Source organism: Enterococcus sp. AZ149 (assembly GCF_051714285.1).
GTDB classification, from domain to species: Bacteria; Bacillota; Bacilli; order Lactobacillales; family Enterococcaceae; genus Enterococcus_D; species Enterococcus_D entomosocium.
Map to the genome: position 1 here is coordinate 1,580,001 of NZ_JBIORO010000001.1, position 57,671 is coordinate 1,637,671.

Below are 57,671 nucleotides of genomic sequence, written 5' to 3' on the forward strand. Positions count from 1 at the left end.
GACAAATTGATACTTTTTTTGGTTCTTTTGAAGAATTCAATACTAAATTATTGGCTTTCTTAGCTCAGTATACGGGAAAGGAGCTGATTGAAATTGACGAAAGAAACACAGAAAAATCCTCTTGAACCACAACTGATGGATCAGGAAGAGACTCTAGAAGTTCAACCAGAAGAAGTCAATGAGGTCGACGAAAATTCAGCAACCAATGCGTCTACCACAGTTGATGATCGCTCTTTAGTAGAAGACAATGTAGAGGATGATTCTTTCAAATTAGTGGAAGAGGAAGAGGAAGCGGAATATGAAGATGATTACTATGCTGTAAAAGCACAAGATCATCAGCGCATCGAGTCCCTTATTGAACAAGCCGAAAATGAGCTAGCTGATTTAAAATTGCGAAAATCAATCATGGAGGCTGATTTCTCCGGGTTGCTCAACCATTATCGTCATTTGATCTTAACAGAACAAGAAATCTCTGTCATTGCAAAAAAAACCTTGCTTGAGTACTATGCCTATGAATTCTTGAAACCATTAAAAGTGATTCATTTAACAGCTACCGACAATTACGATACCTGGAAGACAAAGCACTTCAATGTCCGCTTTCGTTTAACAGAAACAAAAGAACTAGAGTTTAGTTTTAAGTTAAATCCGGTCAATTCAAGTTACCAATCAAACTATTTGCCGCTGTTGACAATCAATTCAAATTCCCAGTCGGTGGTGGTCAACGATGAACAGATTTTACATCTGATCAGTCAATGGCATGCCGATAATATTTTCTCAGTCAATCAACTTTCACTGTTTAATTACGATGTAAATTTGATACTGGCTCATTTAAAAGAATTGGATTTTACTGTCTCGCCAAGTTTGATCGACAATACCCAAACCTTAGCTGTCGATATGGAAACAGATTTTCCTGTTGCAGCGGAAGTCCTTGACCAAATTTTCATCATCACGATGGAGAATCATTCGTATGATTTTATCACAGAAAACAAAGGCGAGATCCTTGTTCTGCTTGATAAAAATCAGCGTTTGACGATTCATTTGTACACAGAATCAACGTTACTCACGATTGACTCGGATCAATGGAAGCGATCTTTATTGGATTTCTTCACAAGTTATCCGTTTTTGGTTCCGCTTGTCGTTCAAGGTGAAGAATAAATGTTCTAAATTGGTTAAAAGTGCTAGAATGGTTTTTATAACTATTCAGCACTTTTTTTGGAAGGAGCAGTATGATGATAAATAAAGCACTAGGTTTTTATGAAGGACGATCTTTAGATGATCCAGAAGTATTTATTGAAAAGGAATTTCCAATGCCAACTTGTCAGGCAAACGATCTATTGGTGGAAGTGCAAGCTGTTTCTGTGAATCCAATTGACACGAAACGCCGCCAAACAACCACTTTAAGTGAGAAATTCCATATCCAGGGATATGATGCAGTAGGTATAGTACATGAAATCGGCTCAGCAGTTAATGGCTTTGCCGTTGGTGATCGGGTGTTTTATGCTGGAACCACACAACGACCTGGTGCGAATCAAAGGTTTCAAGTCGTTGATTTTCGAATCGCAGCAAAGGCGCCAGCCGGCTTTTCTGACGGTGATCTTGCAGCTATGCCATTAACGAGTATTACAGCGTGGGAATTGCTTTTTGAAAAATTTGGGTATGTGCCTGAAGAAAACGCGAATGAAGGATCAATTTTATTGGTCAATGCCAGCGGTGGTGTTGGCTCGATTGCGGCGCAACTAGCAAAATGGGCAGGATTGACAGTCTATGGCACTGCGAGTCCTAAGAACGATCAATGGCTTAAAGACAATCAAGTGGATCAGGTACTTAATCACCGCTTGCCGTTAGCTGAACAAATCACTGAACCTTTTTCAGCCGTTGCACTTTTTTATGACGCCTCGGCCTATTTGCCACAATTAACGAAAGCAATCTTGCCATTTGGCAAAGTCGGAATGATCGTGAATACGAAAGAAGCGCTAGATTTAAATCCATTTAAAAACCTCGGCATCGATTTTTATTGGGAGTATATGTTCACAAAAACAGATGCTCAGTTGATGATTGAAACACAAGGGGGCATTTTGCAACGGATCGCCTCGTTGCTCGCTGACAAAAAGATCCATACGACTGCGGTCCAAACGTTTGATGGAGGAATTACCATCGAGACCTTAAAGCACGCTACAAAAGCGGTTGAGCAAGGAACAAAAGGAAAAACAGTGATCACGGGAGGCGTCCGCTAGATGGAAGAAGAGGAAGCGATGCTGTTTTGGGATGAATTTGCGCAAGAATATGCGCAAATTCAAAGAGAATCCCAATTGAAAATTGCCGAAGAGGCAGCAGCTTTTTTGGTGGAGCAGAAAGTGTTTCCGATATCGACCTTCGTTGACTTTGCTGCGGGCACTGGTCGCTACATTTCAGCTTTTTATCCTTTTGTAGATGAGTATTACGCAATTGATTTTTCAAAAGAAATGTTAAAAATCATTGAAGAAACGATTGAAGATCCGATGAGCAAGCTCCATCTGGTTCAGCAGAGCCAAAAAGACTTTTTGTCTGCAGAACAGCACTGGCCTTGTATTTTTATAGCAATGAATCCGGCAGTCAGAGACAAAGAAACCTTGCTTCAGTTTCAAAGAAAGGCCCATCAATTAATTATTCTAAGAATGATCGCAGAAGAAGAGAACGTGTTTCAGCCTTATGAAAAAAATCATTCAGCGAAGAACGATCTGAACCTAAATACTTGTTACAAGAAGTGGTTTACAGAAGAAGCGATCGATTGGCAGAGTCGGCAATTCGAGTATATTTTGAAGGAAGAGATCGATCAAGAATTATTTCATCTTTATTTTGAGGAGGATTATTCATTGGAACAGCGGCAAGAAATGGTTCAACATGTCTTTGGTGAGGCATTGACTGTCGAAAGCCAAACGAAAATCACCTTTGAGCTTCTCTTAGCCTAGGAGAAATCACACAATGGACATCAAAAAACGAGATTCTGACATAAGATCAAGAAACAGGACAGCAGGTAAGCTTCTGTTGACTGCTGACTGGAAACATCTTATGCTGGAATCTCGTTTTAAAGAGAATTTGCTACAATAAAAGGTAGACGATGCTGCCTAATAACAGTAAAAAAATGACATTGACGATAAAAAACAGCTTTTGAAATGTTCCCGCTTCTTTGGGTCTGGCTTGTTTCAATAATTTGTACCCAATCAAATTCGCCAAAGAAGCAATCAATGTACCCATACCACCCACATTGACGCCCAAAAGAACGGCTTTTTCTAAATCGGTGAAGGGAGCAATCAGAATTGCTGCTGGAACGTTAGATATTCCTTGGGAGAGTAAAATACTACCTAAAAAAGCGCGATGCGTTTCTTGAAAATACGGTCGAATGAGATCGGTGACCAGAGATTGGTCTTGAATATTCCCAACGATCAAGAAGAAGCAGAGGAAGGTAAGTAGTAACCGATAATCAACTTTTGCGAATAATCGTTTGTTGCTAAACCAAACCACGGCTGCGACGACAAGCACGGCGATTGAAATAGGGAGAACACTAAAAATACCAAGAATCATAAGGACAAATAATCCTGCATTGAGCAGCGCTGGCTTTTTTTCAAAGGGTTCTTCTTGCAGGGCGATTTCCAATGGAGTCTTTGGGATGAGCTGGATCGAAACAAGGAGTAATAGCAAAGAAAGTCCCACAAAGGTGCCGGTAGTCCACATGAATTGTGGCAGCGAAATCTGATAGTAAGAAAATAAAAATAGATTTTGCGGATTTCCAAATGGAAACAGGCTGCTTCCTAAATTGGCTGCCACAATCAAATAGACAGCGCCTAATAAGACACTGGTGCGCTGTTGTTCTTTCCTCGTTAAGAGTAAGTAGATGGGCAATAATGTTAAGATAGCCACGTCGTTTGTTAAAAACATCGAACTGAAGAAGCTTAGCAAGACGATTGAACGGATCAAGTCACGCAGATTGCGACTTTTTTCCACTAATTTTTGTCCAAATGCTCGTAAAAGACCAGCTTCTTCTAACCCATTGATTACTAACATCAACCCAAACAGTGATAAAATCACTTTAAAGTCAATAAATGACCAACGGAAGGTGCCGAAAAAACACGCAATGAGTGCTAGTAACAGGGAAATCGAAAATAATCGATCCGTTCGAAAAAATGCTAACATTCGTTTTCCCATAGTTCACCACCTTTCTTCTCAAGAATTTTACCATTCCCGCGCTTTAGGAACAATAAATAACACTTTTTCCATATAACTCAAAGGCATTCAGGCAATTTTTATAGTTGACAAACGACCCATTAATTGGGAAATTAGTATGTGAAAGGTGAAGGAGGTTCAAAAATGAATGTTATGCAGCTGCTTGAAAAAAATCAGCAGGTTCATTTTCAAATTTTAGCTGTTTTTTTTCAGAACGGCTCAGAAATCTCTTACAAGAAACTTGCAAAAACATTATCCATTTCCGCACCCACTTTGCAAAAAGAACTTCAAAATCTTCATCAAAATTTAGTCGCTTTCCATGAGGATGCGGCATTGACTTATTTAGAAAATGATCAAGTACAGTTAACACTTCCGCTTGATTTCTCACTAAAAAAATTCTTTTATGCGTATCTTTCAGAAGCAATCGATTTTCAGATATTGTCGTATTTGTTTTTTCATCGAGATGAGTCAACGACGAAAATGATGTTAGAACTGATGTTGAGTGAAGCTTCATTGTTTCGTCGATTCAAAGCCATCAATCAGTTATTGAAAGAATTCGACATCCAATTAAAAAATAAAAAATTGCTTGGGGATGAAAAACAGATTCGCTTTTTCTATTATCAGTTTTTTTCACAAAGTTATCCCAATGAAGAATTGATCGCTCGCTTGAATGCACCAGCCATCAACAATTTGATTCGAGTAATCGAAAAACAGCTACAGACAACGTTTAGTCAATCTGAACGCTGGAAAGTCGGGCTGTGGTTAGGTATTATGGAAGCCCGTTTTGATTATCGTGGCTCGCAGCAGCATGAAGCATCGTATCCATTGTTGAAGTCATTGGAAAATGAAGCGATGTTCCAGCTTTTGCGGAATATATTAGGACGCTATCTCAGTCGTTTTGCCGTATCCTGGAGCGATTATGAAACGGTTTATTTCTATTTATTTTTATTAGCTGAAGGCTTGATTCGCCCTTCACTGGATGACTCCTTGCAAAAATCACTTTTCTTCCAAGAGATCGATGCGTTAAATGGGGAGCTGCTGCAGGCAATTGGTGATAGTGAGAGAAAGACTACAGAAACTTCTACGGAATTATGCGTCTTCTTGACGAGTGTGACGATCCAAGCGTTGTATATTCATGGCGGCATTATTGCCTTTGCTGAATTTCAGCCGCAAAGTGTTGCGAATGAGAGCTTGATTGAAGTGGCACAGCAAGCAATCGAACAGTTGGAGAAAAACGTAAACCAGTCCTTTTCTCTTGAGAAAAAGCAGCATTTGACCAATGAATTGCTTTTGATCCGTCAATGGATTCAAGTAAAACAGGAAAAAGCATTTACGGTCGGCATTTTGTTGACTCAATCACGATTACGCAGTGGCTTTTTGCGGCGTTTTTTGATCAAAGAATTGGCTGGCTATCCGAATATTCATTTTGAGGGGACGAAGGAGAAGGATTATGATTTATTGATCGTTGATCATTCTGAGATCTCGGAAGGCTATCGTTATAAAAAACGATTGATTTTAACAGGTGGGGCAACCCCATTTGAAGAAGAGCGGCTTCATCAAATCGTGGATGAAATACGCAATGAGAACCTTGAAAGCGAGTTGGAAAAGATATGAGAATAGTGATTATTGGAGGCTCTCATGCAGGAATTGCTGCTGCCCGTCATTTAAAAAAAGTTGACCCAAAAGTCGATGTGATAATTATTGAAAAATCAAGCGTTCTGGGTTATGTTGCTAGCAGTTTGAATTTAGTGCTGGAAGGCTACATTCAACGATTGGAAGATTCCCGAACGGCAACTGCGAGTGAGCTTCTTTCTGAAGGAATCAATGTGATGTTAAACAGTGAAGTCACAAAAATCTTTCCGCAAGAACAAACGGTTCATTTTGTCACATCAACGGAATCTTATCAGCAAGAAGACGAAGTGAGTTATGATGGCTTGATTTTGGCGATGGGATCGAGTACTTTCCGTTCGGAGTTTGCCTCAGATGTCGAAGCACATATAACGACCTACAAAACCATTGGTCAATCAAAGCAAGCGTTAGAAAAAATCGAAAGTGCGCAAACCGTGGCGATCGTTGGCGCGGGTCTGATTGGGTTTGAATTGGCGGAATCTTTAAGTGGCCAGCAAAAAGCCGTTCATTTGATTGATCGAATGGATACCCTTTTGTTCCGTTATTTTGATCAAGAAATTGCTGAAATTTTGATGGCGCGCTTTCCAGAGAACTTACAAATCTATCTTAACAGCAATGTCGCCCATACGATCAAAGACGAGAAGGGTGAATATCAGGGAATCGAGCTTTCAAACGGAACCAAGATTCGAGCTGACGTGGTCGTTTATGCCGTAAATCCGCGACCGAATGTCGCATTGGTTGAAGACTTTTTAAAACTAAATCTCGATGGCACGGTATTTACAAATGAATATTTACAAACGTCTGACCCAGCGATTTATGCAATTGGTGACCTGGTTTCGATTCCTTTCAATCATTCGGATAGCTCTTTGTATATCCCTTTAGTGACTAATGCTTATCGGACGGGGATCGTAGCTGCCACCAATTTATTGGCAAATGAACGGGGAACGACGAAAATTCCTTTTCCAAAAATGCAACGGACCGTCGTTAGTAAACTGTTTGGCTATTTCGTCAGCAGTTCAGGTATTAATGAGACCGAGGCACCGTATTACGGCTTTGAAGTAGATTCAGTGACGCAGACATTTCATTCTCGGACATTTTTCGCGACAGATGAGGATTTTGAAGTAACGTTAAAACTGATTTTTGATCAGCAAACGAAAGTGATTATGGGGGGACAAATCATTACGAGTGATCGTGGAAGTTTGGAGATCATCAATACGATCTCAACCTTGATCAATAGCAAGACGACCTTGCACCAACTAGCGACAATGGATTACTTTTTCAATCCAACCATTTCTTTCCCTTTGCACTTTTTGAATCAATTAGCCCTTGATGGCTTGTTAAAGTAAAATAATAACTCTTGATAAACCTGCGATGATCGTAGGTTTATTTTTTTTAATTACAGATAATCGGGAAAGACTATCGATTACAATCAGTGACTGGTATCGCGTATTGAAAACAGGTAGGCTTTTGTCGGAGATTGAATTCAACTGGTATCATGATTTTTTGGAAGAAGAAACTCAAAACGAAAACTATAAAACTCGTTCCACGACTAAACTGTTTTTACTCACAAATTCTTATCGATAGACGAATGGTGTTTAGGTGGAGGAGACGGCGCGTCATTTGCTTTTATCTGAAAAGTTACATCACCATTGCATCAGTAAGTGCTGGCTTTACAAGGGTTTCAATAGATGAAAATAATTGCAAATCTAAGTGATCTGTTATTGAATGATCCTCATAAAATGAATATAGTATGAGCGAGCATTTTATAATTAAAGCAATAAAATAGACAATATTGAGATAAAAATAAGTTTTCTCGCAAGGATATAAGAGAAAAACATCACATAATCCTTTTCTTTACTCACTAATTTTTTCGAAATTGCGATAGGAAAGGGATTTTTTTGAAAAAATTCTTGTGATTTTAAGTGAAATACGTTACCCTATTAAAGAGAGTGAGAATCATTCTCAATAAGGAGGGCGGGGCATGTTTAAAAAAATCGGATTACTGCTGATCTTTGTTCTTCTAGTGGGTTGCTCCTTGTTGGCAGGCACCCATGAATTGTCTTTATCAGGTTTACAGCAGGGTGATCCGAATCATTGGCTTGTTTTGGTAAAAGTTAGGCTTCCACGGACGATCAGTTTGATCATTGCAGGTGGGATCATTAGTATCTGTGGAAAAATTATGCAACACATGATGCAAAATAAATTTGTGGCCTCGGAGTCGATTGGACTGACGGATAGCGCCCGTTTAGGAATTTTGCTGGTTATGCTCTTTCTACCAAATGCCTCAAATTTGATTCGCACTACAGCAGCATTTGTGTTTGCCTACGCAGGTGTGTTGTTCTTTTTATTTTTAAGCCAATTTCTACCAAAGAAAGATCCAATGATGCTGCCTTTAACAGGGGTGATGTTCGGTAATATCATCGGGGCTATCAGTAGCTTCTTAGCCTATCGCTTCCAATTGGTTCAAAACGTTTCTTCTTGGCTGCAAGGAAATTTTGCCACCATTATGGTTGGACAGTATGAACTTTTGTATTTGACGATTCCCGTTTTCGGTCTATTGTATTTCTTGGCTTATGAGATCACGATCGCCGGTTTAGGAGAAAGTGCGGCTAAGAGTCTGGGAATCAATTACTTGTTCTTGCGTTTTGCTGTATTTGCGCTGGTGGCGTTTGCTAGCAGTATCGTTTTATTGACTGTGGGGCAAATTCCTTTTTTAGGGATCGTTATCCCAAATATGATCGGCATGGTTTTTGGGGATCATTTGAAAAACAATCTGCTTTTGATCAGCTTTGCCGGAAGCGCGTTCTTGCTATTGTGTGATGTATTGGCGAGAATCGTCATCGCACCTTATGAAATGCCGGTCAGTGTTGTTGCCGGCGTACTGGGTGGCTGCTGTTTCTTGATTTTGCTTCTGGGGAGGAAATTTCGATGAAGAAAAAGCTCTTTCTTTTGTTGTTTCTGATCCTTTGTGCATGTGGTGCCTATCTGACCTATAACACCTATGGAAACTGGTCATTTGCTTTTGCATTAAGGGGACGCCGAATCTTGGCTTTTGCCTTAGTTGCAATCGCCATCTCCTTTAGTACCATCACCTTACAGACACTGACAAGCAATCGCTATCTGACCCCTGGAATTTTAGGCTTGGACCAACTGTATGTTCTTGTTCAAACCCTTTGTTTCTTTTTTATCGGCGGAATTCAGATGCTGAGCCAAGAAACAGCAACGATGTTTTTGTTTTCTGTCGGCTTAACTGCCGTTCTAGGTAGCTTCTTAATTGGCTTTTTCTATCAAAAAGCAGTCGCTGGGTTGTTTTTGTTATTGATGGCAGGGATGGTCTGTGGCACGATGTTCGGTAGTCTCAGCACCTTTCTGCAAGTGTTGATGGATCCAAATGAATATGATTTACTACAAGGTCGTTTGTTTGCCAGCTTTGGCAATATCAATACCCAGCATCTACTGATTGCTGCCGCGATCATTTTGCTAGGGAGTATCTGTCTGGTTCTGCTGATTCCAGAATTGAATTTGCTCCATTTAGGAAGTGGGCAAGCCAAAAGTTTAGGTGTATCTGTTCAATGGCTTCATAAAGGTGTCTTATTTTTGATTGCTTTACTGACAGGCACCGCCACTGCTTTAGTTGGTCCAGCAGTTTTTCTAGGCTTTGTGGTGGCAACGATCACCTATCAGCTTTTCCCAACTTATCGTCACGGCTGGTTGTTTTTCGGTGGGAGTTTGATTGGTTTTCTCCTGTTGGTAGGAGGTCAATTCCTAGTGGAACAGGTCTTTCAATGGCAAACGACCATCGGCACCGTGATCCAATTATTAGGCGGTATCTTCTTTATAAGCAAATTGCTGCTGGAAAGGAAAAAATCATGATCGAAACCAAAAATGTATCCAAGAATTATGCAAAAACACAAGTTTTGACGGAATGTTCCATAGCGTTGCCGGAACAGAAAATGATTGCCTTCATCGGGCCCAATGGTGCCGGAAAAAGTACCTTGCTTTCTTTAGTCAGTCGGATGTTGGATCAACGCACCGGTGATATTTATCTGGATGGAACGGAGATTCGTCAATGGAAGTCCAAAGAGCTAGCAAAAAAAATGGCTTTTTTGCAGCAAAGCAATCGCTATGCTGTCAATCTGACTGTAAGAGAACTGGTGGCATTTGGTCGCTATCCGTATAACCGGGGGCGACAATCGGCATCAGATGATGGGATCATTGATGACGCTTTGTCTAAGTTATCTCTAACCGAATATAGTGATCAATCGATTCATGAACTTTCTGGTGGTCAGTTACAACGAGTTTACTTGGCGATGATTTTAGCCCAAGATACAGATTATCTACTCTTGGACGAACCGTTAAACAATTTAGATTTAAAACACGCCAACCAGCTGATGAAGCTATTGACAACCTTGGTGGAAGACTATCAGAAAACTGTTGTGATCGTTTTGCACGACATTAATTTTGCAGCACGGTATGCCGATCACATCGTCGCGATGAAAGATGGTCAGATTTTTAAAGCGGCTGACACAGAGGCAGTGATTCAAGAACAATTATTAGAATCATTGTATGAGATTCCAATCAAACTGGTACAAGTGGATGGGCGGCAATTTTGCTACACCTTCCAATAAAAAATATGTTTCAAAGGAGGAAAAAATGAAAAAAATAGCAGTAAGTTTTATGAGTATTTTCGTATTAGCGGGGTTGACCGCTTGCGGCTCGAATAATACAGGGACAACAGATTCAACGGGTACAGCTCAAACCCAAGTAGAAGAAAGTACACAAACGCCGACAGAAGTCGAGATTACGGACAGCAATGGGACTGTCACTGTTCCTTATGCGCCGGAAAAAGTTGTTGTCTTTGACAACAGTGCATTAGATACGATGGATGCACTTGGCCTTGGGGATCGAATCGTTGCTGCCGCAACCAGCAATTTGCCAGATTATTTATCAGCGTATGCGGATGTTGAATCAGCAGGGGGAATCAAAGAGCCTGATTTAGAAAAAATCAATCAACTGCAGCCAGACCTAATCATTATTTCTGGTCGACAACGTGATTTCCAAGAGGAATTGTCTGCAATCGCGCCAACCGTTTTCTTAAGTGTTGACAATAGTGATACTTGGGCATCGATCGAAGCCAACATTACGACCATTGGTCAAATTTTTGGTAAGGAAGAGGAAGCGCAAGAACAACTAGCATCGTTACAAGGTCAGATCGATACCTTGAAGGAGCAAGCGCAAAATGCTGACGAGAAAGCCTTGGTTGTTATGGTAAATGAAGGCAATCTTTCTGCTTTTGGTCCAGGTTCTCGTTACAGTATCTTGTATGACACGTTTGGTTTCCCAGCAGTAGATGAGGAATTAGAGGCGTCGACACATGGACAAAGTATTTCTTATGAGTACTTGCTTGAAAAAAATCCTGATGTCATTTTCGTGATCGATCGGACAAAAGCGATCGGTGGCAATGAAAGCGAAAGTGAATTTGTTGCAAATGAAATCGTACAAGAAACAAATGCAGGGCAAAACGATCAAGTGATTGAATTGGATGCTGCGGTTTGGTATTTAGCTGGTTCCGGATTGGAGTCGATCCGATTGATGATGGATGATGTCAAGCCAGCCGTTGAATAAATAGGTGAAAAAAATTAAGTAATAAGGGACACGCTTATCAGTTTACTGAGAAAGCGTGTCTTTTTATTCAAACTGTTTCTAGGACCTGCGACTGATTTTTGACAAGTTATCCAGCTTTACTTTACCTGTCGTAGTAATTGATTTATAATTAGTACGACAGATGAAGTAATTTAGGAGGCGATTGCGTGATCTCGAGTGACGGAATTCGCGGCTATAACGACGCAATCATTTTATCCATTCTTTCGAAAGAAGACTCTTATGGATATGAAATATCCAAGCGTATTCGTGAAGGAACAGATGCTTTATATGTGATCAAAGAAACGACGTTGTATTCCGCTTTTACTCGGTTAGAAAAACAAGGATTGATCCGTTCGTATCCCGGAGAAGTGACACATGGCAAAAAGCGGACCTATTACCAGATAACTGCAGACGGAAAAGCAAGCCTTTCGGAGAAACTATTGGAGTGGCAGCAGACGAAGATCGTCGTTGACCAGTTCTTACAAGGAGGAGACAAATGAAAACCATTCATGACTATCTAGACAGCTTATTTTTATCAGTACCCATCACACCGGAAACGAAGAAGGCAAAAGAAGATCTTTTAGCGATTATGGAAGACCATTACTTGGAACTGATTCACCAAGGGAAAAGTGAGCATGAAGCCATCGGTGCGGTGATCAGCGAGTTTGGTTCGGTGGATGAACTGCTGCAAGAGTTAGATGTTTCAAAAGAAGAAGAGCCGATTGATGATTGGTCCGATGCCATCACAGAAGACGATGCGTTTGATTATTGGGGAACTGTGCGGCACTTTGCTTTTTCGTTGTCTTTGGGAATCGGCTTTTGTATCGCAGCTTTTGCAGCTTTGATGCTTTTTGTTAGTTTCTATGCGGAATTATTTGGTGTAATGGTGATGATCCTTTTTATCGCCATCGGGGTTGGTTTTATCATCTCTAGCAGTTTGCACTTTTCCGGTGCTCGTAAACAGTTAGATGATCGTCCGATCAAAAGGGATGCTAAACGAGAAGCCGCTCAGCAACTAGCAAATTATGAAAAAAGTTTTCGTATTGGTCTTGTTTTAGGAATTGGTGCCTGTATTTTATCAATTGCGCCTGTACTTTTAAGTGAATTGTTTTATTATTCTGTTGAGTTTGGTATTTCCTTGTTTTTCTTGACAGTTGCAGTGGGTGTGTTCTTTATTATTTATGTAAGTATTATTCGTACAGGCTTTGCGAAGCTGGCAACTGAGACGTATTTTATTCGTGACGAAGAGAATCTTGGTGATCGAGCAACACGTCATAAATATGGCGAATCAGCTGGTAGAGTTACCTTTTTTCGAACAGTCTACTGGCCAGTGATTTTGGTCGTTTATATGCTTTGGTCCTTCATGTTTCATGCATGGGCATACTCTTGGGTCATTTTTGTGATTGGTGGTGTCTTAGAGGACTACTTTATCGGTCAGACAAAAGCCAAAAAATAAGAGATGTTTCAACCGAGAGTGGTTTCTTTACTTTTAAAAAAAGGAAGACTATAATACGGCTTGTAACTGAACCAAGCAAAAAGAACAGCGAGAAATAAGATCCTCTCAATGCTTTTTCAAAAGTTCAGAATACAAGAAAAGAGGCAATGGATATGTTAGAAATTCATTATCTGAAAAATGGTAGCAAAGAAATAACAACAATTGAATCCCCAGAGCGCTTTCTCGCAAGTCAATACTTGGAAGTTCCACCTTTTCAAGATCATTACCCAGTCGAAGAAGTTTTTCTAGACGGCAAGCGGATTACATTGAAGGAGCGAACGATCGGTGGATTGTTCAACTATTTCAATACTAAATAAAAAAATTGTCTTTTTTTATGACTCACTTTCCATTGTGAGGAATCATAGGAAGAGGCAATCTTTTTTTGTTTAATTGAGAATAAGAGATGTAATTGAGAATCTAACAGGTAGGAACTTTGCTTAGAAATGATTAGCCAAACTTATTACTATACTCCATTTGCTTTCGATAAAAAATAAATATGCTCATTTCTGAGGATGATAACATTTTTTTTGACTATTTCTGAATAAACTATTGCATTTTGTAGTTAGATATACTAATAATTAATAGAGATTATTCTCAAATAATTATTCTAATTGGAGGAAATGATATGTCATTAATTGGAAAAGAGATTGGTTCATTCGAAGCGAAAGCTTACCACAATGGAAAATTTATCGATGTTTCATCAGAAGATTTTAAAGGAAAATGGAACGTTGTTTGTTTTTATCCTGCAGATTTCTCATTTGTTTGTCCGACAGAACTTGAGGATTTGCAAGACCAATATGCATCATTAAAAGAATTAGGCGCAGAAGTTTATTCTGTATCAACTGACACCCACTACACACATAAAGCGTGGCATGACCACTCTGATGCCATCAATAAAATCGAATATATCATGATTGCTGATCCTTCTCATGTGATCTCAGAAATCTTTGATGTATTAGACGAAGCATCAGGTTTGTCTCAACGTGGTACATTTATCATCGATCCGGATGGTGTGGTACAAACGGTTGAAATCAATGCGGATGGTATCGGTCGTGATGCTAGTGGTTTGATCGATAAAATCCGTGCCGCACAATATGTCCGTACCCATCCAGGTGAAGTATGTCCTGCAAAATGGAAAGAAGGCGAAGAAACTTTAACGCCAAGCTTAGACCTTGTAGGCAAGATTTAGGAGGCTCTCATGGCATTAGATAAGGCAATCAAAGACCAACTGACGCAATATCTAGCGATGCTAGAATCAGAGGTTGTTTTTGCGGCGACTTTAGGTGAGGATGATTCTTCAACGAAAGTACGTGAATTCTTAGAAGAAATCGCAGAAATGTCGTCAAAAATCACGATTCAAGCTGTAGCAAGTGAACGGACACCAAGCTTTTCGATCAATCGTCCCGGTGAAGAAAGCGGCATCGCTTTTGCTGGTTTACCGTTAGGACATGAGTTCACTTCATTTATTTTAGCGTTGCTTCAAGTAAGCGGTCGTCCGCCGAAAATTGATGAAGCACTTCAAAAGCGCATCAAAGCGATCGATAAGCCATTACATTTTGAAACCTATGTCAGTTTGACCTGCCATAACTGTCCTGATGTTGTTCAAGCGTTAAACATTATGGCAGTGCTAAATCCTTCCATCAGTCACACCATGATCGAAGGTGGGATGTTCAAAGAAGAAATTGACAAGAAAAAAATTATGGCTGTGCCAACAGTCTTTCTAGATGGGGAAGAATTTGCAAGCGGCCGACAAACGATCGAACAGTTGTTGGAAAAAGCAGCTGGTCCGACGAGTAAAGATGACTTTGCTGAAAAAGAGCTTTTCGATGTATTAGTTGTCGGTGGCGGACCTGCAGGCGGAAGCGCAGCGATTTATGCAGCGCGTAAAGGCATCAATACTGGGATGGTTGTCGAAACAATGGGTGGACAAGTAATGGAAACCCTGGGGATCGAAAATATGATCGGTACCCCTTATACCGAAGGTCCAAAATTAATGCGTCAGGTAGAAGAGCACATCAACGAATACAATGTAGACGTGATGAAAGGTCAGCGTGCGAAAGATATTCGCCGCAATGACGTCATCGAAGTTGAATTAGAAAATGGTGCAGTATTAAAAACCAAAACGGCCATTTTAGCAACTGGCGCTCGCTGGCGCAACATCAATGTTCCGGGAGAAAAAGAATTCAAAAATAAAGGTGTTGCCTATTGTCCGCATTGTGACGGTCCGTTATTTGCTGGGAAAGAAGTTGCCGTCATTGGTGGCGGAAACTCTGGGATCGAAGCAGCAATCGATTTAGCTGGCATGGCGAAACATGTCTATGTTCTTGAATTTTTACCAGAACTAAAAGCGGACCTTGTGCTACAAAACCGTTTGAACACGTTAGATAATGTGACTGTTATTACGAATGCGGCAACGAAGGAAATTGTTGGATCCGATCATGTCGAACAATTGACCTACGTTGATCGTGAAACGAATGGTGAATTCACTTTAGCTGTGGAGGGGGTCTTCATTTTGATTGGCTTGATGCCGAATACTGAATGGTTAAAAGATCGTGTCGTCTTAAATGAACGCAATGAGATCGTGGTGGACAAACATGGCGCAACCAACATTGAAGGGGTCTTTGCAGCGGGAGATTGTACCGATAGTGTATACAAACAGATCATCACTTCAATGGGTTCAGGTGCCACTGCTGCATTAGGTGCGTTTGATTACCTGATTCGCTCGTAAGTAGGTAAGTAGCTTATTATTTGATCTAGATCAGAAACGTCTCAGGAGCTTCTAGCAGCTTCTGAGACGTTTTTTCTTTGAGGGGAAGGAGATTTGAAGGAAGTTGACAGAAGGACAGTTTCTATATTACAATGAAAAAAACTCGTTCAAAAAAGAAAGAGGTATATTAATGAGTGTCGTAGGTATCTAATCAGCTAATTAAAACAAATAAGCAAAAACAGACTGTTTATTTGTTGTGCCTGTAGATACCGATAAAAATCGTTATTGATGAATCAGGTGATGGGAGACTATCGCTTTTTTTGTACACTTTTTTGGACGGGGATGTTACCGGGATCCTCAGGCACAAGAAAGGATCACTCATGAAGATACCTCAAGCAACTGAATTTGAACAAATTAAAGAACAAGTAAGTAAAAAAATAATCAGCGATTATGGTAAAGCACGTTTTGCCAATGAAAAACCAGCAGCTACGATCCATTCCGCCCAAAAACGAGTGTCTGAGACAACTGAAGCGATGGCGCTATTAGACGCCGGACGTCAAGTCCCTTTCATGGGGCTTCAGCATGTCTTACATCATACGGAGAAGATTGAAAAAGGCTTTGTATTGGAGCCGCAGGAATTGATTGAATACGGAGACTTTTTACGGTCTTTTCGAATCATCCGTCAATTGTTTGAGAAAAATCAATCAATTGCCCCAAGATTGCATCACTATGCTCAGGGGTTGGCCGACTTTTCTGAAATCGCCGAAATGATTTTCCAAAAAATTCGCAATGGTCAGGTAGATAGTAACGCCAGCCGAGAATTACGGAAAATTCGTGGCACAATTGAGAAATATGAGGCCGATTTAAAAAAAGTTTTTGCAAAGTTTTTTAAAGAAAGTCGCTATCTGCAAGAAAACCGTGTGATCAAAAAGAACGACCGTTATACGCTGCCGGTACGTGCTGAATTTCAACAGCAAATTAAAGGGACGATCATCGAACGTTCTAATAAACGCGCGACTGTTTTTATTGAACCAGAGGCAGCTGCCCGTCTGAATGATCGATTGATTTTGGCACAGGCGGAAGAAACGGCCGCCCAATACCAAGTTTTATCAGAATTGACCGGGGAAATCGCCGAACAAATGAATGCAGTATTTGCCTGTCTTGATATTTTAGTGGTACTAGATATTATTTTTGCTCGCGGAAAGTATTGTCGGGAAATCAATGGTCAACCGATAGCAATTACTGAAGAAGAAGTTTTGCTTCTTGATCAAGTCCGGCATCCTTTACTGGGCACTGATGCTGTTCCTCTATCTTTAAAACTAGGAGAAGAGAATCGATGTATGGTCATCACAGGGCCGAATGCTGGTGGTAAGACGGTTGTCTTAAAAACCGTCGGACTCGTTTGTGCGATGGCACATTACGGCTTGTTTCCAGCGCATAATGGCAACAGCAGCGTGCCGTTTTTAAAAAGTCTTTGGATGGATATCGGGGATCAGCAAAGTCTAGAAAATTCTTTAAGTACCTTTTCTGGACACATGTCGAATATTGCACAGATCATGACGAATGCCAGCCGGAACAGTATCGTTTTGTTAGATGAAATTGGCAGCGGGACTGAACCAAATGAAGGAGCAGCTTTAGCGATCGCCATTATGGAATCGATCTATCGATCGGGGGCGTTAATGATCGCCACGACTCATTATGGTGAAATCAAGCAGTTTGCTCTTGATCACCAAGATTTTGAAACAGCGGCGATGGCTTTTGATGCCAAGACCCTGACGCCGAAATACCGCTTATTGACCAATGCGGTCGGTGAAAGTAATGCGTTTTGGATCGCCGAAAAAATGGCGATTCCTGCTGAGGTCGTGCAAACGGCAAAGGACTATTTAAAGAATAAATCTTATTCTTTTGAGAAGCAGCCTTTTGAGACGTCCAGAAAACGAACCGATCCTCAGGAAACAAAGTCTGAGCACATTTTTCAAAAGGGAGACCAGGTCTTTTCAGCAGAGCATGAAAAACGGGGAGTTTTTTATGAATACTTGGAACAGGGACAAGCGAAGATTTATATTGAGAAACAATGTTTCGTTGTTGCTGCTCGGCGATTGCAACTGCTCGCCAAACGAGAAGCACTCTATCCAGCCGGCTATGATCTAGATCAATTATTTTCCGATTTTGCCCAACGTAAATTTACCCGAGATATTGAACGTGGGTCTAAAAAAGCGCAAAAGCAGTTACGAAAAGCAGCGCAAGAGCGTCAGGCCAAACGATCATTGGATTGATCGACACAGATATATGTAGAGCGGGAGTATAAAATCAAGAAAGCAGCTCTTTTTCGAGTTTTAGAAAAAGAGCTGTCTTTTTTTGAAAATGACCGTTTTTTAATAACGTGTATGATCGAAGGGAATCCAGTGATGGTCGAATGATTTCCATTGATTTTTCTTTAAATATCGGAAATTACTCGAAATATCTAAATTCTTTAAGAAAAGTTAAAGAAAAATAAAAATAACAAAGAATGGGTTGTATCTTTATACGAGGAAGGGTACCATTCATAGTGGATTGAAAATAACATATAACCTTGTTAGGTGAGGCTCCTATACAAACATAAGCTATTGCGCAGAAACGTCGAAAGACGCCAATGTGTAAAACAGGAATTGTCGGATTAAGGCTTTTCATAAAATAGCTAAGAAAGGGAACAACTTTCTTTACGTTGTATAGTGCTAAAACTCGGACGATGAGATTGCTAGCAAAGTCTGACGTCCTAAGAGAAGTGAGACTTTTTTGCTTTTCTCTTTGATGGATGACTAAGCTCAAAGGGCATAATAACTGGTACCGTCTGAACACCTACTCCAAGGCAAGAGGAGTGGAAGCAATGATAGAAAAAAAGAAGATCGATTGGCTGCTGATCATAGCTTATTTGCTATTGAGCCTTATCGGTCTTTTAATGATTTATAGTGCAAGTTCTTATCGTTTATTAACGAGAGATCAGCCGCCAGCAAGCTTATTTATGCGTCAGCTTGTCTTTCTGTTACTCAGCTGGGTGCTCCTTTTCATTATTCAGCGAACACGGCGTGAGATTCTGCTCAGTAAATATTTAGCGATCGGTCTGTTGGCATTTGGCGTCTTTACTTTACTATTGGCACGTTTGCCGTTTTTCGGTGTTTCTGTCAATGGAGCGCAACGATGGGTCTCGATTGTAGGGATACAATTTCAGCCCTCAGAGATCGTGAATGTGGGCATGGTCTTATACCTTGCTCATTACTTTCAATCAGCAAAAACTACCTTGCAGGAAATGAAACGTCCGCTTTTCGTTTTATTTTTGTGCTGTGTGTTGATCCTCATTCAACCAAAAGTAGCCGGCGTGATGATTTTACTTTTCTTGGCTTTTATCATGATTACCACGGTTCAGGTACCCGTTAAACTCACGGCTCTTTTGTTTGGCGGGTTATTAATCAGTCTGTTCTTGGTTGCTATGTTGATCCTCTTTTTAGGAAACAATGATTTATTGCCCCACATGTTTATGCATGTGTATAACCGAATTCGATTAGTGGGAGATCCATTTTCCGACCCATATAATCAAGGATTCCAAATGATCCATTCCTACTATGCTTTGTTCAATGGTGGTCTTACGGGCCTTGGTTTAGGAAATAGCATCACCAAGAAAGGCTTTTTACCAGTAGCAGAGACTGATTTTATTTTCTCCGTTTTAGTAGAGGAATTAGGGTTGATTTTCGGCATTTTTGTCATCGCTTTATTATTCGTAATTATTTTACGTCTGTTTATACGATCAGCGGCAATCGCAAATCCTCAGATTGGCTTAATATTATTGGGAACCAGCACGTTGCTGTTATTACAAACAAGTATCAATATTGCCAGTATTTTAGGGTTGATGCCGATGACGGGGGTACCTTTGCCATTCATTAGTTATGGTGGCTCCAGTTACTTTATTCTTTCATTTGCCTTCAGTTTATGCCTGAAACTAGAACGAGAGGAGGGTATACTTAATGAAGTTCCTCAAACGACATGAAGCAAACTATGCTTTATTGCTGCCGATTTTCCTGCTGTTTTTGTTAAGTATCTGGGTACAACATCAGGCTTCTGTGATGGATGGCAATGATCCTTCAGGGATTGTTTTTCGGCAGATCCTCTTTTGTATCCTTTCGGCGATTGCTCTTTTTGTAACGAGTTTGATTCCTACGAATTTACTCCTCCGCTTTTCTGGTCTTTTGTACTTACTATCACTTGGTTTGATGGCCTCTCTTCATTGGTTTTACGATCAAACGATGTTTGAACAAACGCACACCAAACGGTGGATCAGATTTGGTGCGTTTACGATTCAGCCTTCTGAGTTTATGAAAGTGGCCTTTATGCTCTTTATGGTCTATCTCACTTTAGTCTATGAGAAACGTAAAGCAGAACGAACAATCAAATCCGATTTGATCTATGTTACTAAGATCCTGCTATACAGCTTACCCACATTTTTATTGATGTTTATGCAGCGGGACTTTGGAACGAGTTTGGTGTTTATCGTGATGTTAGGTGCCTTATTCATCATTTCCGGTGTTCATTGGAAAATACTGACCGTCGTGATCGGTTTGATTGCCGCTCTTGGTGCTATTTTGTTGCTACTCGTATTCACGGAATGGGGCAATCGTGTGTTGTTTCGCCTTCACTTTTCACAATATCAATTGGATCGGGTGAGAGCCTGGGCAGATCCACTCGCGTACCAAGATTCCATCGCTTTCCAACAAGTCCGCAGTATGTGGGCGATTGGTTCTGGCGGCTTATTGGGGGCACCTGATACCCATACAACGGTGTATGTGCCGGTTCGGGAGTCAGATATGATCTTTACAGTCATTGGAGAAACGTATGGCTTTTTAGGAAGTACTTTAGTCATCTTCCTTTATTTCTATCTGATCTATCAAATCATTTTTGCTGCTTTAAAAACAAATAACAAAGCATCGGTCTATATTGCGATTACCTATGTGTTTGGTTTGGTTTTTCAAATTTTTGAAAACATCGGAGCGGCGATCGGTTTGCTGCCTTTAACCGGCATTCCCTTACCATTCTTAAGTCAAGGAGGAACCTCTCTGATTGCGATCAGCATTGCTATGGGAATTATCTTTGGGTTAGACAAATTTCCGATAAAAGCCAAAAATAGGTCGTATACATTAAAAGAAAGTAGGGGCTTAACATGAGTAAAACAGCAAAAAAAGGAGTGATAGGCGGAATACTCTGCAGCTGTTTTGCATGGCTGTTTTTCCTCGTTGCATTAGAACCGCGCTGGTTCCAAAGCATCGACAACCTTTTTTCCCAGTTGCCTCAATGGCGGACACCTGCTGTGGAATCGCTTTTTCTCCCACTTGCCAGTACGGCTACGATCATTCCCATAGCTGTCGTTCATTTCCTGTTAGCAAGTATTTTATTTATGCGCAAGCAGCGGTTAGAAAGTCTTTGGTTGATGGGGAATATGATTGTGATCAGTGGTGTTGGTCAAGTGATCAAGAAAGTAGTTGATCGACCGAGACCGGATTTTGCTGACAGTATGGAACGGGCATCAGCAAGTTTTCCGAGTGGACATACATTATTAGCGACCACGTTGATTATTTCTCTCCTCTTTTTCTTGGGGCAAACAGTTCCTGCCAAAAGAGGCAAGCGTCACTTTATCCAAAACATGGCCCTATTTCTAGGATTGATCTATTTGTTGCTGATTATGATGAGTCGGTTGCTATTTGGGGTTCACTATCCCAGCGACTTGCTAGCAAGTATTTTATTGGCAAGTGGGATCAGTTATATCACCTATGCTTTCGTCTTTTCAATCAAAAAATATGTACTTAGGGGGAGATAAATTGAGTACAGCAAAAAAACTAATAATCATTTTCCTGATATTGCTGACCGGAATTATCTCAGCAGGAACTGTCTATGCGGTTAGGGTGTATTTTCAAGTAGAGGATGTTGCCCACTCGATCCATCGTCCAATCGAAGGACGAGAAGAGGCGGAAGTCATCGAAAATGCCGAGCCTCTAAGCCTTCTTTTGTTAGGGATCGCCAATGACTCTCGTCGCAAAACCGATTTTCGCGCCAACACCATCATGGTAGCAACGTTGAACCCTGCCACAAGAAAAACCACCCTCACGAGTATTCCTAGAGATGCTTATGTGGAAATCGTGGGACAAGGGTACCATGATAAAATCAATCATGCCCATTCTTTTGGTGGGGCAAAAATGATGATTGAAACCGTCGAACAATATCTTGATATACCGATCCATCATTATTTCTCCTTAAACATGGATGGGATGGCAGATCTTGTTGATGCAATTGGTGGCATCACGGTTGAAAATGAATTTGCTTTTACTGCTGAGAAAATCGATTACCCAGAGGGGATCCTCGATTTAGATGGCTGGGAGGCGCTTCAGTATACTCGTATGCGAAAGGATGATCCAGAAGGTGACTATGGCCGTCAGCGCCGTCAGAGAGAAGTGACTGAGATTCTGGCAAAAGAGTTAGTTTCACTTTCCAGCGTGATGCGGATTCAGGATCTGCTAACGATCATTGGAGAAAATGGCGAAACCGATCTAACTTTTTCGCAAATGAGTCAATTATTTATCCAATATCAATCAGCATTAGGGACTGTCGAGTCTTACCAAATGGCTGGCAGTGGGTTCACCGGCGATGGCTTCAGAGGAGAATATGGAATTTCCTATCAAGAAGTAACGCCTGAAGAGCAACAGACGACGAGCCAACGTTTAAAAAATGAGTTGTTGATTGATTAACGTCCTGGCTTAGAAACAGAACCAGTTCAATTTTGTTCTTCAAGTATTTCGTAATTAGAGTTGACAGCCGCTTTTCCTCAGGATACTCTTTAGTCAAGCAATGCATTACGGCTTAATAACAAGAGTTTGTTTGGAAAAGAGCTGTCAACTCTATTTCTATTGTTCCACCCTGTCGCTAAGTTATTACAAGGAGGAAAAGTATGAAGATCGTCTTTAAAGACCAATTACCATCTGATTCAAATCAAGTACTCGCTTTGTATGAGGGAGTTGGCTGGAGCGCCTATACTAAAGATCCCGAGCGTCTTTTAAAAGCGTTAGCCCACTCAGAGGTGATCACGGCCTATGTTGAAGAGCAGCTAGTGGGGCTTATCCGTTGCATAACCGATGGACAAACCATTCTTTATATTCAAGATCTATTAGTAGCATCCGAGTTCCAAGGTCAAAAAATTGGTCAGCGATTACTCAAAAAAATGCTGGCGAATCATCCATCAATACGGCAAAAGGTTTTGATTACGGACAACACAGAAAAAACGCGTCATTTTTATGAGGCGTGTGGCTTTTCCTCTGTGGAAGAGCAGCAAATTGCCGCATTTATCTATTCAGCAAAAAGCGAATAAGGAATAAGAAAATCGATGTGTCACTGAGAATATTTTTTTAGTTGCGTTGGGTTTTAAGAAGGAGTGGAGAAAAATGAAGATGCGCTTTGCGTTACTTTTTTTGTGTCTCTTTATTGGTGTTGGCGCTTGTGGAGGAAGTCTATTGGCGTTTAAAAGCATTGAGCCGTTAAGCAAAGGGGAGACATTTGCTGGTTTGGAAGCGGCCATGCTGCAAGGAACACCCTTCACGACCTTCTTAATTCCCGGCTTGTTTTTGTTCGCTATCTTAGGTTTGGGTAATCTGATTGTTGTTTTCCTCTTGCGGCTTAACAAAGGGTACCACGGGGTAATGCTTTTAGGCATGAGTTTAGTTGTCTGGATCATCGTGCAGGTCATCTTATTACAAGAATGGAATGTCTTGCATGTGATTTTCTTTTTGCTAGGGTTGCTCCAGTTTGCTTCAGCAGTCTACTTTGTCAGACGGTTGCATATTCCGTTGCCGTTTTCAGCTCATCAAAATTGATTAGATTCGAGATGTAGAGATGAAAAAAATTAAATTAATTGAAAGTTTGCTATGAAAAACATGGATTTTTGAAAAATTCTTCTTGAAATCATCCTTCGTTTTTAAAATTATGCTAAACTGAAAGAAGTTGAATTACTTTCTAGAATCAGGAGGATTTATTATTGGAGTTTCTTAAAAAATCAAAAATTTTTGCAGGTCTAGTGATCGTCTGTCTCTTAGGGATCGCGGTCTGGATCTATTCAAATATACTGTTTGTCTTTCGACCACTGGAAGCCATCTTTTCTAGTGTCTTTTTACCAGTATTGATTTCAATTTTTATTTTTTACATCTTTTTACCTTTCTTTAATTGGGTAAAAAAAAGAACGAAAAAGAAAAGCATTGCGCTATATTCGACATTGCTGCTGATCGTTTTTGCAGCGTATTTGATCGTTCAGGTGATTGGACCAGCATTAGCCTATGAGATGGGGCGTTTTATCAATCAAATTCCCATCATCATCAATTTGGTGATCGATACTATTGATCATTCTTATTTAGAAGAATTATTTGGTCCTTTTATTGATTCGATTGATATTTCCCAAGCTAGCAACTTTGCCTTACAGTTTATTACCGGGGCAACCAATAGTCTGACGAGTTTGATCTCCATCGTTTCTCATTCAGCGATCGTCTTGTTTACGATCCCACTGTTATTAGTGTATATGTTTAAAGACGGTGAGAAAGTTCCTGATTTTTTGGCAAGTAAGACACCGAAAAACTATCAAGGCTTAATGCGACAACTTTGTAGTGATTTTCATCAAGCAGCGTCAGCGTACATCGGTGGGAAATTGCTGGTTTGTTCTTATGTTGCGGTTTCAAGCTATTTCATTTTTTCTTTGCTAGGCTTACAAAATGCCTTACTATTAGGATTAATTTGCGGCGTTCTGGACATTATTCCTTATTTCGGCCCCTTTATCGGAGCAGCACCAGCCTTTTTATTTGCGTTAAGTCAAGACATTCGAACAGCTATTTTTCTGATTGTCGGAATCACGATCATTCAGTTAGGTGAATCATATCTTGTTTCACCATTAGTGATGAAAAAAGTATTGCATATCCATCCAATCATTGCGGTTTTCTTATTATTGATTGCCGGCAACTTGCTTGGATTTGTAGGCATGATTGTGGCACTGCCAGTGTATTCGATCGTGATGGCAATGTCTGGTACATTGTTGCGTTTTTTTCAAGAACGAAAATTAGAACGATCTGTAATTGATAAAGATTCATTATAACGAAAATGTTCTACCTTGCTGTTGGAGCGGTCTCCATCAGCAGGTTTTTTTGTTTTTAAGCACTACGTAGCAAGGCCTAAAGACAAATGCTATACTTATTGAAACGAGAAGGACGATAGGAGTGAGGAAATGAAGGTTTTATGGAACGATCAAATCGTTGATCGAGAAGCGGTGAAAATTGACATTGAAGATCGCGGTTATCAGTATGGTGACGGAATCTATGAAGTGATTCGAATCTATAATGGTCGCTGCTTTATGTTAGGGGAGCATATGACTCGCTTAGAAAGTAGTGCGCAAAAAATTAAACTGACGTTGCCTTATACAATTCCCCAATTAACTGAAAACCTTAAGTTACTGGTTAAAACCGAAGGAATCACAGAAGGAGAGATCTATCTTCAAATCACCAGAGGAATCGCCTCTCCCCGCAATCACGAGTTTCCGTCTGCTGGAGCAGTCAAAGGAGTCGTGACCGCAAATGTGATCCCCTTTGAACGACCTCTGGAAATGCAGCATGCAGGGCTATCTGCGACCGTTCTTCCAGATGAGCGTTGGTTGCATTGTGATATCAAATCATTGAGCTTGTTAGGAAATCTGTTAGCGCTAGATCAAGCGATCGAAGCGGGGTTCGATGATGCACTCCTGCAACGAGATGGATGTTTCACGGAAGCTTCGGCATCAAATCTCTGGTTTGTCATTGATGGTATCGTCTATACACATCCGGATGGACGCTTGGTATTACCAGGTATCACGAAAATGAAGGTGCTACAGTTGTGTCAGCAATTAGAAATTCCTTATCGAGAAGAACCTGTCCCTGTTGAGGCACTAAACAACGCGCAAGAATGTTTTTTGACCAATTCTGTCTGGGAAATTGTGCCTATCGTCAAAGTAGATGGGAAATCAGTTGGCAATGGTACATTGGGTTCGATCACGAAACGTTTGCAAGCAGCCTATATCGCTGCTACAAAGAGTATGTGCGAATCCTAGTTAACAAGCAAAAGAAACGATTCAAAAAAACTTTGGCCCACCCAGCATGTTTTATAGCTAGGTGGAACAAAGTTTTTTCTTGGATACAAGTGCAGATTTTACCATTCACTAGGATTCCACAATTTTCCGTCAAGTTCTCCTTGTTTCAATTCGATTCGAATTTCTTGCTGATGAAGCAACTTCTCTAGTTCTTGCAAAAATGCTTTTTCGTGATAGTCAGCTGTTTCTTTTATTGACTGCTCTATCAGTGGCTTCAGCCATTCGTGATCCATCACAGCACCTCCAATTCAGTTAAAGCGTCATCTAATTCGATCAACGTTTCATGGTTTTCCTGCAACAAGGATAGCAAAGGAGCAAGCTGCGGTTTTTCAGAAACCAAACGCGCCAGCTTTTCGCTAAACCATTGTTGCTTTTGATCAAATGTAAAGGGAGCCGGCATTAATAAAAGTTGCTGATAGGCAATGACAAAGGCTCGTTTCTCTTGTTCTGATTTATACATCAGTTGATCGAGGACAACGATGGGGAGTACCGTCATTTGGTGTTTTTTTGCCATGAGTACCAGTGGGTGCAAAATTTCATTGAAGGTCGTATTTTCTCGGCCGCCTAGCTGAAATTCTTTGGCGGCAACGCCGGTAGAAACGGCGAAACTGATTTCCTTGCCCACCAATGCAGGGGCACATTTTTCCCAAACCGTATCGATCCAAGCTTTCATTTTTGCTGGAACGCTGTACCAATATAGGGGGAATTGTAGAATCAAACGATCGCATGTTTGCAACAGCATCCGTTCATTGGCGAGAGAAAAATCAGAAAGATCATCAAGGAAATGCATGGTGACGTTAGGAAGCTTGGCACTTTCACTAAAGAATCGTTGGGAAAGCGAATTGTGGAAATCCGGATGGCTGGCTACCACTAAAGTTTTTATCATGAGACTGATCATCCTTTCCTATTACATTTACCATATTTTACCAAAAAGAGAAACTAGTCTGCTTTTCTTTTTGTCGAAGTTCTTCTCTTTTAGTTTCGTTTAAGGTACTTCTTTTATACTTGTTATAAGAAAAAGCCAGTAGCGGCTTAAGCGTGATAGAAATGGGGGAATAGAGGATGGAATCAAATGATCCCTTGATGAAAGGTCTAGCAACTATAATAAGGATCGTTGCAAATACAGTGAACTATGTCGAAAATGGACTTGCCAGTTGCAAACAACGAATTGATGGAAAGCGTCAAACGAAAGAAAATGATTACGGCAACGGGCAAGAGTTTACTGAAGTGACTGTCTACAGATGACCGATGCAAAGAAAATAACAAAGATGGCTCACTCCTCAAAGGGTGAGTCCTTTTTTTTATTTCAAGCCATTCATCATCAGTTTGTACTTTTGTTGAGGGAAGGTATAATGAGTAAATGAAGCATAGTGGAGACGGAAGAATGAAGCAATAGTAGGGAGGAGAAGCAGGTGATGAATCATTTATATAAACGAATCCAATACAAAATTCCAGAGCTGAACCGAGTAGAAAGAACGGTCCTTAACTATTGTTTAAGGGCGCCCGAGAAAGTTTCAGAAATGACGGCCGATGAGTTAGCTTCCCAAACGTACACCAGTCAAGCGACGATCAGCAGAATGGCAAAAAAGCTTGGCTTTACCGGTTTTCAAGAATTCAAATTTTCACTGAAGAATTATCAAACTCTTGAAAGAAAATCATCTACTCAAGCTTCTCTTGGCTTATCCCCACTGATCAAGCAAATGATTGACCAGCTGACGACATCCTTATCAATGATTGAAGAGGCTGACTTTCAGCGTGCCGTGGAAATGTTGCAGCAAGCACAACGAATCGAATTTTTTGCTTTAGGGCAAAGTGCGCCGGTTGCATTATCTGCGAGTCGAAAGTTGCGGTTCTTAGGAAAAACGGTTGGCGCTTCAACGGATTGGGATGAATTGACAACCATCGCTAATCAACTATCAAAAAAAGATATGGCTATTTTTATTAGTCATAGTGGGGAAACAATCGGGATGCTAAATTATGCTAACCGGTTGAAACAAAGAGGTGTGCCGATTTTAGCCTGTATTGGTCAATCAACAAGCACGTTGGAAAAGCTTGCCACCTTCTCTTTTTCTGTTGAAATGACAACGATTTATCATCATGAAGTCGATTTGAGCCCACGGATCTCTTTAGCAGCGTTACTGGATATTTTAATTATTCAATACGCCAATCAAATCGAAGAAGTACTTGCTCCGGAATGACCATTCCATTTTGTGAATGGTCATTCTTGTTTTGGTAACTGTATTGTAAGCCTTCTTGATATCGTTTACATTTTAAGAGATAAAAGTGTTAGGAGGAAATGATATGCAAAAAGGAAAGAAAGCAAGCTGGATGGAAATTTTTCAAGGACTTGGGAAAACATTTATGTTGCCAGTCGCTTTACTCGCATTCATGGGTTTATTTTTAGGGATTGGTAGTTCATTTTCATCTTCTTCAACGATCGACGTTTTCCCATTTTTAGGTGCCTCTTGGCTTCAAGTGGTTTTTCGTTTCATGTCAACGATCGGTGGGTTTGCCTTTAGTTACTTACCCGTCATGTTTGCGATGGCGATTCCTTTAGGTCTAGCACGAAAAGAGAAGGGAGTTGCGGCATTTTCAGGCTTTGTGGGCTATGTCGTGATGCATTTATCCATCAATTTTTATTTACAAGAAACGAATCAATTAGCTACTGCAGATCAACTTCGAGAAGCAGGACAAGAGATCGTTTTTGGCATTCAAACATTATCAATGGGTGTTCTAGGTGGTATTATCGCAGGATTGATCGTTTATAAATTGCATACGCGCTTCTACCATTTTCAATTGCCAGATAGTTTTGCCTTCTTTTCAGGAGCCCGGTTTGTTCCAATCATCACCTCGCTTACTTTAGCTGTGGTCGGGGTGATCATTCCGATGATTTGGCCATTGTTTGCTATGATCATCACAGGAATCGGACATTTGATCCAACAAGCTGGTCCTTTCGGTCCGTTCTTATTTGGTTCAGGTGAGCGCTTATTACTGCCATTTGGGTTACACCATATTTTGGTTTCCATGATTCGCTTTACCGAAGCAGGGGGAAGTCAGCTGATCGATGGTCAGCAAGTCTTTGGGGCGTTAAATATTTTTTATGCGGAATTACAAAACGGTTTAAGCATCTCACCAAGTGCAACGGCGTTCTTGTCTCAAGGGAAAATGCCAACCTTTATGTTTGGCTTACCGGCAGCAGCATTAGCTATGTACCAGACAGCAAAACCTGAGAATCGTTCAAAGATAAAAGGCTTGTTGATTTCAGGCGTCATTGCAACTTTTGTGACAGGAATTACTGAACCAATCGAATTTTTATTCTTATTCATCAGCCCTTTATTATGGATTTTTCATGTCATCATGACAGGTGCTGGATTTATGGTAATGAGTCTATTGGGTGTCACGATTGGAAATACCGATGGGGGCGTGCTTGATTTTCTTATCTTTGGCGTGATGCAAGGCGCATATACAAAATGGTGGCTCGTTCTGATCGTAGGAGCTTGCTGGTTTGCCCTGTATTACTTTGTTTTTAAAACAGTGATCCTTCGCAAGAACTTGAAGACACCTGGTAGAGAAGAGAACAACGATCAAACGAATGAGTTGGAAGAGGAAATGACCTATTCTGGAAAGAGTGGCTACGATGCCCATGGTATTTTGGCAGCTTTAGGGGGAGCAAGCAATATTGATTCTTTAGACAATTGCATTACACGGCTACGCCTCGTTCTAAACGATGGTACATTGGTTGATGATGAACGGCTAAAAAAACTAGGTGCGCTTGGGGTCGTTCACTTAGATGATACGAACGTTCAAGTAATCATTGGAACGAAAGTAACAACAGTCAGAAATCAACTTGATGCGATTCTTTAGCAAAATTGTCAAGTAGTAGGAGTGAAGAAAATGTTTTTTGATGAGCCAATCAATCGTAAAGGAACCCATTGTACCCAGTGGGATTATGTGGAAGACCGTTTTGGTGAAAAAAACTTGTTGCCATTTACGATTTCCGATACGGATTTCAAGGTGCCAGCTGCAGTTGAAGCGGCACTTATCAAGCGGATGCAGCACCCGGTATTTGGGTATACACGTTGGAATCATAATGAATTCAAGCAAGCGGTCTGCAAATGGTATTCTGAACGCTTTAAAAGTAGGATCGACAGCGATTGGCTGGTCTACAGTCCTTCCGTCATGTATAGCATCAAACTACTCGTCACCTTACTCAGCAATCCAGGAGATGGGATCATTATTCAGACGCCAGCGTATGATGCGTTTTATAAAATGATCAAAGAGAACAAAAGAAAAATCGTACCTAATGCACTCATCTATGATGCCAACTCGTATCGCATTGATTTTGAAGAGCTAACAAGATTGATGGCACAGCCTGAAAACAAAGTTCTTCTCTTATGTAGTCCTCATAACCCAACTGGGAGAGTCTGGCAAAAAGATGAGTTGCAACGAATGATCGAATTGGCGAGAATCCATGATGTATTTATCATCTCTGATGAGATTCATATGGATATTGTAAGAAAAGGACAAAGGCATCAACCAATCATTGAATTGTTGCAAAAAAATGTAGCCCTTGTTACTTCGGGAAGCAAAACGTTTAATTTCCCAGGGTTGATTTATTCTTATGGAATTATTCCTGATTCCAAGTTGCGTGATCGCTTCTTAACTCAGTTGAAAGAAGCCGATGGGTTGAGCTCCACCAGTATTTTTGGCATGACCGCAACGATTGCTGCCTACGATAATGAAAGTAAGTGGGTGGATAAGCTCAATGACTATCTGGATGATAACATTGCTTATGTGATTGCTTATTTACAGGAATATCATCCAGAACTCGTGGTCACGAAAAGCGAAGCCACGTATCTTATGTGGATTGATTGTACAGCACTGGATTTAACGATGGTGGAATTGCAGCAACGAATGATTCGTAAGGGAAAAGTCGCGATTATGTCAGGGGAAATCTATGGGAATGAAGGGAGAAATTTTTTACGCCTAAACGTTGGCTGTTCGCGAGAAAAACTCATTGATGGATTGAACCGATTCACATTGAGTTTGACATAACAAAAAAGAACCCACTGAGCAATCAGAAAGATCCTGTATTCTTTCTGATCGCCAGTGGATTTTTTAGTCTTTGGTCCTGTGGGGAGTTGATGTAGTAGTAGCGGGGATTGGTTCAACGACATGGAAATAGCCTTTTTTGTCTTGAATGATCAGCATATCTTGCTGACTCTGGCTCTTGATGATTTCACCTTTAACAATTTCGTTGGTGACAGTCCGATAAATACTTGCAGTCATGCTCATTCCTCCCAACGTTTTTTCCCAACTGGTCTTCAATAGGGGGACCAGTACAAATCAATTGCTTGATTTGTACCAGCAAGGAAAAAGAAAACGAATTGGTATCTTTAGTATAGGAGAGCAATGTTTAGATTGCTGCAATTCCATGTAAAGTTTTTGTTAATCCTTTTATTTTCAACGATTGACTAATCGGCTAAAGAAAAACGCAAGGCCATTTTATTACTGCCAGACTCCACCATTTTTCCTAGTAACGTTGTTGCATTTTTTAAATACAGTTCGGCCATCTCAGCGTTGGCTTCTTCAAGCAGACGAGTAGGCTCCTTTTCAGCGGAAGCTTTACGATCAGTTTCTTGTTGGATGCGGCGACAAGCCGCCATCGTTTCCATTTCAAAACGGTTGGCAAGATCACTATAGCGATCGTAGTCGCTGTCCCCAATCAACGCCAAGGTGCGTCCTAACCAATAGCTATTTGTTGGATCGTAGGTCTTTGTCGTATCACAATAGCCAAGTGGGGTCTTAGTGATAGCTGCATAAAAGGGCACAACGCCGTTGAAGGTATTGGGGCCAAAGGCGAGCCAATGAATGCCAGCGATTGCTGCAGGCACGTGGTTGCGGATCTGCAAAATATGGACTTGCTGGTTGCGATTGAGAGCAATCGATCGAAATTGTGTTTTTTGTGTCTCGGTCCCTGTACCGTAAGGGTCAAAAGGCGTATTTTGGAAGTGGGAGCTCAATGCCCATTTTACATCTTCCACGGATAGCTTTTGTTTTGGGTAGCATACAAACGGGAGCTCTTGATCGATCGGTTCAGCAACTGTTCCGCTAAAGTGTTTTTGAATGTACCATGCCCGCGGGTTGTTGTAACGGGTATCTTTTTCTGAGGAGCTGCCAAAAATATGGCGTAGATTAATGCCTTCAAAATCAGGATTTAATTGATAGTCTTCAATCAACTGTTCGAGATCCTGCGAACACAACGTCATTTCTGAGGCGAAATCGAAGTGATCAATGTTTAAGCGATTGGGTGCCACGACATAGGCATCATCTGGTATGCGAACAGCTGCCCAGTGATGTCCACCGATGGTTTCCATATACCAAATTTCCTCGGCATCAGAAAACGCGATCCCGTTGGCTTCGTAGGTCCCATAGGTTTCTAAGAGTTCCCCTAGGCGAAGAACACCTTCTTTAGCGGAATGAATGTAAGGCAGTACAATGCTGACGAAATCAGCTTCCCCGATACCATCTTCCACATATGGATCAATGGCCAAAACGCGTGAATTGGTCGTAATCGTTTCTGTCGCAGTCATGGCGATATTTACTTCATTGATTCCTGAAGCTGCCCAGACTCCTTGGGATTCATCTGCTTCAGGTGTCGAAGTATAACGTAAGGGATCCTTAGGTAAACGGATTCGACAGCCGCTTAAAACGGCGTAAAATTCATTTCCTTGCTGTTCTGGAGTGATGACGACGAATTTTTGCGGTTCCGAACCGCTCCCTGAATCTTCATTACGGGCAATCAGGGTCGAGCCGTCAATCGATGCTTTTTTTCCTACTAGTAAAGTGGTACAGGACGCTTTTTTTCTATCCATCTTTCCAACACTCCTTCATTTCTTCTTACGAATGATTGAAGCTAGTATACCCATAGTCACATGGATTTACAATGCTTTCTATAGAGGGGAACAAAAAAATTTCGCCTTTTTTATTTATTTTTAGTACAATAAGGTGTTGTAAAAAAAATCAAAGGAGCCATTATTATGAAGAAAACAGTAATTTTTAGTTATATTTTTTTACTAAGTCTGGTTTTTACCGGATGTGCCAAACCATCGATGGATGCGGGTAACTCCTCTAGTGACTCTTCGTCAGTCCAACAAAATGCCGAAGAGCGCACTGCCCAAATCAGCTTCAATAATAAAAGTGAAGAGCAAGACCAGGAGATCGAAACCAAAACGGTCACTTTTAAAGAAGGGGTTTCTTTGATGACTATCATGAAAGAGAACTTTGACTTGGAAGAAAATCAAGGGATGATCACCAGCATCGACGGTTTAGCCCAAGATGAAAAAGCTGGCTATTATTGGACATATACGATCAATGATGAAATGATTACGACTGGGGCAGATGATACCTTTTTAGGAAACAACGATAAAGTGGTTTTCACCTATGAAAAATTCGAATAAACCACTTGTATTTGCTGGAAAAGAAATTGCTTATTTAGGGTTGCTTGTAGCAGCAGCCGTCGTCGGCAGGACACTTTTTCAACCTTTACCCAATGTTCAACCAATGACGGTGATCTTTTTATTAGTAACCATCCATTTAGGTCTTAGTCGTGGATTGATCGTTTGTCTGCTCTCGATGCTGATTACCAATTTTTACATGGGAATGGGGGTATGGACGATTGCCCAATTGATTAGCTATGCCGTCGTAATTTTTGGAATGTATCTATTATCAAAAAGCAAACTGTTTATGAAAAAGTTGTATTTACAAGTCATTTATAGTGTATTTGCAGGTTTTGCGTATGGCTTTGTGATATCTTGGATCAGTGTCAAGCTTTATGGGTTTCCTAGTTTTTGGGCTTACTATTTTCAAGGAGTGAGCTTTGATGCGTTGCATGCAGCGGGGAATGGCATCTTTTATTTGATGCTGGCACCGATTTTTCTGCGACTTTTCCAACACTACTATCCAAATAAAGACAGCGAAGGGCACTAAGCGCCTCGCTGTCTTTTTGCTTGACTCAGCAGTCGTGGTGACAAAAACGTCTATGTCTAGAGGAAAAGTCTTTGATGATCAAACGTGTTGAATGGGGCTATGTGAGGAAACAAGCAGGCATATTGTTGTGCAAAAGCGTTTTCTGCAGGTATCCTTAAGGTATCTAAGGAAGGATGTGGCTTTTGATGAAATGGATCGTGAAAAAAGATGATTTAGAAAGCTACCGTGCGAAGTTCCATGGAAAACTGGCTGGTTATGCCGAGGAAGCCAAAATGATTGCCCTGCCAACACCAAAGTATTTTATCGTGGTGGTTGACGAAGAAAAAATCCACTTGATTCAGTTAGATCTGCAATTTCATGAAAAAGGGATGCAGACAATTATGATCCATGAGATCACAAAATTACAACTAGGCGGTGTGGTAAATAAAAAAGTTCAGATTCAGACACCTTCGTCCACTGTCAAATTAATGATCAAACCGTTGGCGATCGGTATCAAAGAGGAGCAAAAAGCCTTGATCGATCGGTTTACCAGAATGTCGCGATAAACATCGGAGGAACACGCGGGAAAAATCAGCTGGATTTTTTCAGAAAAAAAGCAAGGGCAGTTGTCTGCACTTGCTTTTCGTGAGTCCTGTTATTCTGGCGTACCGACGATTTTAATAAATTCATCGATATTCTTGATCTTCATATGTTTGATCACTAACTGTTCCCGCTTGTTCCATTTTCCTTCAACTTCTAATTGGTATTTATTTAATGGAAGGCGTAAGACATAGCTGGCTAAGTAGCGATCCTTAATAATGCAATTTACGATTTTGTGGTCTTCTAAAAGTTGGATACCTGTCAGCATCATTGGCGTTTCTTGAAAAACGCGGCTATTGACTAACAATCCAGTGTGGGTTTCGTTCATGGGATCTTCCTTTCTGATAAACCTGGGATAAATCATCTTTCTGTCTGTTATGTTACCTGATTTGCATCAGAAAGGCAATTCCTATAATAAATCCTCGTTATTATAGGTCAAGCACAAAGAAAGGAGGGAAACGACATGGTTGGGTATAATCGTTTCTCAAATGAGTTTCAAAAGGCTTCGAAAGAACTCCGTGAAGGGAAGAAGTCCGAAAATGCCAATAAGGGGCTGCGAACCCGACAAAAAATCGCTGCTGAAAAAGAGCAAAAAGCACAAAATGCTTTTTCGACTGGTTTTTTGATCGGTTCCTTCAGAGAGTTATTCCGCAAAAAATAAGCAAGTTCCGCTTCCAAAGCGGGACTTGCTTTTTGTTTAGAATAAATAATTGAAGAAGACACCATTGAGAAAGGAAAAGCTTAGATAGAATAGAAAAAGTGTTACGATATCCAGCGGTAAACCTTTTAGAATTGGCGGAATCGTGGCAATTTGATTCCGTGTATGAACCCCTGACAAAGCACAAGAAAAGAGGAAATACATGCCTACAGCAACAAATAAATTGGTTAAATAATCGGTATAGGGAAATTGGGTCACGGTGGCGATCGTCAGCAAGAGAACATTGACTAGGAGCGTTTTTTTTAGATCAGTCGTCAAGAAACGTTTTTTTGCAGGAACGATCAGTAAACACAAGCCCCCCGCAATCAAGGCGATGATGGCAGCACTTACCAAGTTGGTGACCACTTGATTGCCATAGACGAAACGATTTTGAAGTAAAAGATAAAAGCTTAACCCACTGAACAAGTAAGCGACCGCAATGATCCCTGAGAGGAAAACCACCCGTGTCGTCACGTTCGGTTTTTTCTCTTTGACGGTCGGTGCCAAATTTTGACAGGCGTAATTTGTGAGTAGAATGACTAGAAAGACCACTAGCCGATTGGCGATCATCATAAGGAACCCTCCTTTTTTACGATTTAGCTCATGATTTTAAGGTTGAACGGGGTCTTTTTTCCTTCCCCTAATATGCGAAGGCGGAAGAAGCGATCAATAAGTGGGGTGAAACAATTCATGATCAAGATGGCATAGCTCATGCCTTCATTTGTAAAACCAAAGAAACGGAAGAGCACAACGAGGAGGCCAACGCCTAAGGCAAAAAGATTTTCTCCTGCTTTTGTTCCTGGTGTCGAAGAATAATCAGTCGCCATATAAATCGCACCCAACATGGCACCACCACTGATGATATGACCGATGACCGTTTGCCAACTGCCAGTAAAAAGTCCTTCTGGACCAAGGATAAAAGCAAAGAGCCCGATCGTCGCAAAGATAATCAGTGGGATACGAGGGGAGATGATTTTCTTGTAAACGAGAAAAATCCCACCCAACAGTAAAAGTAAGGCACTGGTTTCACCGATTCGTCCTCCGGTAAATCCTAAAAAGGCATCCACTAGTTCAGAGCCACTCAACGTTTCTCCTGCTTTCATGACAGCTAATGGTGTGGCACCAGAAACAACATCGTTCGCTGTAGCCTGCGAAACGACATCAGGTGCGATGCTGCCAAAAGGTGGATCAGGCCAACTGATTAGAAACATTTGGTTATAAAACAAGCCAATCAACAGGGCTCGACCGCCGAGGGCTGGATTTAGAAAATTATAACCAATACCGCCAAAAAATTCTTTGACGATGATTACGGCAAACGCCACCCCAATCACGGGAAAATACCAAGGTGCGGTTGGTGGGAGGTTCATCGTTAAAAGCAAGGCCGTCACGACGATGCTTAAATCGAAGCGAAACGGCCGTTTGACAAGATAGGACCAAAGTCCGTCGGCAGCAAACGCCGTGGCTAGTGCAATGAAAAACAAGCCATAAACTTTCAATCCAAAAAGGTAGCCAGAGAATAAAACTGCTGGCAGCAAGGCTAATACCACACACCCCATGATTTTAATGGTCTCGTCATTGCTGCGAATATGGGGGCTTGGGGGTGTTTCTTGATTTTTCCTTTGCTGAAAGAGACGTTCGCTATCGGAATCCTTGTAATAATCAGGCACTTTCCTTCGCCTCCTTTTGCAACTGGGCAACTTTGCCTTTTGCGGCAGTGATATTGGCAGCTAAGGAACGTTTAGCTGGGCAGACGAAGGTACAGGCACCACAATTGATACATGCTTCTGCCAATAATTCTTCACACTTTTGATAATCCCCCGCTCGATAAAACTGATCAATCTCCATTGGCATGAGGCGCATTGGACAAGCTTCGACACATTTGTTGCAGCGAATACAGGGGTTTTCGGCATAGAGCCAATCGGTTTCTTCATTAAAAACAACGATGCCGTTGCTGCCTTTGGTGACCGGAACTTTCAAGGTTTTGACGGATTTTCCCATCATTGGTCCACCAAGAATCAATTTGCTGGGGGCTCCTTGAAAGCCGCCGGCAAAGTCGATCAATTCTCCTGCGAGTGTTCCTAACGGATTTTTGACGATGCAGGGATTTTGAACATCGCCGGTAACGGTTGTATAGCGTTCAATCAACGGTTTGTCATAACAGACCGCTTCGCCGATGGCAAAGCTGGTGGCAACATTGATCAAGACGATACCGATATCGGCAGTCAAACCACCTAACGGCACCTCTTGATCGGTCAATAACTCTACTAACTGCTTTTCACCACCGGTTGGATAAACAGTTGGGACAGTAACGACTTCTATCGTGTCATCCTCTGCACTTGCGGCTTGCATGGCTGAAATGGCTCTTGGTTTGTCATCTTCGATGCCTATTATGATTTTTGGACCATCCAGTAACTTTTGGGCAATCTTTGCACCGTGAATGATTTTCTGGGCTTCTTTTTGCATTAAGAAAGCATCACTGCGTAAGAACGGTTCACATTCAGAACCATTTAAGATCAAAGTATGGATTTTTTTGGTTTCATCAATACTGAATTTGACATGGGTGGGAAACGTTGCACCGCCTTTGCCGGCGACGCCGCCTTGACGGATTTTGTTGAGGATGGTTTCGTTAGCAGCAGATTGCCAGTCGAAGGGGGCTGACAAAAAATCATTTTGATAAGCATAATCATTTTCAATGATGATGGTTTTTCCTTCTTCATTGTTTTGATTCGGCCAATCGACCATGTCGACGATTTTACCCGAAACAGATGCATGAATTTTGGCAGATACAAACGCATCAGACTCAGCGATCACTTGCCCTTGCTTGACGTAATCACCAACGGAAACAATCGGTTCCACCGGAGCACCAATATGTTGTGCTAAAGGGATAAAGACCATCGTGGGTGAAAAGGTAAGAATTTCATCTTGTTCGATCATTAATTTTTCTTTTAACATTTTTAATGGGGGACTTAGTGAAATACCGCCAGTAAATGTTCTCATAACCAACACTCCTTTCTCTCCTAAGTTTATTCTAGCATGCCATAAGGAATCACAAAACCCAAAACGCTTACATTTCACAAGAAAAACTTCTTTCGGTTGACATATGATTGTTTATTCATATATAATAAGTCTATAAATATGATTGATCGTTCATATGACAGATGGACTAGAGGAGGTTTTAATGATGGCTGAACATACTTGTCAACATGATCACACAAAAACGGAGGGGCATTCTCATACTCACGATCATGGGACTCTCCCACGTAACATTTATTTTGTAGGCTTACTGCTCTTTATACTGGCACTTTTTGTTCCGAACCAATGGGTGAAAGATGGGTTTTATTTTGCTGCGGTTTTATTAGCAGGTTATCACATTTCGTGGGAAGGAATCGAGGATACCATAAAGAGTACCAGAGCCAATCGGCGATTCACACCGAATGTACATCTTTTGATGTTGTTGGCAGCGATTGGTTCCATGGTCATAGGAAATTTTAATGAAGCAGCTTTGTTGATTTTGATTTTTGCAGGCGCTCACTTCTTAGAAGAATACGCCGAGGGACAAAGTCGACGAGAAATCACCAATCTTCTCAAATTGAATCCCACGGAAGCCCGTTTGGTGGGTCCGGATGGGAAAGCCAAAAAAATTGCCGCTTCTGAGATAAAAAAAGGAGATATTTTGCAAGTGCTACCTGGTGATCAGTTAGCAACAGATGGCGTAATCCTTTCTGGAACGAGTGCCATCAATGAAGCTTCGATCAATGGGGAAAGTATTCCTCGAGAAAAGACTACAGGAGACGAAGTCTATGGGAGTACGATTAATGGAAACGGCACATTTTTGATGGAAGTCACGAAAGACAGCTCTGAAACAGTCTTCGCAAAAATTCTTTCAGTGGTGGAAGCGGCGCAATCAAATCAATCACCGACCGAAACACGAATCAAAAAAATCGAACCAATCTATGTAACAGTTGTTTTCATTGCAGTTCCTTTGTTCATTTTGACTGCACCGTTTCTCTTTGGTTGGGATTGGTATACAAGTTTTTATCGTGGGATCGTAATGATGATTGCGGCTTCTCCTTGTGCTTTAGCGGCAAGCGCCGTCCCTGCTAGTTTATCGGCGATCTCGAATCTAGCGAAAAAAGGGATTCTTTTTAAAGGGAGCAATTACTTGACCAATTTCGCTCAGATCAAAGCGGTGGCTTTTGACAAAACGGGAACTTTGACCGTCGGAAAACCTACAGTCACGGAAGCCGTTTTCGCTGATACGATCGATCGAGCAGAGGCAGCAGCGGTCATCGTTTCGATGGAAAAGCAAGCCAACCACCCATTAGCAGATGCGATCGTTACTTATTTCGAGAAGACAGAGAAAATACGAGAAATCGAACAGTTGACTGTCACAAACGAGATTGGTTCCGGTTTAGGTGCCGTCGCAGGAACAAAAACCTATCGATTAGGAAAAAGAACCGAAAACACCCAGTTAACAGGTTTGATGGAGCAACAGTACCGTCAATTGGAAGCGCAAGGAAAAACAATGGTCGTGTTTTCCATCAACGAAGAGGTTACGGCGATCATCGCATTGATGGATGAGCCGAACGAACAGGCAGCTTCTGTGATTCATTATTTGAAAAATGAAGGTATCCATACTGTTATGATCACCGGAGACAGTGCTTCTGCTGGTGAAGCAATCGGTCAGCGCTTAAAGGTTGACCAAGTGGCTGCCAATGTTTTGCCTGAGAACAAAGCGGAAGCGGTACGAGCACTCCAAGAAGCATACGGACAAACCGCCATGGTGGGTGATGGTATCAATGATGCCCCTGCACTTGTTCAAGCAGACATCGGCTTTGCGATGGGGGAAGGGTCAGATGTTGCGATTGAAGTAGGAGACGCAGTGATCATGAAGAATGATCTTTCGCGTTTTGCATATGCCTATCGCTTAGCGAAGAAGATGGATCGGATCATTTGGCAAAATATTTTTTTCTCCATGTTTATCGTCGCGTTATTAGTCGGCTTGAATCTATTCGGCTTGATGAACATTGGGTTGGGGGTATTTGCCCATGAAGGCAGTACATTGATCGTATTGTTTAACGGGTTACGTCTTTTGCGTAAACTGCCAGAAGCATAAAAAAAGCGGCTATCGAAAGATAGCTGCTTTTTTAATGACTGAATTGTGTCGAAGTTGGAAAATCAAAGGCATCGATTTTTTGTAATCGATTTTCGATCCTTCTTAGAATTCCTTCAGAGGATTCTAACGGTTTGATTGCATGATAAGCAGTCAGCAATAGGACTTTTTCTTTAGCAGGACGATTTTCGATGCGATAGATATTGGCTAATCGTTCAACATATTCGTAATGACTATAGTCCGTTTTATTGATCAAGAAGTGCAAGAGATCTTTTGCTTTCGCATAGTCTTCTTGAAGATAGAAACTGATCGCTTCACGATACAATTTGATATCGACTTCTTCGATTTGTTCTGGATTCGCTTTTAACGCACGCCACTCATTGATCGAGATTTTTCGTACGACTTTGCCAGTTGCATCGGTCAAAAAAATTACCGGCACATCATTTGGATGTTTTGCTTCTTGCTTAATTTTCTTCATGTCGCACCTCCCGCCTCTCAATGGACTGACTGTTTGATATCTCCTATTTTAAAAGGAATAGCGGGAAAAGTCTACATGTAGATGTTAGATTCGTAGAAAATTTTAAAACATTCTCATTTATTAGGCTCTTTTTCGTTGAAAATGATTAATAGCGTCGGATGCCCCCATGAAAATCAAGATACCGCCAAAAATTTGGAAGAACAGTAGCCAAGTGGCGAATGGATTCAATACGAGAACGAGTCCAGCAGCAATAATCAAAAGACTGATGATTAAGCTCGTGATGTAAGGTAAACCAATGCGTTTTTGGTTAAAGCTTGCCATTAAGCGGGTGCATCCGCTGATGGTGATCATAATCCCTAAGAAAAATGGCACGATGGCAAGTAATCCTTTAGCAAAAACTAAAATCGCAGCTGCAGCAATCAACAGTAAGATACCAGAGACCGACTGCACATTGTGATAGCCCTTTTGTTTTTCTTTGTAGCTCGTATACAAGCTGATGATTCCTAGACATGCGATGTATCCGGCAACGAGATAAACGATCGTGTTGAAAACAGATCGTGGTGCAATCAAGATAATGAAGCCGAAGACGATATATACGACGGCACGAAGCAAGTCATAGCGTTGTAATTTATCAAAAAATGCATTCATGATAATTCCTCCTTTTTTTCTTATTGTACCGAATTCTGGTGAAAATAGATATCAAAAAACCTAGGAAATAGGCTAAGCCTTTTGTAACAGATCATTTTTTGGTAAAATAGGGAAAAGAAAACAGAACGGAGAGTTTTATGAGTGGGTTAACGCTATTGATGTGTGCCTTTACGATCGTTTTGTACCTCTATTTATTGGTGGTACGCAAAGAGATTCACTTTATTGCTGTTGAGCGCAAACTAAGCAAAATCGCTATTACGATCTTTTCAGTAATGATTATCCTATCCATGTTGATGATGGATGACCAATTGGATAATCAGGTGCGAGGAATCGTTTCAGGTTTTGTCTTTTTAAGCTTTGTGCTAGACAGCCGCGGGTTAGCCCTAGATCGAATTATTGTCCATCCAATGAGTATTAAAGGGGTACTGTACCAAGACATTGATCGGGTCGTATTATTTCAAGAAAAGGAAGGGCAGCCCATCAAGATGAACTATTTTCGAAAAGGGATGCGGGGACCATTAATGAAATTCAAACAACCGTTAGCTGAATTGGTGGTTTTTTTGTCGGAGCACTTGAATGAAGGAACACCGATCGATATTCTGGTCGATCATGATCAAGGAAAAAATGACTAAAAGACCCTTGATTGCTGCCGTATGTGGCCGTAATCAAGGGTCTTTTTTTTAAAATCGGGAATCGTTTTTAATGGAAAACGCGGAAACGTTCGTCATCATTTAAAAATTCTTTTTCATTTGGTTCGCTTTGTTTTGAACCAAAAACTAATTGGGCCCGCAGCTGCCAATTTTCAGGAATTGACCATTCAGCTACAACAGCATCATCAATTACTGGATTATAATGTTGTAAGTTGGCGCCTAATCCGGCTTCTTCTAAAGCTACCCAAACATTCGCTTGGGCAATCCCATTCGATTGTTCTGCCCAGACCGGGAAGTTATCTGCATAAAGGGCAAATTGGTCTTGCAAGTTCTTAACGGTATCTGTGTGAATAAAGAATAGAACGGTCCCATAACCTGCTTTAAAGCCAGCAAGTTTTTGTTTCGTTGCTTCAAACGCCTCCGGTGGTGTCAATGGTTCTAAAGCAACCTCCGTTAACGTCCATAATTTTTCGTGGGCATCGCCAAATAAAATCACGGCACGTGGCGATTGTGCGTTAAAAGCAGTTGGGCTGTTTTTTACTGCTTCTTTCACGATGGCTTCGATTTCTGTATCTGAGAGTGAAACATCTTTGCCTAATCCATAGATTGAACGGCGCTGTTTGATCGTATCAAGAAATTTTGTCATAGTATTCCACCTTTTCTATTGTCATAGAATGAAGTATACATTCTTACTTAATGTTAGTAAAACAAAATGCTTTGTAAGAAAAAAGTCAGGCAAACGCGCCTGACTTTTTTTCTTACTGGGCATCAATGGCGATAAATTTGACAGTCACGTATTCTTCAGGACCATATTTGCCGTTTTCACGACCAAAACCGGAATGTTTGACGCCGCCGAAGGGAGCCGCCGGGTTTGAGATCGCAATGTCATTGACCCCAACCATCCCATATTGGAGGTTTTGGGCTACATCCGAGATTGTTTGCAGATTCGTTGAAAAGAAGTAAGAGGCTAATCCAAATTCCGTATCATTTGCCGCAGCGATGACTGCTTGTCGATCCGTAAATGAGATCAATGGAATCACGGGTCCAAAGGTTTCTTCATAGTAAATAGTCATGTCAGGAGTGATGCCGTCGATGACCGTTGGTGCAAAGAAGTTGCCTTTTTCGTATTCACCTTCAGTAAGCTTCTTCCCACCGAATAAGACTTTAGCCCCTTTATTTACCGCGTCTTCCAGCTGGTCGATGATTTTTTTAACGCTTGCTTGATTGATCAAAGGACCAACGGTGGGGTTCTCTAAACCATTACCAACAGTTACGGCTTCCATTTGCCCTAATAGCTTTTTAGTAAAGGCTTCTTTGATGGATTCTTCGACAAAAATTCGATTGGGGGATGTACAGACCTGACCGTTGTTGCGGAATTTTGCTGCAATTAATTTTTCAGCAGCTAAATCTAAATCAGCATCAGCAAAAACAAGAAACGGGGCATGGCCGCCTAACTCCAATGAAACTTTTTTCAGAGTTGGTGCAGCTTGTTCGTATAATTTCATCCCAACTTTCGTGGAGCCGGTAAAGGTGATTTTTTTGACTTGTTTGTTCTCAGTCAATTCTTTCCCGATTTCAGAAGAATCCCCTAAGACGATATTGACGACTCCGTCAGGAAGGCCCGCTTGTTGAAAAAGTTCACCTAAAGCCAATGCTGATAGGGGTGTTTCTTTAGATGGTTTCATAACAAGGGTACAGCCAACTGCCATGGCAGGAGCGATTTTTCGAGCAATCATATTGGAAGGAAAGTTCCAAGGCGTGATCGCACCAACAACACCGATGGCTTCTTTTCGCACCAGCCAATGATTGTGTGCAGGAGCTGGAATCACTTCGCCGTAGACCCGTTGTGCTTCGGCGGCATTCCAACGGAAATTGTCTACGTTGGATTGGATTTCTGCCTCTGCCTCCTTTAATGGTTTTCCTTGTTCCATGCTCATAATTTTTGCCAAACGGTCGCTTTCTTGTTCCATTAAATCAGCAATCTTGTTCATCAAATCGGCTCGTTCTCGAGGCGAACGTTTTGACCAATCTGTGAAGGCTTTCGCGGCGGCATCGATCGCTTGCTTTGTTTCATCGATGCCTCCTTGGCTGACTTTTACCAGTTCTTCATTAGTGGCAGGATTGGTAACCGAAACCGACTCTTTTGTTCCTTCAAGCCATTTTCCGTCAATCAATAACTTCGTGGGCACTTGTGGTAACTGTTGGTTCATTTTGGCACTTCCTTTCAATAATGGGTTCTATTTCAACCGTAGCACGGATTAGATAAGATGACAATTCATACGCAAGTCCAATGATTCCCCAAATTTTCATAAAGAACCAGAGAGGAGATGTCCTGCTCCTTTCATTTTATGGTAGAATAGAAAAATAAGAATGTTTGTTCGATTCTTGGAAAATATAGTTAAAACATTCAAGGAGTGAGGGACGCGTGCAACAAGTAAAAGAGCTTTTAAAAACAGTAGGATTTGTCGTGATCTTTACTTTATTCCTATTGTTATTAAGACAGTATGTCTTTACCCCTGTGATCGTAAAAGGAGATTCGATGGACCCCACATTACATGATGGTGAGCGGGTGATTGCTTTGAAAAATACCGAGATCGAACGTTTCGATATCATAACGTTTGAAGCACCGGATGAAGCAGGCAAAAACTATATCAAACGCGTAATCGGATTACCTGGCGACCAGGTTTCCTATCAAAACGATACCCTTTATATCAATGGACAAGCATATGATGAACCCTACTTGGATGAATTCAAAGCAGCTGTCGCAGATGGCTTTCCGTTGACTAGTGATTTTGATATGGGGTTATTTGGTGTTGAAGTCATTCCTGAAGGTCAAATTTTAGTGTTAGGGGATAACCGTCGAATTTCCAAAGATAGTCGTCAATTAGGTCTGATCGATGAATCAACAATTTTGGGGGATGTAAAATTTGTTTTCTGGCCAATTGCCGATTTTGGTATGGTAGGCAAAGAATGAAATTCTGCGATTGTTATTTTGTTTTTAAGGAGAGTCTCTTAAAAATAAAGACGCATTCGAAAAAGCGTGTCGCTGATTTTTTAGTGGATTTTTTTAAAAGACGATGGAGAGAAGGAGTCCTTTCATGAGTTTACGATTTATTCTTGGCGATGGCCGTTGTCGTCATGATCAAGCAGTGATAGAAAATGCAAAAAGCTGGTTAGAAAAAGACCATCAAGAAGTATTTTTCCTGGTACCTAACTACAACAAATTTGAACGAGAGCGCGAGATCCTTCAATTACTGAAAGAGGATCGCGTAGAAGATTTTGCTTCTATTCGCGCGCAAGTGTATAGTTTTCACCGTTTGGCTTGGTTTTATCTGCAGCAAACCGGCTTGCTTTCTCAAAATGCCATCACTGAAAATGGTGCCTCCATGATCATGCGTAAGCTGCTTTTGGAACTAGAAGAAGAACTCGTCTTATACCGTGGTGAGATCAACAAAGCGGGTTTTATCCAACAATTGTTGGCTTTCTATCAAGAAATGCATACAAGTCGATTGGGGATCGAAGATTTATTAGCAGGTGGTGCTGCACCAAGCGCAACCCAAGACGAAGAAAAAAAATACAGTGAATTAGCGATAATTTTTCAACGATTTGAACAAGAACTTCTAGAGCGTGCCTTGCAAGTCGAACAACCGATCACCTTACTGACACGCTTTCTGGAAGGTTCCTTGCTGGGCGATTCCTCGGTGGATCATGCAATGCCAACCACTGTTTCTTTGAACAAAGCGCCAGATCTTTCCCACGCCTTATTTATTATCAGCGGTTTCTCCGCTTTTTCAACACAAGAGCAACAGTTGATTCAAGTACTGATGAAGAGAAGTCATGTAGTGATTGATCTTATTTTGGATCGCGGGTACCCACAAGAGATGCCCACGCCATTGAATTTATTTTACGAAGCAGGACGGACCTATTATCAGTTGATCAGTTCTGCTCGTGACAATCAAGTGAACATTTACTTAGATCAGAAACTTTCCGTCAACCAAGAGGTGGACAAAGAAGACGAGGGATCGATCCCGCAGGCATACAAGGAAGTAGAAACTTTTTGGCGGCAGACCCAATCACAAGCCAATTATCATCAGCAGACGTCCGTCAAAGACTTCTTGGCTGTCTGGAAAGTTGGGAATCCCGAAGAAGAGATTCGTCAAATCGCAGCGTCGATCCGCGGGATGATGAGTGATAAGAAACGGTACCCAACATTACGGTATCGTGATATCCAATTACTGATCGCCGAACCAGAAGTCTATCATCAGTATATTCCTAAAATTTTTACTGAGTTTGAGATTCCTTTTTATATCGATGAAGAGCAGATGATGGCGCAACATCCATTGGTTGAGTTTTTGAATGCTTTTTTTGCTTGTCAATCCTATGGCTTTCGCTTAAATGATATTTTACGGTTGCTTAGAACGGAACTTTACTTACCGGCAGCCTATCGCTCCGAAGCAGATTGGCTTGTTGGGCGTGACCAGTTTCGTAAGTTGGTGGATATTACCGAGAACAAAGCGCTGGCTCATGATTTCCAAGGAGCGAGTTGGACGAGAAACGAAGATTGGGAACTGATCGAGTATTTACAATCGGAAGAAGAAGCAGTGGACAAAGTGGATTTGACGGCGTACACCAATCAGCTTCGCAGGGCTTTCAAGCAAGATGTCGTGGATACACTCGATTGGCTGACAGCAGCTAGAACAAATCGAGATGCCGTAGAACTGCTGTATCGCTTTTTACTGAATGCGGGTGTCGAGCAACAGCTGAGGCATTGGCGAGACCAGGCAATCCAACAAGGAAAATTAGATCAAGCCCGCAATCATGAACAAGCATGGCAAGCTTTAATGGATCTGCTGGATGAGTATGCCACGATCTATGGAGATGAGCCCTTTGATTTTGCGCTCTTTGAAGATGTCTTATTGACTGGCTTAGAAAATGTCACATTCGGAAAGATCCCAACAGCGATCGACCAAGTCAACATCAACCGCCTTGATTTGGCACGTCCGAAACAAGCGAAGATCACATTTGCACCGGGATTGAATGAAACGGCTTTGCCAAGAAAAATGGAAAATAAAACATTGTTGACGAATGAAGAACGTCAGCATTTCAATCAGTTATTTAATGGTGAAAAATACCTTAGAGATACAGTGGTGGAAGGCAGTGTCAAAGAACCATTTGCCTTTTATTCTGTCTTGCTTTCAGCGACAGAGCACTTATCACTGTCCTATGCCGTTAATTTTGATACACAGCAAAACATCAAGATGTCGCCTTATTTAGACCGCGTGGTCAAGCATTTGGATGTACCACTGCAAGAGCGGGGGATCTTGACGCTAGTCAGTGACCCGAGAGACTATGTTGGCAGTTATCGTGGCCTGATCTACCAAATCAATAATCTCAGTCAGCAAGCGCAAAAAAACAAAGAGAATTTGCCTCGAGTGTGGGAGCAACTGAAACAAGCGCTGTTACGTTCGGAATGGACAGATTTAGCTGCCCAAGTATTTGAAAGCCAAACCCATCAAAATATTCCGATTCCTTTGTCTCAAGCACAAGCTGCGGCGCTATATGGCCCGTCGATCTACAGCTCCATTTCTCAGATGGAGACGTTCTATCAGTGTGAATACAAGTATTTCGTCAGCTACGGATTACGGTTAAAAGAACGGGAAGTTTATGGCTTAAATCCAGCAATGACCGGTGAGTTTTTCCATGATGCGTTGGACCGCTTTGTCAAAGTCCTAATTGCTGAAAATATTTCCTTGACCCAGTTAACTGCTGACCAACGCGTGCAATTTGTGGAAGTCGTTTTGCAGGAAATTTTTGGCGAAAGCCGTTATCGCTTACTGACGAGTTCTGCTCGGATGAATTTTATTCGGTATCAATTAGGCAAGACGATTCAGCGAGTAGCGTGGGCATTAGCGAAACAAGGACAAAAAATGCATTTTAGTCCTGAAAAGACGGAGGTGCTATTCGGCCAGATCGCTGGCTCAAATGGGATCAACGGGATCGAATTACCATTAAGTTCTGGCGGGAAACTACATGTGCGGGGGAAGATTGATCGTGTCGATACGGCGAAAACGGAAGAAGAACAATGGCTTTCCGTTGTTGACTATAAATCTAGCAGCCGAGATTTTGACCTTTCTGAAGCCTACTACGGACTTGCGATGCAGTTGATCACGTATCTCGACGTCGCATTGACGGATGCTGTCCAACTGGTTGGTTCGCCAAAGGTTCGACCAGCGGGGGCATATTATCTGCATGTGCATAATCCGCTTTTGGACGGACAAGAAGCCAGTGAAGAAGAACGTTTAAAACGTTTCAAGTATGACGGGTTGTTTATTGACGAACCGGCTGTTTTCCCGTTACTCGATGAGGAAGTTGAAGCCAGCAAAAATTCGCCGGTATTTCCTGTTCGGAAAGACAAAAACGGCAATTATCAAAAAACAACACAGGCGAAAAACAAGTTTTATACAGAAGAAGAGCTCGAACTATTAAGAAAACACAATCGGAAAAATATGCAACAAAGTGGTGAGAAGCTGTTGAGCGGTGAAATCGCCTTAAACCCGTCTTATAAATTAAAAGACAAAAAAAGGGCGTGTGAGTTTTGTCCGTTTCGCAGCATCTGTGACTTTGATGTATTGTTGAAAGAAAATGAGTACCACCGTTTAGAAAACTTATCTAAAGATGAGATTATCCATCGCTTAAGGGAGGAAGAAGATGAGTAAGATCCCTTTAAAACCGCAAAATGAAACCTTTACGGATACCCAATGGCAAGCCATTTTTGATAAAGGGGATAATATCCTCGTTTCCGCTTCAGCGGGTTCAGGCAAAACCACCGTTTTGGTTCGGCGAGTGATTGAAAAGCTAAAAGCAGGAACGACAATCGATTCTTTACTGATCGTGACCTTTACCGAAGCAGCTGCTCGAGAAATGAAAGAACGGATTCAAGCGGCACTGCAGCAGGCCATCAATCAAGAAAGTGACGAGCAAAAGCGTCAGCACTTCGTCCGTCAGCTGCAGCTATTGCCGACAGCTAACATTTCTACCTTGCATGCGTTTTGTTTAACTGTGATTCGGCGTTTTTATTATTTGATCGATTTAGATCCAAATTTCCGCATGATGACTGATGAAACCGAAATTTTATTGATGAAAGAAGAAATCTGGACACAGCTGAGAGATCAACAATATGAAGCCAATGATGAAGCGTTCTTTCGTTTGACGGAAAATTTTTCTAGTGATCGTTCCGATGAAGGCGTCGGGGATCTGATCCTGTCTCTTTATGACTTTGCCCGAGCAAATCCGGATCCAGTAAACTGGTTAGCTCATCTAAGTGATCACTATATCGGCAAAGAAACCTTTGCTGAAAATACCCTGTACCAATCGCAAATCAAGCCGACTTTGCAAGAAAACTTGAAGACAGCGGCGCATTTGCTGCAGGCGGCGCAAGACTATGCCCGTTCTGATGAAGCGATGGAAAAAGCGGCACTATTGATCGATACCGAATTAGGAATGGTGGAAACCTTAAAGGCTCTGCTGGATTCAGACGATGTTGATGGCTTCTATGAGCAAATCCAAGTGTTGCGTTTTGCTCGCTACCCAGCTTTTCGCAAACCAGAACAAAAGGAACTCTCTCAAGAAATTAAACCTTTGCGAGATGATGCGAAAAAATTGGTTGAGCAATTGAAAGCGGCCTTTCCATACCCACCGGCTGAAATGATGGAGCTGCTTCATCGGTCCGCACCTGTCGTTGAAAAAATGGCAGCTATGACCGAAGCGTTTATGAAAGCATTCCAAGAAAGGAAACTTTCAAAAGGCCGTTTAGACTTTAATGATTTGGAACATTTCACCTTGCTGATTTTACAAGGAGACGGTAGTGGAAGTGAAGCGTCGACCTATTATCGTGATCGCTTTGAAGAAGTTTTAGTCGATGAATATCAAGACGTCAATCGGCTGCAAGAGGCAATTTTATATTGGGTGAGACAAGTCGATCATAACCCCGGCAACATGTTTATGGTGGGGGATGTAAAGCAGTCGATCTATTCGTTTCGACTAGCAGATCCGACGCTATTTATCGAAAAATACTTGGCATTTGAAACGGAGAATGGTGGGCGGAGAATCGTCTTAGCAGAAAATTTCCGTTCTCGCTCCGACGTATTGGATTTTACGAATCTAGTTTTTCAACAGCTGATGGATGAACGGGTTGGACAAATCCCTTATGATGAGGCGGCAGCCTTGATTACCGGTTTTCCTCATTTTCCAGAAAGCGACGCCTTTGCCACAGAGCTCTTGTTATATGAAAAAGAGCATGAATCCGAAGAACAATTGATCGATGACAAAACAGAGGGGGAAATGCAGATTACTGCATTGAAGATTCGAGAGTTGATTGAATCAAAATTCATGATCTATGACAAAAAAGCCAAAACAAATCGACCAATCACTTACAACGATATCGTCTTATTGACCCCTACACGTAAAAACAATCTTGTCATTTTAGATGTCTTTAAGCAGTTTGGGATTCCGATGGCGGTGAATGATGCTCAAAACTATTTTCAGGCAACGGAAATCCAAACCGTCGTTTCTTTGCTGCAAATCATTGACAATCCGTACCAAGATATCCCCCTTGTGGCGGTCTTGCGTTCGCCAATCGTCGGCCTAACAGAAGATCAATTGGCTGAGATCCGTTTAGCAAATCGTTCCAGCGACTACTATGATGCAGTATTGGATTATCATGTTCAACAAGAAGAGTCACCCTTGTGGCAAACGTTGGATGGGTTTTTAGCCAAACTAAATCAATGGCGCGAAGAAGCACGCAGATTACCGATCCCAACCTTATTATGGCAAATCTATGAAGATACTGCTTACTTGGATTATGTTGTGGGACTTCCTGCAGGACAGCAGCGTTATGCAAATTTAGTGGCATTGATCCACAGAGCCGAAAAATACGAAAAGAGCAGTTTCCGTGGTTTGTACCAATTCATTCGCTTCATCGAAAAAATGCAAGAAAAAAACAAAGATTTGGCGGAGCCTGTGGCTACTCCTGTAGAAGATGCCGTTCGAGTGATGACCGTCCATGCAAGTAAAGGCTTGGAATTCCCTGTTGTGTTCTTACTGGATACAACAAAATTCTTTAACTACCAAGATTTTCAAAAACGCTATGTCTTTGAAGAACAGCTGGGGGCTGGGATCCAATATGTGAATCCAGCAGAAAACCTTAAATTTGAGACACTGCCGTTTCAAGCCATCAAGCAAGTTCGTTTGAAAAAAGCCTTGTCAGAAGAAATGCGAAAATTATACGTAGCATTGACACGAGCAGAGCAGAAGCTTTTCTTAGTGGGCTCCTATAAAAATCAAGCGGATGCCTTTAAGACTTGGCAATCTGGCCTGACACAAGCCGAGATGGTTCTTGATCCTGCATTACGGCTTGTTGCCCGGGGGAGCTTGATGGATTGGGTCGGACGGACCCTGATGCGCCATCCAGATATGGAAGCAGTATTCTCTGAAGCGTCAGAGCGCAAGCGGACGATCGATCATCCTGCTCATTTTCGTCTGTCATGGTGGAATCAAGAAACGATCACGCAACAAGTCCAAGAGACCCTTGCGCCAGTCGAGGAGTCTAAACGATTGCTTGCGCCAGATAGCAATATCGATGATCTTTTGAAACGCCTAGCATATCGCTATCCTTATCAAAAAGCGACCCAAACGACTAGTTATCAATCTGTATCAGAATTGAAAAGACTCTATAACGATCCCGATGATCAACAGACCACTTTGTTGGAATGGCGGTCGGTTTCCGAGAAGACGAATCCTCAGCAATATCGCTACGTACAGGATGAATTGGCGAAACCAAAATTTCTGCAAGAAACGAAGCCTCTCGCCAGCAGTATCGGGACAGCAACACATACGGTTTTGCAAATGATCCCATTAGGAATGACGCCAACACAAGATACTTTGGAGCTCCTGATTGCTGAACTCGTGAAAAAGCAATTTTTTTCTGAAGAAATCGCCAAAAAAATTGACCGATCGAGCATTTTGTGGTTTTATCAAACTGAACTAGGTGAACTGCTGAACCGATCCTCTGATGTGGTGAAGCGGGAGCAGCCGTTTTCGATGCTAAAAGAGGCTGATACGATCTTTGAAGGGTTTGACGAACCAGATGCGCCGCTTTTGATCCATGGTATTATCGACGGCTATATTGAATTGGCGGATGAAATCATTTTATATGACTTTAAAACAGATGATGTTTTCGGCAGTCAGGCTCAGATTGAAAAGAAAATGCGCGAACGATATTATGGTCAATTGAAACTCTACTGCCAAGCATTGGAGAAAGCATTGAACAAACCAGTGAAACAGACCTATTTAGTGCTGTTAAAACCTAAAATGATCGTGGCATTCTAGCTGATCGATCCTAGTTTCTTACAATTCGTAAGTCATATGCTATAATAGGTAAAAGAGGTGATGGAGAATGATAAAAGTAGAATCGGATTACGCCCTTTGTCCTAAATTTGAAAAAGCTTTTTCTATTTTAGGCAAAAAGTGGAACGGCTTGATCATTGATGTCCTTCTTGAAGACGGCAAACAAAGATTTGTTGAGTTAGCAAACAAGATTCCTCAAGTGAGTGATCGGGTGTTAGTCGAACGCTTGAAAGAATTAGAGCGGGAAGAAATTGTCTGCAAAGAAAACAATCTTTACTGCTTGACGCCAAGAGGTATTGCTCTTGAAAAGAGTATGATGAGTGTGAAGCGTTGGGCAGAAACCTGGGTGCGTGAGGAAGAATGCAGTTGATTTCTCACCGGAAATTAGGTAAACTAAGCTTAAATGAATAGATAAAAAGCGTTGATAGAAACTAGTAATTTGGCTGAATCAGAAAAAGGGAGACTTGTCACAGACTGAAAGCAAGTCCTGTATTCGAAAAATGAATTTCACTTCTGGAGCTTGCTGATTACAGTCAGTCGGCAGTTTTGCTGTCGTTAGCCGAAGTGAGTGCGCGGTTTTTTTCGCGAATGAGGATGGTAACACGAGACGTCGTTCCTTTTTAAGGGATGATGTCTTTTTTTGTCTTTATACGAATGATACTCACTTTATTCAGTCAATCCAGTCTTTTTATTCTTACACTATTCACAGCATAGAAGGAGGAAATACATGTCTTTACAAGAGAAATTAGAAGCATTGAAGGAAACGACATTGCTTAAAATCAAAGAAAGTCCAACCATGAATGACTTAAATCAGATTCGAGTGGAAGTGCTTGGAAAAAAAGGTCCCATAACAGAAGTTCTGCGGGGAATGAAAGATCTTTCTGCGGAAGAACGGCCGAAGGTGGGGAGCTATGCCAACGAGATTCGTGATATCTTGACAGAAGCGATCGAAGAAGCCAAGACGTCTATCGAAGCAGCAAACTTGGAAAAAGCTCTTGCTGAAGAATCCATCGACGTGACGTTGCCTGGTAAAAAGATGGACCGAGGAACACGCCATGTGCTAACGCAAATCATGGAAGAAATCGAAGATATCTTTGTTGGTATGGGCTACCAAGTAGTCGAAGGTTACGAAGTGGAAAAAGATCATTACAACTTCGAACGGATGAATCTGCCAAAGGATCATCCAGCCAGAGACATGCAAGATACTTTTTATATTTCAGAGGAAGTGCTGATTCGAACCCATACGTCACCAGTGCAAGCGAGAACAATGGAGACTCATGATTTTTCTAAAGGGCCGCTGCGGATGATCTCACCCGGGAAAGTTTTCCGTCGTGACACAGATGATGCGACCCATAGCCACCAATTCCATCAAATTGAAGGTTTGGTAATCGATAAGAATATTACGATGGGTGACTTAAAAGGAACCTTAGAAGTCATGATGCAAAAAATGTTTGGGGAAGATCGCCAAATTCGCTTGCGACCAAGCTATTTCCCTTTCACAGAACCATCGGTCGAAGTCGATGTCAGCTGCTTCAAGTGCGGTGGTGCCGGTTGTAATGTTTGTAAACAAACTGGCTGGATCGAGATCCTCGGTGCTGGAATGGTGCATCCTAACGTCTTAGAAATGTCAGGGATCGATCCAACCCAATATTCAGGATTTGCTTTTGGTTTAGGTCCTGATCGAGTGGCAATGCTGCGCTACGGCGTGAACGACATTCGCCAATTCTATCAAAATGATGTGCGTTTCATTCGCCAGTTCAAGGGGGAACAATAAATGTTAGTATCATACAAATGGTTAAATGAATACCTTGATCTGTCTGAGATCACACCCAAAGAGCTGGCGGATAAAATGTCAGTGACGGGGATCGAAGTCGAAGGTATTGACGTGCCTGAAGAGGGTTTAAAAAAAATCGTTGTCGGAGAAGTGACCGACTGCCGACCACATCCAGATTCTGATCATCTATCAATTTGCCAAGTAAATATTGGCGAGGATGAAGACTCACAGATCGTTTGTGGTGCGCCGAATGTCAAAAGCGGCATCAAAGTCATCGTGGCATTACCAGGCTCTCGAATCGCGGGCAACGTAAAAATCAAAAAGGGCAAGATGCGGGGAGAAGTTTCCAACGGCATGATTTGTTCGTTGCAAGAGTTGGGATATGCAGATAGCGTGATTCCCAAAGAATACGCAGAAGGAATCTATTATTTACCAGCAGAAGCAGAAGTAGGAACACCAGTTTTTCCTTATCTTGATATGGATGATCACATTATCGAATTATCGATCACTCCGAATCGTGCGGATGCGTTGAGCATGCGGGGGGTTGCTTATGAAGTCGGTGCAATCTATCGGCAAACACCGAAGTTTCCTGAAATTGCGCTTACCGAAAGTGAAGTAGCTGCTGCCGATAAAATTCAGGTGAAGGTCACTGAAGTAACGGATGCACCCGCCTACCAAATTCGAATCATTGATGGCGTAACGATCGCCCCAAGTCCACAATGGCTGCAAAATCGCTTGATGAATGAAGGCATTCGTCCAATCAATAATGTCGTGGACGTGACGAATTATATCTTACTGTTATTTGGTCAACCATTGCATGCTTTTGATTATCAAAAGCTAGACAGCAAGGAAATACTGGTACGTCGCGGCAAAGAAAATGAAAGCCTGGTTACCTTAGATGGAGAAACTCGTCAGCTTTCCCCAGAAGACATCGTTATCATCAACGGAACGACACCCGTTGCGCTCGCAGGCGTCATGGGAGGTCTTGATTCTGAAATCACGGAAACGACGACCACAGTCGCTTTAGAAGCGGCCTTGTTCGATCCATTAGCGATTCGTTTGACTTCGAAAAAATTCAATTTAAGAAGCGAATCATCCGCTCGTTTTGAAAAAGGGATCAACCAAGCAACGGTTGCAAAAGCTTGTGATGCAGCAGCAGCACTGATTGCGGAACTTGCTGGCGGAACGGTCTTGAAAGAGGCAGTAATAGGTTCCCAAGTAGCAGTAGAACCTGTGGAGGTTGCGATTACTTTAGCACGGATCAATAGCTATTTAGGCACAGAAATCACTGATGAAGAAGTGCAAGAAATCTTTGATGCATTAGGCTTTGGTCATCGTCAAGAAGCAGACAGCTATATTGTTTCAGTCCCACCTCGTCGTTGGGATATTACGATCGAAGCAGATATCATTGAAGAAGTGGCGCGTATTTACGGTTATGATCGTTTGCCATCGACTTTACCGCAAGGAGAAACGGTTGCCGGTCATTTAACCAAAGCGCAACGTCTGACTAGAGAAGTTCGGACTCTTTTGGAAGGCAACGGGGTCAGTGAAGCCATCAGCTATGCTTTGACAACGGAAGAGAAGGCGCAACAATTTACGGATAAATCGAGCCAAGTGACTCGATTGGATTGGCCAATGACCGAAGAGCGTGCCGTCTTGCGCTTGAATCTGATTTCAGGTTTGTTAGACGACGTTGCGTACAATTTGGCACGTAAAAACAATCGTGTTGCTTTATATGAAATTGGTCGCGTCTTCTATCAAACGGGCGACAGTAAACACGAACTGCCAACAGAAGTCAATCACTTAGGGCTAGCATTGACGGGAAATATCCATGAGAAAGACTGGCAAACCCAAGCTCAAAAAGTTGATTTCTTCCATTTGAAAGGCATTTTAGAAAATCTTTTTGATTCGTTGGCATTAACCGACCGTATTCGTTATCAAAAAACGGCAGATATCAAAGAGATGCATCCTGGGCGTACGGCAAGGATCTTGCTAGATGACCTAGAAATCGGCTTCTTGGGACAAGTCCACCCATCGATCACCAAAGCCTACGAAGTGAGTGAAACCTATGTTGCTGAATTGAACTTAGATCAGTTGTTAGCAGCTAAAACAGAACAATTGGTCTATCAACCAGTTTCTAAGTTCCCATCAGTGACCCGAGATATGGCACTCTTGCTCGATGAAACGATCGATAACCAATCCGTGATGGAAATCATTCGTGAAAGTGCAGGTCGCTTCTTAAGTGATATTCGTTTATTCGATGTTTATCAAGGGAAAAACATTGAAGCAGGTAAAAAATCTCTAGGGTACAGTCTGACCTTTAGCAATCCGGAAGCTACCCTGATGGATGAAGAGATCAATCAAGCAATAGCGAAAATTACTCGTAACTTAGAAGAAAACGTTCAAGCAGAAATCCGCTAATCAAATAAGTAGAAAAACGTTCTCCACCATACAAAGAAGTTGGGTGGGGAACGTTTTCTACTATTATAATAGATGCTCAGATGACACAAGAATGTTAGGAGTTGAGTGAAAGCCGTAAAAGATTTCTCTATAGAAGGCAATCCAGTTTTTTTGGTACAACCTTTTTTAAACACTGGCTAGGCTGAAAAAATACATTTTCTAATCAGCGTTTTATGAAGTTATTTTTTAGGACAGCTCTCTTGGTTATTGCGCAAGAAACAGCATCAAATCAAAATACACAAAGTGTCAGTCTGGGGAGGAAGTGTTCTCGTGAAATCTAACACAGAGTTTGTACATATGTTTTGCATGAAAGAATTCATTCCGATTTGTAAACAAAAAAACAAGCCGTAAAGGCTTGTTTTTTAAGCAAAGTAATTGATGCCCATTGCATTTTTGACTTCAGCTAACGTCTGAGCGGCAACTTGTTCAGCTTTTTCACTACCAAGTTTTAGTAAGTTCATCACTTCACCGGGATCTTTGGCAAAAGCTTCACGGCGCTCACGAATGGGTGCAAATTCGGCTTCCAGAACATCAATCAAATAGCGTTTGATTTTGACATCGCCTAATCCACCACGGGTGTAATGTTCTTTTAATTCAGCAATTTTTTCTTTTTCGGTACCAAATACATCAAGATAAGTGAAGACCATATTGCCTTCAACTTGTCCGGGGTCGTTGACATGAATGTGATTTGGGTCCGTGTACATGCTCATCACTTTCTTTTGTAATACATCGGCTGGATCAGCTAAGTAAATACCGTTGTTCAATGATTTGCTCATTTTCCCGTTCCCATCGATCCCCGCTAAACGTCCCATGCCTTTTGGCGGTAAAACCGCTTTTGGTTCGACTAATACTTCACTATACGTAGAATTAAAACTATGCACGATTTCTTGCGTTTGTTCCAGCATTGGTTTTTGATCTTCGCCGACTGGGACTAAATTTGCTTTAAAAGCGGTGATATCCGCTGCTTGAGAGACAGGATAGATGAAGAAACCAGAAGGAACGCCTTCACCAAATTTTTTTTGTTCAATTTCGGC

54 protein-coding genes and 1 riboswitch (2 of these 55 cut by a window edge) are annotated in these 57,671 nt (G+C 41.6%); of the genes, 40 read left to right on the forward strand and 14 right to left on the reverse strand.

Annotated features, from left to right (window positions below; all coding sequences use genetic code 11):
• The 4 genes from IGI94_RS07370 to IGI94_RS07385 form a co-directional block, all read left to right on the forward strand.
• Window positions 1-125: the 3' portion of a hypothetical protein gene (locus IGI94_RS07370; protein ID WP_008381990.1), read on the forward strand. 790 nt of this gene lie to the left of the window's left edge; the window shows 125 of its 915 coding nt (coding positions 791-915); its start codon lies beyond the left edge, outside the window; the stop codon is at window positions 123-125.
• Entirely contained in the window at window positions 94-1,155 is a 1,062-nt protein-coding gene (locus IGI94_RS07375) for a hypothetical protein (protein ID WP_438899602.1), read from the forward strand. The genes IGI94_RS07370 and IGI94_RS07375 overlap by 32 nt, the downstream gene beginning before the upstream one ends.
• Before the next feature lie 71 nt (window positions 1,156-1,226).
• Window positions 1,227-2,234 carry a zinc-binding alcohol dehydrogenase family protein gene (locus IGI94_RS07380; RefSeq protein WP_016619978.1) on the forward strand — a complete coding sequence of 336 codons (1,008 nt, stop codon included), beginning with the start codon at window positions 1,227-1,229 and terminating at the stop codon, window positions 2,232-2,234.
• On the forward strand, window positions 2,235-2,948 hold the full coding sequence (locus IGI94_RS07385) for a class I SAM-dependent methyltransferase (protein ID WP_438899603.1): 714 nt from the start codon (window positions 2,235-2,237) through the stop codon (window positions 2,946-2,948).
• Window positions 2,949-3,078: 130 nt separating this feature from the next.
• Here IGI94_RS07385 and IGI94_RS07390 read toward each other — a convergent pair whose 3' ends face one another.
• The gene (locus IGI94_RS07390) at window positions 3,079-4,182 is read right to left on the reverse strand and encodes an SLC13 family permease (RefSeq protein WP_438899604.1); all 1,104 of its coding nucleotides are present in this window, start codon (window positions 4,180-4,182) and stop codon (window positions 3,079-3,081) included.
• A gap of 162 nt (window positions 4,183-4,344) precedes the next feature.
• On the opposite strand from IGI94_RS07390, the gene IGI94_RS07395 reads away from it, so the two are divergent.
• From IGI94_RS07395 to dat, 20 genes are all read left to right on the forward strand, one after another.
• Window positions 4,345-5,814: a helix-turn-helix domain-containing protein gene (locus tag IGI94_RS07395; protein WP_008381983.1), complete on the forward strand. Its 1,470-nt coding sequence runs from the start codon at window positions 4,345-4,347 to the stop codon at window positions 5,812-5,814.
• The gene (locus tag IGI94_RS07400) at window positions 5,811-7,175 is read left to right on the forward strand and encodes an FAD-dependent oxidoreductase (RefSeq protein WP_008381982.1); all 1,365 of its coding nucleotides are present in this window, start codon (window positions 5,811-5,813) and stop codon (window positions 7,173-7,175) included. The genes IGI94_RS07395 and IGI94_RS07400 overlap by 4 nt, the downstream gene beginning before the upstream one ends.
• 635 nt (window positions 7,176-7,810) lie before the next feature.
• Window positions 7,811-8,761, forward strand: a complete 951-nt coding sequence (locus IGI94_RS07405; RefSeq protein WP_008381981.1) for an ABC transporter permease — start codon at window positions 7,811-7,813, stop codon at window positions 8,759-8,761.
• Complete coding sequence (locus IGI94_RS07410) at window positions 8,758-9,702, forward strand: iron chelate uptake ABC transporter family permease subunit (protein WP_086317367.1); 945 nt, start codon at window positions 8,758-8,760, stop codon at window positions 9,700-9,702. Before IGI94_RS07405 ends, IGI94_RS07410 begins: the two co-directional genes overlap by 4 nt.
• A complete protein-coding gene (locus IGI94_RS07415) occupies window positions 9,699-10,457 on the forward strand; it encodes an iron ABC transporter ATP-binding protein (protein WP_438899605.1) in 759 nt (252 codons plus the stop codon). The genes IGI94_RS07410 and IGI94_RS07415 overlap by 4 nt, the downstream gene beginning before the upstream one ends.
• A 25-nt stretch (window positions 10,458-10,482) precedes the next feature.
• Window positions 10,483-11,454: a siderophore ABC transporter substrate-binding protein gene (locus IGI94_RS07420; RefSeq protein WP_438899606.1), complete on the forward strand. Its 972-nt coding sequence runs from the start codon at window positions 10,483-10,485 to the stop codon at window positions 11,452-11,454.
• 185 nt (window positions 11,455-11,639) lie between these two features.
• A complete protein-coding gene (locus tag IGI94_RS07425) occupies window positions 11,640-11,972 on the forward strand; it encodes a PadR family transcriptional regulator (RefSeq protein WP_016612097.1) in 333 nt (110 codons plus the stop codon).
• A complete protein-coding gene (locus tag IGI94_RS07430; protein ID WP_087664178.1) occupies window positions 11,969-12,928 on the forward strand; it encodes a permease prefix domain 1-containing protein in 960 nt (319 codons plus the stop codon). Before IGI94_RS07425 ends, IGI94_RS07430 begins: the two co-directional genes overlap by 4 nt.
• Window positions 12,929-13,080: 152 nt before the next feature.
• Window positions 13,081-13,284 (forward strand): hypothetical protein, encoded by a 204-nt coding sequence (locus IGI94_RS07435; protein ID WP_008381972.1) that lies wholly within the window; start codon window positions 13,081-13,083, stop codon window positions 13,282-13,284.
• A gap of 308 nt (window positions 13,285-13,592) precedes the next feature.
• A complete protein-coding gene (gene ahpC, locus IGI94_RS07440) occupies window positions 13,593-14,156 on the forward strand; it encodes an alkyl hydroperoxide reductase subunit C (RefSeq protein ID WP_005226227.1) in 564 nt (187 codons plus the stop codon).
• Between the two features lie 9 nt (window positions 14,157-14,165).
• Window positions 14,166-15,695: an alkyl hydroperoxide reductase subunit F gene (ahpF, locus tag IGI94_RS07445; RefSeq protein WP_008381970.1), complete on the forward strand. Its 1,530-nt coding sequence runs from the start codon at window positions 14,166-14,168 to the stop codon at window positions 15,693-15,695.
• A gap of 359 nt (window positions 15,696-16,054) precedes the next feature.
• Entirely contained in the window at window positions 16,055-17,950 is a 1,896-nt protein-coding gene (locus tag IGI94_RS07450) for an endonuclease MutS2 (protein ID WP_438899607.1), read from the forward strand.
• Window positions 17,951-18,238: 288 nt separating this feature from the next.
• Window positions 18,239-18,414: riboswitch (M-box (ykoK) riboswitch) on the forward strand.
• Window positions 18,415-18,540: 126 nt separating this feature from the next.
• The gene (locus IGI94_RS07455; protein WP_008381965.1) at window positions 18,541-19,695 is read left to right on the forward strand and encodes an FtsW/RodA/SpoVE family cell cycle protein; all 1,155 of its coding nucleotides are present in this window, start codon (window positions 18,541-18,543) and stop codon (window positions 19,693-19,695) included.
• Complete coding sequence (locus IGI94_RS07460) at window positions 19,673-20,866, forward strand: FtsW/RodA/SpoVE family cell cycle protein (protein ID WP_008381962.1); 1,194 nt, start codon at window positions 19,673-19,675, stop codon at window positions 20,864-20,866. The genes IGI94_RS07455 and IGI94_RS07460 overlap by 23 nt, the downstream gene beginning before the upstream one ends.
• On the forward strand, window positions 20,863-21,516 hold the full coding sequence (locus tag IGI94_RS07465; protein ID WP_005236185.1) for a phosphatase PAP2 family protein: 654 nt from the start codon (window positions 20,863-20,865) through the stop codon (window positions 21,514-21,516). The genes IGI94_RS07460 and IGI94_RS07465 overlap by 4 nt, the downstream gene beginning before the upstream one ends.
• A 1-nt stretch (window position 21,517) precedes the next feature.
• Entirely contained in the window at window positions 21,518-22,441 is a 924-nt protein-coding gene (locus IGI94_RS07470; RefSeq protein ID WP_008381960.1) for an LCP family glycopolymer transferase, read from the forward strand.
• Window positions 22,442-22,641: 200 nt separating this feature from the next.
• Complete coding sequence (locus IGI94_RS07475; RefSeq protein WP_005236183.1) at window positions 22,642-23,058, forward strand: GNAT family N-acetyltransferase; 417 nt, start codon at window positions 22,642-22,644, stop codon at window positions 23,056-23,058.
• Between the two features lie 73 nt (window positions 23,059-23,131).
• Window positions 23,132-23,560: a hypothetical protein gene (locus IGI94_RS07480; RefSeq protein WP_008381958.1), complete on the forward strand. Its 429-nt coding sequence runs from the start codon at window positions 23,132-23,134 to the stop codon at window positions 23,558-23,560.
• A 161-nt stretch (window positions 23,561-23,721) separates the two neighbouring features.
• Entirely contained in the window at window positions 23,722-24,822 is a 1,101-nt protein-coding gene (locus tag IGI94_RS07485; RefSeq protein ID WP_008381956.1) for an AI-2E family transporter, read from the forward strand.
• Window positions 24,823-24,951: 129 nt separating this feature from the next.
• Window positions 24,952-25,806 (forward strand): D-amino-acid transaminase, encoded by an 855-nt coding sequence (gene dat / locus IGI94_RS07490; RefSeq protein WP_008381954.1) that lies wholly within the window; start codon window positions 24,952-24,954, stop codon window positions 25,804-25,806.
• A gap of 98 nt (window positions 25,807-25,904) precedes the next feature.
• Here the strand turns inward: dat and IGI94_RS07495 are convergent, their stop codons facing one another.
• Window positions 25,905-26,078 (reverse strand): hypothetical protein, encoded by a 174-nt coding sequence (locus IGI94_RS07495; protein WP_005236169.1) that lies wholly within the window; start codon window positions 26,076-26,078, stop codon window positions 25,905-25,907.
• Window positions 26,078-26,743: an NAD(P)H-dependent oxidoreductase gene (locus IGI94_RS07500; RefSeq protein WP_035007267.1), complete on the reverse strand. Its 666-nt coding sequence runs from the start codon at window positions 26,741-26,743 to the stop codon at window positions 26,078-26,080. Before IGI94_RS07500 ends, IGI94_RS07495 begins: the two co-directional genes overlap by 1 nt.
• A 164-nt stretch (window positions 26,744-26,907) precedes the next feature.
• Between IGI94_RS07500 and IGI94_RS07505 the strand changes: the two genes are divergently transcribed.
• From IGI94_RS07505 to IGI94_RS07520, 4 genes are all read left to right on the forward strand, one after another.
• Complete coding sequence (locus IGI94_RS07505; RefSeq protein ID WP_008381949.1) at window positions 26,908-27,090, forward strand: hypothetical protein; 183 nt, start codon at window positions 26,908-26,910, stop codon at window positions 27,088-27,090.
• 170 nt (window positions 27,091-27,260) lie between these two features.
• The gene (locus IGI94_RS07510; protein ID WP_144330333.1) at window positions 27,261-28,043 is read left to right on the forward strand and encodes a MurR/RpiR family transcriptional regulator; all 783 of its coding nucleotides are present in this window, start codon (window positions 27,261-27,263) and stop codon (window positions 28,041-28,043) included.
• Window positions 28,044-28,146: 103 nt separating this feature from the next.
• Entirely contained in the window at window positions 28,147-29,709 is a 1,563-nt protein-coding gene (gene malX / locus IGI94_RS07515) for a maltose/glucose-specific PTS transporter subunit IIBC (protein WP_008381946.1), read from the forward strand.
• A gap of 30 nt (window positions 29,710-29,739) precedes the next feature.
• A complete protein-coding gene (locus IGI94_RS07520; protein WP_086317378.1) occupies window positions 29,740-30,900 on the forward strand; it encodes a MalY/PatB family protein in 1,161 nt (386 codons plus the stop codon).
• Between the two features lie 63 nt (window positions 30,901-30,963).
• Here IGI94_RS07520 and IGI94_RS07525 read toward each other — a convergent pair whose 3' ends face one another.
• Together IGI94_RS07525 and IGI94_RS07530 are read right to left on the reverse strand one after the other, a co-directional pair.
• The gene (locus tag IGI94_RS07525; protein ID WP_005236154.1) at window positions 30,964-31,134 is read right to left on the reverse strand and encodes a hypothetical protein; all 171 of its coding nucleotides are present in this window, start codon (window positions 31,132-31,134) and stop codon (window positions 30,964-30,966) included.
• Between the two features lie 185 nt (window positions 31,135-31,319).
• Window positions 31,320-32,720 (reverse strand): C69 family dipeptidase, encoded by a 1,401-nt coding sequence (locus IGI94_RS07530; RefSeq protein ID WP_086317380.1) that lies wholly within the window; start codon window positions 32,718-32,720, stop codon window positions 31,320-31,322.
• Window positions 32,721-32,885: 165 nt separating this feature from the next.
• On the opposite strand from IGI94_RS07530, the gene IGI94_RS07535 reads away from it, so the two are divergent.
• From IGI94_RS07535 to IGI94_RS07545, 3 genes are all read left to right on the forward strand, one after another.
• Complete coding sequence (locus tag IGI94_RS07535; protein ID WP_438899608.1) at window positions 32,886-33,305, forward strand: DUF4430 domain-containing protein; 420 nt, start codon at window positions 32,886-32,888, stop codon at window positions 33,303-33,305.
• A complete protein-coding gene (locus tag IGI94_RS07540; protein WP_016612116.1) occupies window positions 33,289-33,834 on the forward strand; it encodes an ECF transporter S component in 546 nt (181 codons plus the stop codon). Before IGI94_RS07535 ends, IGI94_RS07540 begins: the two co-directional genes overlap by 17 nt.
• Window positions 33,835-34,007: 173 nt before the next feature.
• A complete protein-coding gene (locus IGI94_RS07545; RefSeq protein ID WP_005236147.1) occupies window positions 34,008-34,379 on the forward strand; it encodes a hypothetical protein in 372 nt (123 codons plus the stop codon).
• An 89-nt stretch (window positions 34,380-34,468) separates the two neighbouring features.
• Here IGI94_RS07545 and IGI94_RS07550 read toward each other — a convergent pair whose 3' ends face one another.
• Entirely contained in the window at window positions 34,469-34,741 is a 273-nt protein-coding gene (locus IGI94_RS07550; RefSeq protein WP_005226206.1) for a hypothetical protein, read from the reverse strand.
• A 135-nt stretch (window positions 34,742-34,876) separates the two neighbouring features.
• Here IGI94_RS07550 and IGI94_RS07555 point away from each other — a divergent pair, with 135 nt between their 5' ends.
• Entirely contained in the window at window positions 34,877-35,074 is a 198-nt protein-coding gene (locus IGI94_RS07555) for a hypothetical protein (RefSeq protein ID WP_438899609.1), read from the forward strand.
• Window positions 35,075-35,110: 36 nt separating this feature from the next.
• Here the strand turns inward: IGI94_RS07555 and IGI94_RS07560 are convergent, their stop codons facing one another.
• Genes IGI94_RS07560 through rsxC form a run of 3 tightly spaced genes read right to left on the reverse strand, consistent with a single transcriptional unit; the run spans window position 35,111 to window position 38,107 of the window.
• The gene (locus IGI94_RS07560; RefSeq protein ID WP_008381938.1) at window positions 35,111-35,683 is read right to left on the reverse strand and encodes a hypothetical protein; all 573 of its coding nucleotides are present in this window, start codon (window positions 35,681-35,683) and stop codon (window positions 35,111-35,113) included.
• Between the two features lie 23 nt (window positions 35,684-35,706).
• The gene (locus IGI94_RS07565) at window positions 35,707-36,777 is read right to left on the reverse strand and encodes an RnfABCDGE type electron transport complex subunit D (RefSeq protein WP_016612117.1); all 1,071 of its coding nucleotides are present in this window, start codon (window positions 36,775-36,777) and stop codon (window positions 35,707-35,709) included.
• Window positions 36,770-38,107 carry an electron transport complex subunit RsxC gene (gene rsxC / locus IGI94_RS07570; protein ID WP_008381935.1) on the reverse strand — a complete coding sequence of 446 codons (1,338 nt, stop codon included), beginning with the start codon at window positions 38,105-38,107 and terminating at the stop codon, window positions 36,770-36,772. Before rsxC ends, IGI94_RS07565 begins: the two co-directional genes overlap by 8 nt.
• A 184-nt stretch (window positions 38,108-38,291) precedes the next feature.
• Here rsxC and IGI94_RS07575 point away from each other — a divergent pair, with 184 nt between their 5' ends.
• On the forward strand, window positions 38,292-40,226 hold the full coding sequence (locus IGI94_RS07575; protein ID WP_139960490.1) for a heavy metal translocating P-type ATPase: 1,935 nt from the start codon (window positions 38,292-38,294) through the stop codon (window positions 40,224-40,226).
• A gap of 31 nt (window positions 40,227-40,257) precedes the next feature.
• Here IGI94_RS07575 and IGI94_RS07580 read toward each other — a convergent pair whose 3' ends face one another.
• Window positions 40,258-40,701, reverse strand: a complete 444-nt coding sequence (locus IGI94_RS07580; protein WP_438899610.1) for a hypothetical protein — start codon at window positions 40,699-40,701, stop codon at window positions 40,258-40,260.
• A gap of 120 nt (window positions 40,702-40,821) precedes the next feature.
• Window positions 40,822-41,349 carry an HdeD family acid-resistance protein gene (locus IGI94_RS07585; RefSeq protein WP_438899611.1) on the reverse strand — a complete coding sequence of 176 codons (528 nt, stop codon included), beginning with the start codon at window positions 41,347-41,349 and terminating at the stop codon, window positions 40,822-40,824.
• A gap of 137 nt (window positions 41,350-41,486) precedes the next feature.
• Here IGI94_RS07585 and IGI94_RS07590 point away from each other — a divergent pair, with 137 nt between their 5' ends.
• A complete protein-coding gene (locus IGI94_RS07590) occupies window positions 41,487-41,981 on the forward strand; it encodes a hypothetical protein (RefSeq protein WP_005236128.1) in 495 nt (164 codons plus the stop codon).
• A 67-nt stretch (window positions 41,982-42,048) separates the two neighbouring features.
• Here IGI94_RS07590 and IGI94_RS07595 read toward each other — a convergent pair whose 3' ends face one another.
• Together IGI94_RS07595 and IGI94_RS07600 are read right to left on the reverse strand one after the other, a co-directional pair.
• Complete coding sequence (locus tag IGI94_RS07595) at window positions 42,049-42,645, reverse strand: nitroreductase family protein (protein WP_008381927.1); 597 nt, start codon at window positions 42,643-42,645, stop codon at window positions 42,049-42,051.
• Window positions 42,646-42,757: 112 nt separating this feature from the next.
• Window positions 42,758-44,209 (reverse strand): NAD-dependent succinate-semialdehyde dehydrogenase, encoded by a 1,452-nt coding sequence (locus IGI94_RS07600; protein ID WP_008381925.1) that lies wholly within the window; start codon window positions 44,207-44,209, stop codon window positions 42,758-42,760.
• A 215-nt stretch (window positions 44,210-44,424) separates the two neighbouring features.
• On the opposite strand from IGI94_RS07600, the gene lepB reads away from it, so the two are divergent.
• The 6 genes from lepB (at window position 44,425) to pheT (ending at window position 56,598) form a co-directional block, all read left to right on the forward strand.
• Window positions 44,425-44,973, forward strand: coding sequence for a signal peptidase I (gene lepB / locus IGI94_RS07605; RefSeq protein WP_005236123.1), 549 nt, complete (start codon window positions 44,425-44,427; stop codon window positions 44,971-44,973).
• Between the two features lie 124 nt (window positions 44,974-45,097).
• Window positions 45,098-48,715, forward strand: coding sequence for a PD-(D/E)XK nuclease family protein (locus tag IGI94_RS07610; RefSeq protein ID WP_008381921.1), 3,618 nt, complete (start codon window positions 45,098-45,100; stop codon window positions 48,713-48,715).
• Window positions 48,708-52,385, forward strand: coding sequence for a helicase-exonuclease AddAB subunit AddA (gene addA, locus IGI94_RS07615; RefSeq protein WP_438899612.1), 3,678 nt, complete (start codon window positions 48,708-48,710; stop codon window positions 52,383-52,385). Before IGI94_RS07610 ends, addA begins: the two co-directional genes overlap by 8 nt.
• 67 nt (window positions 52,386-52,452) lie before the next feature.
• Complete coding sequence (locus IGI94_RS07620; protein ID WP_005226192.1) at window positions 52,453-52,773, forward strand: winged helix-turn-helix transcriptional regulator; 321 nt, start codon at window positions 52,453-52,455, stop codon at window positions 52,771-52,773.
• 357 nt (window positions 52,774-53,130) lie between these two features.
• Window positions 53,131-54,177, forward strand: coding sequence for a phenylalanine--tRNA ligase subunit alpha (pheS, locus tag IGI94_RS07625; RefSeq protein WP_005236117.1), 1,047 nt, complete (start codon window positions 53,131-53,133; stop codon window positions 54,175-54,177).
• Complete coding sequence (gene pheT / locus IGI94_RS07630; protein WP_438899613.1) at window positions 54,178-56,598, forward strand: phenylalanine--tRNA ligase subunit beta; 2,421 nt, start codon at window positions 54,178-54,180, stop codon at window positions 56,596-56,598.
• Window positions 56,599-56,999: 401 nt separating this feature from the next.
• On the opposite strand, the gene trpS is transcribed toward pheT, so the two are convergent.
• On the reverse strand, window positions 57,000-57,671 hold the 3' portion of the coding sequence (gene trpS, locus IGI94_RS07635) for a tryptophan--tRNA ligase (protein ID WP_005236112.1). 336 nt of this gene lie beyond the right edge of the window; only the last 672 of its 1,008 coding nucleotides appear in the window; its start codon lies beyond the right edge, outside the window — the gene reads right to left on this strand; its stop codon occupies window positions 57,000-57,002.

Excerpts from the sequence above, each read along its gene's own strand:
- IGI94_RS07380 (WP_016619978.1), top strand. The coding sequence starts at position 1,227 with ATGATGATAAATAAAGCACTAGGTTTTTATGAAGGACGATCTTTAGAT.
- IGI94_RS07385 (WP_438899603.1), top strand. The coding sequence starts at position 2,235 with ATGGAAGAAGAGGAAGCGATGCTGTTTTGGGATGAATTTGCGCAAGAA.
- IGI94_RS07390 (WP_438899604.1), bottom strand. The coding sequence starts at position 4,182 with ATGGGAAAACGAATGTTAGCATTTTTTCGAACGGATCGATTATTTTCG.
- IGI94_RS07395 (WP_008381983.1), top strand. The coding sequence starts at position 4,345 with ATGAATGTTATGCAGCTGCTTGAAAAAAATCAGCAGGTTCATTTTCAA.
- IGI94_RS07400 (WP_008381982.1), top strand. The coding sequence starts at position 5,811 with ATGAGAATAGTGATTATTGGAGGCTCTCATGCAGGAATTGCTGCTGCC.
- IGI94_RS07405 (WP_008381981.1), top strand. The coding sequence starts at position 7,811 with ATGTTTAAAAAAATCGGATTACTGCTGATCTTTGTTCTTCTAGTGGGT.
- IGI94_RS07410 (WP_086317367.1), top strand. The coding sequence starts at position 8,758 with ATGAAGAAAAAGCTCTTTCTTTTGTTGTTTCTGATCCTTTGTGCATGT.
- IGI94_RS07415 (WP_438899605.1), top strand. The coding sequence starts at position 9,699 with ATGATCGAAACCAAAAATGTATCCAAGAATTATGCAAAAACACAAGTT.
- IGI94_RS07420 (WP_438899606.1), top strand. The coding sequence starts at position 10,483 with ATGAAAAAAATAGCAGTAAGTTTTATGAGTATTTTCGTATTAGCGGGG.
- IGI94_RS07430 (WP_087664178.1), top strand. The coding sequence starts at position 11,969 with ATGAAAACCATTCATGACTATCTAGACAGCTTATTTTTATCAGTACCC.
- IGI94_RS07435 (WP_008381972.1), top strand. The coding sequence starts at position 13,081 with ATGTTAGAAATTCATTATCTGAAAAATGGTAGCAAAGAAATAACAACA.
- ahpC (WP_005226227.1), top strand. The coding sequence starts at position 13,593 with ATGTCATTAATTGGAAAAGAGATTGGTTCATTCGAAGCGAAAGCTTAC.
- ahpF (WP_008381970.1), top strand. The coding sequence starts at position 14,166 with ATGGCATTAGATAAGGCAATCAAAGACCAACTGACGCAATATCTAGCG.
- IGI94_RS07450 (WP_438899607.1), top strand. The coding sequence starts at position 16,055 with ATGAAGATACCTCAAGCAACTGAATTTGAACAAATTAAAGAACAAGTA.
- IGI94_RS07455 (WP_008381965.1), top strand. The coding sequence starts at position 18,541 with ATGATAGAAAAAAAGAAGATCGATTGGCTGCTGATCATAGCTTATTTG.
- IGI94_RS07460 (WP_008381962.1), top strand. The coding sequence starts at position 19,673 with ATGAAGTTCCTCAAACGACATGAAGCAAACTATGCTTTATTGCTGCCG.
- IGI94_RS07465 (WP_005236185.1), top strand. The coding sequence starts at position 20,863 with ATGAGTAAAACAGCAAAAAAAGGAGTGATAGGCGGAATACTCTGCAGC.
- IGI94_RS07475 (WP_005236183.1), top strand. The coding sequence starts at position 22,642 with ATGAAGATCGTCTTTAAAGACCAATTACCATCTGATTCAAATCAAGTA.
- IGI94_RS07480 (WP_008381958.1), top strand. The coding sequence starts at position 23,132 with ATGAAGATGCGCTTTGCGTTACTTTTTTTGTGTCTCTTTATTGGTGTT.
- dat (WP_008381954.1), top strand. The coding sequence starts at position 24,952 with ATGAAGGTTTTATGGAACGATCAAATCGTTGATCGAGAAGCGGTGAAA.
- IGI94_RS07495 (WP_005236169.1), bottom strand. The coding sequence starts at position 26,078 with ATGGATCACGAATGGCTGAAGCCACTGATAGAGCAGTCAATAAAAGAA.
- IGI94_RS07500 (WP_035007267.1), bottom strand. The coding sequence starts at position 26,743 with ATGATCAGTCTCATGATAAAAACTTTAGTGGTAGCCAGCCATCCGGAT.
- IGI94_RS07505 (WP_008381949.1), top strand. The coding sequence starts at position 26,908 with ATGGAATCAAATGATCCCTTGATGAAAGGTCTAGCAACTATAATAAGG.
- IGI94_RS07510 (WP_144330333.1), top strand. The coding sequence starts at position 27,261 with ATGAATCATTTATATAAACGAATCCAATACAAAATTCCAGAGCTGAAC.
- malX (WP_008381946.1), top strand. The coding sequence starts at position 28,147 with ATGCAAAAAGGAAAGAAAGCAAGCTGGATGGAAATTTTTCAAGGACTT.
- IGI94_RS07520 (WP_086317378.1), top strand. The coding sequence starts at position 29,740 with ATGTTTTTTGATGAGCCAATCAATCGTAAAGGAACCCATTGTACCCAG.
- IGI94_RS07525 (WP_005236154.1), bottom strand. The coding sequence starts at position 31,134 with ATGACTGCAAGTATTTATCGGACTGTCACCAACGAAATTGTTAAAGGT.
- IGI94_RS07530 (WP_086317380.1), bottom strand. The coding sequence starts at position 32,720 with ATGGATAGAAAAAAAGCGTCCTGTACCACTTTACTAGTAGGAAAAAAA.
- IGI94_RS07535 (WP_438899608.1), top strand. The coding sequence starts at position 32,886 with ATGAAGAAAACAGTAATTTTTAGTTATATTTTTTTACTAAGTCTGGTT.
- IGI94_RS07540 (WP_016612116.1), top strand. The coding sequence starts at position 33,289 with ATGAAAAATTCGAATAAACCACTTGTATTTGCTGGAAAAGAAATTGCT.
- IGI94_RS07545 (WP_005236147.1), top strand. The coding sequence starts at position 34,008 with ATGTGGCTTTTGATGAAATGGATCGTGAAAAAAGATGATTTAGAAAGC.
- IGI94_RS07550 (WP_005226206.1), bottom strand. The coding sequence starts at position 34,741 with ATGAACGAAACCCACACTGGATTGTTAGTCAATAGCCGCGTTTTTCAA.
- IGI94_RS07555 (WP_438899609.1), top strand. The coding sequence starts at position 34,877 with ATGGTTGGGTATAATCGTTTCTCAAATGAGTTTCAAAAGGCTTCGAAA.
- IGI94_RS07560 (WP_008381938.1), bottom strand. The coding sequence starts at position 35,683 with ATGATGATCGCCAATCGGCTAGTGGTCTTTCTAGTCATTCTACTCACA.
- rsxC (WP_008381935.1), bottom strand. The coding sequence starts at position 38,107 with ATGAGAACATTTACTGGCGGTATTTCACTAAGTCCCCCATTAAAAATG.
- IGI94_RS07575 (WP_139960490.1), top strand. The coding sequence starts at position 38,292 with ATGGCTGAACATACTTGTCAACATGATCACACAAAAACGGAGGGGCAT.
- IGI94_RS07580 (WP_438899610.1), bottom strand. The coding sequence starts at position 40,701 with ATGAAGAAAATTAAGCAAGAAGCAAAACATCCAAATGATGTGCCGGTA.
- IGI94_RS07585 (WP_438899611.1), bottom strand. The coding sequence starts at position 41,349 with ATGAATGCATTTTTTGATAAATTACAACGCTATGACTTGCTTCGTGCC.
- IGI94_RS07590 (WP_005236128.1), top strand. The coding sequence starts at position 41,487 with ATGAGTGGGTTAACGCTATTGATGTGTGCCTTTACGATCGTTTTGTAC.
- IGI94_RS07595 (WP_008381927.1), bottom strand. The coding sequence starts at position 42,645 with ATGACAAAATTTCTTGATACGATCAAACAGCGCCGTTCAATCTATGGA.
- IGI94_RS07600 (WP_008381925.1), bottom strand. The coding sequence starts at position 44,209 with ATGAACCAACAGTTACCACAAGTGCCCACGAAGTTATTGATTGACGGA.
- IGI94_RS07610 (WP_008381921.1), top strand. The coding sequence starts at position 45,098 with ATGAGTTTACGATTTATTCTTGGCGATGGCCGTTGTCGTCATGATCAA.
- addA (WP_438899612.1), top strand. The coding sequence starts at position 48,708 with ATGAGTAAGATCCCTTTAAAACCGCAAAATGAAACCTTTACGGATACC.
- IGI94_RS07620 (WP_005226192.1), top strand. The coding sequence starts at position 52,453 with ATGATAAAAGTAGAATCGGATTACGCCCTTTGTCCTAAATTTGAAAAA.
- pheS (WP_005236117.1), top strand. The coding sequence starts at position 53,131 with ATGTCTTTACAAGAGAAATTAGAAGCATTGAAGGAAACGACATTGCTT.
- pheT (WP_438899613.1), top strand. The coding sequence starts at position 54,178 with ATGTTAGTATCATACAAATGGTTAAATGAATACCTTGATCTGTCTGAG.